Annotated in this window: 52 protein-coding genes and 1 tRNA gene (2 of these 53 only partly in view); 33 read left to right on the top strand and 20 right to left on the bottom strand. The window is 63.6% G+C overall.

Going from position 1 to position 55,121, the window contains the following annotated elements; all coding sequences use genetic code 11:
* The 11 genes from clpB to arfB form a co-directional block, all read left to right on the top strand.
* Nucleotides 1-2,395, top strand: the 3' portion of a protein-coding gene (gene clpB, locus ACSFA3_RS07190) for an ATP-dependent chaperone ClpB (RefSeq protein ID WP_435504680.1). It extends 227 nt beyond the left edge of the window; the window shows 2,395 of its 2,622 coding nt (coding positions 228-2,622); the start codon falls outside the window, past its left edge; the stop codon is at nucleotides 2,393-2,395.
* A 6-nt stretch (nucleotides 2,396-2,401) separates the two neighbouring features.
* Nucleotides 2,402-2,731 carry a hypothetical protein gene (locus tag ACSFA3_RS07185; protein WP_435504679.1) on the top strand — a complete coding sequence of 110 codons (330 nt, stop codon included), beginning with the start codon at nucleotides 2,402-2,404 and terminating at the stop codon, nucleotides 2,729-2,731.
* Between the two features lie 43 nt (nucleotides 2,732-2,774).
* Nucleotides 2,775-3,692, top strand: coding sequence for a LysR family transcriptional regulator (locus ACSFA3_RS07180; protein WP_435504678.1), 918 nt, complete (start codon nucleotides 2,775-2,777; stop codon nucleotides 3,690-3,692).
* 127 nt (nucleotides 3,693-3,819) lie between these two features.
* The gene (locus ACSFA3_RS07175) at nucleotides 3,820-4,209 is read left to right on the top strand and encodes a cupin domain-containing protein (RefSeq protein ID WP_435504677.1); all 390 of its coding nucleotides are present in this window, start codon (nucleotides 3,820-3,822) and stop codon (nucleotides 4,207-4,209) included.
* The gene (locus tag ACSFA3_RS07170; RefSeq protein ID WP_435504676.1) at nucleotides 4,206-5,006 is read left to right on the top strand and encodes a putative hydro-lyase; all 801 of its coding nucleotides are present in this window, start codon (nucleotides 4,206-4,208) and stop codon (nucleotides 5,004-5,006) included. Before ACSFA3_RS07175 ends, ACSFA3_RS07170 begins: the two co-directional genes overlap by 4 nt.
* A gap of 43 nt (nucleotides 5,007-5,049) precedes the next feature.
* Nucleotides 5,050-6,132 (top strand): TRAP transporter substrate-binding protein, encoded by a 1,083-nt coding sequence (locus tag ACSFA3_RS07165; RefSeq protein WP_435504675.1) that lies wholly within the window; start codon nucleotides 5,050-5,052, stop codon nucleotides 6,130-6,132.
* Nucleotides 6,132-6,770, top strand: a complete 639-nt coding sequence (locus ACSFA3_RS07160) for a TRAP transporter small permease subunit (protein ID WP_435504674.1) — start codon at nucleotides 6,132-6,134, stop codon at nucleotides 6,768-6,770. The genes ACSFA3_RS07165 and ACSFA3_RS07160 overlap by 1 nt, the downstream gene beginning before the upstream one ends.
* Entirely contained in the window at nucleotides 6,767-8,167 is a 1,401-nt protein-coding gene (locus ACSFA3_RS07155; protein WP_435504673.1) for a TRAP transporter large permease, read from the top strand. Before ACSFA3_RS07160 ends, ACSFA3_RS07155 begins: the two co-directional genes overlap by 4 nt.
* A 34-nt stretch (nucleotides 8,168-8,201) precedes the next feature.
* Entirely contained in the window at nucleotides 8,202-8,924 is a 723-nt protein-coding gene (locus ACSFA3_RS07150) for a DUF2848 domain-containing protein (RefSeq protein WP_435504672.1), read from the top strand.
* Nucleotides 8,924-10,276: an amidase gene (locus tag ACSFA3_RS07145; RefSeq protein ID WP_435504671.1), complete on the top strand. Its 1,353-nt coding sequence runs from the start codon at nucleotides 8,924-8,926 to the stop codon at nucleotides 10,274-10,276. The genes ACSFA3_RS07150 and ACSFA3_RS07145 overlap by 1 nt, the downstream gene beginning before the upstream one ends.
* Nucleotides 10,277-10,306: 30 nt before the next feature.
* Complete coding sequence (gene arfB, locus ACSFA3_RS07140; protein ID WP_435504987.1) at nucleotides 10,307-10,714, top strand: alternative ribosome rescue aminoacyl-tRNA hydrolase ArfB; 408 nt, start codon at nucleotides 10,307-10,309, stop codon at nucleotides 10,712-10,714.
* Here the strand turns inward: arfB and ACSFA3_RS07135 are convergent.
* Nucleotides 10,683-12,380: a SulP family inorganic anion transporter gene (locus tag ACSFA3_RS07135; RefSeq protein WP_435504670.1), complete on the bottom strand. Its 1,698-nt coding sequence runs from the start codon at nucleotides 12,378-12,380 to the stop codon at nucleotides 10,683-10,685. The genes arfB and ACSFA3_RS07135 overlap by 32 nt on opposite strands.
* A complete protein-coding gene (locus ACSFA3_RS07130) occupies nucleotides 12,377-13,249 on the bottom strand; it encodes an AraC family transcriptional regulator (RefSeq protein ID WP_435504669.1) in 873 nt (290 codons plus the stop codon). Before ACSFA3_RS07130 ends, ACSFA3_RS07135 begins: the two co-directional genes overlap by 4 nt.
* Nucleotides 13,250-13,340: 91 nt before the next feature.
* Here ACSFA3_RS07130 and ACSFA3_RS07125 point away from each other — a divergent pair, with 91 nt between their 5' ends.
* Complete coding sequence (locus ACSFA3_RS07125; RefSeq protein ID WP_435504668.1) at nucleotides 13,341-14,618, top strand: MFS transporter; 1,278 nt, start codon at nucleotides 13,341-13,343, stop codon at nucleotides 14,616-14,618.
* Between the two features lie 17 nt (nucleotides 14,619-14,635).
* Here the strand turns inward: ACSFA3_RS07125 and ACSFA3_RS07120 are convergent, their stop codons facing one another.
* The 3 genes from ACSFA3_RS07120 to ACSFA3_RS07110 form a co-directional block, all read right to left on the bottom strand.
* Nucleotides 14,636-15,145 carry a 6,7-dimethyl-8-ribityllumazine synthase gene (locus ACSFA3_RS07120; RefSeq protein ID WP_435504667.1) on the bottom strand — a complete coding sequence of 170 codons (510 nt, stop codon included), beginning with the start codon at nucleotides 15,143-15,145 and terminating at the stop codon, nucleotides 14,636-14,638.
* Nucleotides 15,146-15,288: 143 nt separating this feature from the next.
* Nucleotides 15,289-15,720, bottom strand: coding sequence for an SWIB/MDM2 domain-containing protein (locus tag ACSFA3_RS07115; protein WP_435504666.1), 432 nt, complete (start codon nucleotides 15,718-15,720; stop codon nucleotides 15,289-15,291).
* A gap of 197 nt (nucleotides 15,721-15,917) precedes the next feature.
* Entirely contained in the window at nucleotides 15,918-16,874 is a 957-nt protein-coding gene (locus ACSFA3_RS07110; protein WP_435504665.1) for a DMT family transporter, read from the bottom strand.
* A gap of 314 nt (nucleotides 16,875-17,188) precedes the next feature.
* On the opposite strand from ACSFA3_RS07110, the gene aceA reads away from it, so the two are divergent.
* The 10 genes from aceA (at nucleotide 17,189) to ACSFA3_RS07060 (ending at nucleotide 26,790) form a co-directional block, all read left to right on the top strand.
* On the top strand, nucleotides 17,189-18,508 hold the full coding sequence (aceA, locus tag ACSFA3_RS07105) for an isocitrate lyase (RefSeq protein ID WP_435504664.1): 1,320 nt from the start codon (nucleotides 17,189-17,191) through the stop codon (nucleotides 18,506-18,508).
* 228 nt (nucleotides 18,509-18,736) lie between these two features.
* Entirely contained in the window at nucleotides 18,737-20,644 is a 1,908-nt protein-coding gene (gene thrS, locus ACSFA3_RS07100) for a threonine--tRNA ligase (protein WP_435504663.1), read from the top strand.
* A gap of 75 nt (nucleotides 20,645-20,719) precedes the next feature.
* Nucleotides 20,720-21,331 (top strand): translation initiation factor IF-3, encoded by a 612-nt coding sequence (gene infC, locus ACSFA3_RS07095; RefSeq protein WP_435504986.1) that lies wholly within the window; start codon nucleotides 20,720-20,722, stop codon nucleotides 21,329-21,331.
* 160 nt (nucleotides 21,332-21,491) lie between these two features.
* On the top strand, nucleotides 21,492-21,695 hold the full coding sequence (gene rpmI, locus ACSFA3_RS07090) for a 50S ribosomal protein L35 (RefSeq protein WP_435504662.1): 204 nt from the start codon (nucleotides 21,492-21,494) through the stop codon (nucleotides 21,693-21,695).
* A gap of 24 nt (nucleotides 21,696-21,719) precedes the next feature.
* Nucleotides 21,720-22,079 (top strand): 50S ribosomal protein L20, encoded by a 360-nt coding sequence (rplT, locus tag ACSFA3_RS07085; RefSeq protein WP_007832499.1) that lies wholly within the window; start codon nucleotides 21,720-21,722, stop codon nucleotides 22,077-22,079.
* A gap of 113 nt (nucleotides 22,080-22,192) precedes the next feature.
* Nucleotides 22,193-23,269, top strand: coding sequence for a phenylalanine--tRNA ligase subunit alpha (gene pheS / locus ACSFA3_RS07080; RefSeq protein ID WP_435504661.1), 1,077 nt, complete (start codon nucleotides 22,193-22,195; stop codon nucleotides 23,267-23,269).
* A gap of 54 nt (nucleotides 23,270-23,323) precedes the next feature.
* Nucleotides 23,324-25,747, top strand: coding sequence for a phenylalanine--tRNA ligase subunit beta (pheT, locus tag ACSFA3_RS07075; RefSeq protein ID WP_435504660.1), 2,424 nt, complete (start codon nucleotides 23,324-23,326; stop codon nucleotides 25,745-25,747).
* Nucleotides 25,744-26,133 carry an integration host factor subunit alpha gene (locus tag ACSFA3_RS07070; protein ID WP_435504659.1) on the top strand — a complete coding sequence of 130 codons (390 nt, stop codon included), beginning with the start codon at nucleotides 25,744-25,746 and terminating at the stop codon, nucleotides 26,131-26,133. Before pheT ends, ACSFA3_RS07070 begins: the two co-directional genes overlap by 4 nt.
* A gap of 65 nt (nucleotides 26,134-26,198) precedes the next feature.
* A complete protein-coding gene (locus tag ACSFA3_RS07065) occupies nucleotides 26,199-26,681 on the top strand; it encodes a MerR family transcriptional regulator (RefSeq protein ID WP_435504658.1) in 483 nt (160 codons plus the stop codon).
* Nucleotides 26,682-26,713: 32 nt separating this feature from the next.
* A tRNA-Pro gene (locus tag ACSFA3_RS07060) sits at nucleotides 26,714-26,790 on the top strand.
* Nucleotides 26,791-26,891: 101 nt separating this feature from the next.
* On the opposite strand, the gene ACSFA3_RS07055 is transcribed toward ACSFA3_RS07060, so the two are convergent.
* Nucleotides 26,892-27,104 (bottom strand): hypothetical protein, encoded by a 213-nt coding sequence (locus ACSFA3_RS07055; protein ID WP_435504657.1) that lies wholly within the window; start codon nucleotides 27,102-27,104, stop codon nucleotides 26,892-26,894.
* 339 nt (nucleotides 27,105-27,443) lie between these two features.
* On the opposite strand from ACSFA3_RS07055, the gene ACSFA3_RS07050 reads away from it, so the two are divergent.
* On the top strand, nucleotides 27,444-29,579 hold the full coding sequence (locus tag ACSFA3_RS07050; protein WP_435504656.1) for a hybrid sensor histidine kinase/response regulator: 2,136 nt from the start codon (nucleotides 27,444-27,446) through the stop codon (nucleotides 29,577-29,579).
* Nucleotides 29,513-30,169: a DUF1345 domain-containing protein gene (locus tag ACSFA3_RS07045; RefSeq protein ID WP_435504655.1), complete on the top strand. Its 657-nt coding sequence runs from the start codon at nucleotides 29,513-29,515 to the stop codon at nucleotides 30,167-30,169. Before ACSFA3_RS07050 ends, ACSFA3_RS07045 begins: the two co-directional genes overlap by 67 nt.
* On the opposite strand, the gene ACSFA3_RS07040 is transcribed toward ACSFA3_RS07045, so the two are convergent.
* The 3 genes from ACSFA3_RS07040 to ACSFA3_RS07030 are packed head-to-tail and all read right to left on the bottom strand — an operon-like array spanning nucleotide 30,166 to nucleotide 33,208.
* Nucleotides 30,166-31,116: a DMT family transporter gene (locus tag ACSFA3_RS07040; RefSeq protein WP_435504654.1), complete on the bottom strand. Its 951-nt coding sequence runs from the start codon at nucleotides 31,114-31,116 to the stop codon at nucleotides 30,166-30,168. The two genes, ACSFA3_RS07045 and ACSFA3_RS07040, sit on opposite strands and share 4 nt — an antisense overlap.
* Entirely contained in the window at nucleotides 31,113-31,619 is a 507-nt protein-coding gene (locus ACSFA3_RS07035; RefSeq protein ID WP_435504653.1) for a methylated-DNA--[protein]-cysteine S-methyltransferase, read from the bottom strand. The genes ACSFA3_RS07040 and ACSFA3_RS07035 overlap by 4 nt, the downstream gene beginning before the upstream one ends.
* Nucleotides 31,616-33,208, bottom strand: a complete 1,593-nt coding sequence (locus tag ACSFA3_RS07030) for a DNA-3-methyladenine glycosylase 2 family protein (RefSeq protein ID WP_435504652.1) — start codon at nucleotides 33,206-33,208, stop codon at nucleotides 31,616-31,618. The genes ACSFA3_RS07035 and ACSFA3_RS07030 overlap by 4 nt, the downstream gene beginning before the upstream one ends.
* A 113-nt stretch (nucleotides 33,209-33,321) precedes the next feature.
* Between ACSFA3_RS07030 and ACSFA3_RS07025 the strand changes: the two genes are divergently transcribed.
* Both ACSFA3_RS07025 and ACSFA3_RS07020 read left to right on the top strand, forming a co-directional pair.
* Complete coding sequence (locus ACSFA3_RS07025) at nucleotides 33,322-34,704, top strand: phosphomannomutase/phosphoglucomutase (RefSeq protein ID WP_435504651.1); 1,383 nt, start codon at nucleotides 33,322-33,324, stop codon at nucleotides 34,702-34,704.
* Nucleotides 34,705-34,740: 36 nt separating this feature from the next.
* Entirely contained in the window at nucleotides 34,741-36,270 is a 1,530-nt protein-coding gene (locus ACSFA3_RS07020; protein ID WP_435504650.1) for a 3-deoxy-D-manno-octulosonic acid transferase, read from the top strand.
* A 29-nt stretch (nucleotides 36,271-36,299) separates the two neighbouring features.
* Here ACSFA3_RS07020 and ACSFA3_RS07015 read toward each other — a convergent pair whose 3' ends face one another.
* From ACSFA3_RS07015 to ACSFA3_RS07000, 4 genes are read right to left on the bottom strand one after another with little or no spacing between them, the layout of a single operon-like run.
* Complete coding sequence (locus ACSFA3_RS07015) at nucleotides 36,300-37,745, bottom strand: TolC family outer membrane protein (RefSeq protein WP_435504649.1); 1,446 nt, start codon at nucleotides 37,743-37,745, stop codon at nucleotides 36,300-36,302.
* Between the two features lie 33 nt (nucleotides 37,746-37,778).
* Nucleotides 37,779-38,123, bottom strand: a complete 345-nt coding sequence (locus ACSFA3_RS07010; RefSeq protein ID WP_435504648.1) for a rhodanese-like domain-containing protein — start codon at nucleotides 38,121-38,123, stop codon at nucleotides 37,779-37,781.
* Nucleotides 38,124-38,160: 37 nt separating this feature from the next.
* Nucleotides 38,161-38,838: a protein-L-isoaspartate O-methyltransferase family protein gene (locus ACSFA3_RS07005; protein WP_435504647.1), complete on the bottom strand. Its 678-nt coding sequence runs from the start codon at nucleotides 38,836-38,838 to the stop codon at nucleotides 38,161-38,163.
* A 41-nt stretch (nucleotides 38,839-38,879) separates the two neighbouring features.
* Complete coding sequence (locus tag ACSFA3_RS07000; protein WP_435504646.1) at nucleotides 38,880-39,536, bottom strand: TetR/AcrR family transcriptional regulator; 657 nt, start codon at nucleotides 39,534-39,536, stop codon at nucleotides 38,880-38,882.
* A 98-nt stretch (nucleotides 39,537-39,634) separates the two neighbouring features.
* Here ACSFA3_RS07000 and msrA point away from each other — a divergent pair, with 98 nt between their 5' ends.
* The 4 genes from msrA (at nucleotide 39,635) to ACSFA3_RS06980 (ending at nucleotide 43,821) form a co-directional block, all read left to right on the top strand.
* A complete protein-coding gene (gene msrA, locus ACSFA3_RS06995) occupies nucleotides 39,635-40,228 on the top strand; it encodes a peptide-methionine (S)-S-oxide reductase MsrA (RefSeq protein WP_435504645.1) in 594 nt (197 codons plus the stop codon).
* Between the two features lie 13 nt (nucleotides 40,229-40,241).
* A complete protein-coding gene (locus ACSFA3_RS06990) occupies nucleotides 40,242-40,634 on the top strand; it encodes a hypothetical protein (protein WP_435504644.1) in 393 nt (130 codons plus the stop codon).
* A gap of 99 nt (nucleotides 40,635-40,733) precedes the next feature.
* Nucleotides 40,734-42,839 carry a TonB-dependent receptor gene (locus tag ACSFA3_RS06985; RefSeq protein WP_435504643.1) on the top strand — a complete coding sequence of 702 codons (2,106 nt, stop codon included), beginning with the start codon at nucleotides 40,734-40,736 and terminating at the stop codon, nucleotides 42,837-42,839.
* 34 nt (nucleotides 42,840-42,873) lie between these two features.
* Complete coding sequence (locus tag ACSFA3_RS06980) at nucleotides 42,874-43,821, top strand: AEC family transporter (RefSeq protein WP_435504642.1); 948 nt, start codon at nucleotides 42,874-42,876, stop codon at nucleotides 43,819-43,821.
* Between the two features lie 18 nt (nucleotides 43,822-43,839).
* Here ACSFA3_RS06980 and ACSFA3_RS06975 read toward each other — a convergent pair whose 3' ends face one another.
* The 4 genes from ACSFA3_RS06975 to amaB are packed head-to-tail and all read right to left on the bottom strand — an operon-like array spanning nucleotide 43,840 to nucleotide 49,269.
* Nucleotides 43,840-44,814: a 2-hydroxyacid dehydrogenase gene (locus tag ACSFA3_RS06975; protein WP_435504641.1), complete on the bottom strand. Its 975-nt coding sequence runs from the start codon at nucleotides 44,812-44,814 to the stop codon at nucleotides 43,840-43,842.
* A complete protein-coding gene (locus tag ACSFA3_RS06970) occupies nucleotides 44,811-46,496 on the bottom strand; it encodes a thiamine pyrophosphate-binding protein (RefSeq protein ID WP_435504640.1) in 1,686 nt (561 codons plus the stop codon). The genes ACSFA3_RS06975 and ACSFA3_RS06970 overlap by 4 nt, the downstream gene beginning before the upstream one ends.
* An 8-nt stretch (nucleotides 46,497-46,504) precedes the next feature.
* Complete coding sequence (locus ACSFA3_RS06965) at nucleotides 46,505-47,731, bottom strand: pyridoxal phosphate-dependent aminotransferase (protein ID WP_435504639.1); 1,227 nt, start codon at nucleotides 47,729-47,731, stop codon at nucleotides 46,505-46,507.
* Nucleotides 47,728-49,269, bottom strand: a complete 1,542-nt coding sequence (gene amaB / locus ACSFA3_RS06960) for an L-piperidine-6-carboxylate dehydrogenase (protein ID WP_435504638.1) — start codon at nucleotides 49,267-49,269, stop codon at nucleotides 47,728-47,730. Before amaB ends, ACSFA3_RS06965 begins: the two co-directional genes overlap by 4 nt.
* A gap of 137 nt (nucleotides 49,270-49,406) precedes the next feature.
* Here amaB and ACSFA3_RS06955 point away from each other — a divergent pair, with 137 nt between their 5' ends.
* Together ACSFA3_RS06955 and ACSFA3_RS06950 are read left to right on the top strand one after the other, a co-directional pair.
* Nucleotides 49,407-50,345, top strand: coding sequence for a LysR family transcriptional regulator (locus ACSFA3_RS06955; RefSeq protein ID WP_435504985.1), 939 nt, complete (start codon nucleotides 49,407-49,409; stop codon nucleotides 50,343-50,345).
* Nucleotides 50,346-50,785: 440 nt separating this feature from the next.
* Nucleotides 50,786-50,980 carry a hypothetical protein gene (locus ACSFA3_RS06950; RefSeq protein ID WP_435504637.1) on the top strand — a complete coding sequence of 65 codons (195 nt, stop codon included), beginning with the start codon at nucleotides 50,786-50,788 and terminating at the stop codon, nucleotides 50,978-50,980.
* 20 nt (nucleotides 50,981-51,000) lie between these two features.
* Here ACSFA3_RS06950 and ACSFA3_RS06945 read toward each other — a convergent pair whose 3' ends face one another.
* From ACSFA3_RS06945 to ACSFA3_RS06935, 3 genes are all read right to left on the bottom strand, one after another.
* Complete coding sequence (locus ACSFA3_RS06945; RefSeq protein ID WP_435504636.1) at nucleotides 51,001-51,318, bottom strand: hypothetical protein; 318 nt, start codon at nucleotides 51,316-51,318, stop codon at nucleotides 51,001-51,003.
* A 673-nt stretch (nucleotides 51,319-51,991) separates the two neighbouring features.
* Complete coding sequence (locus tag ACSFA3_RS06940; protein WP_435504635.1) at nucleotides 51,992-52,792, bottom strand: hypothetical protein; 801 nt, start codon at nucleotides 52,790-52,792, stop codon at nucleotides 51,992-51,994.
* Between the two features lie 641 nt (nucleotides 52,793-53,433).
* On the bottom strand, nucleotides 53,434-54,288 hold the full coding sequence (locus tag ACSFA3_RS06935) for an IclR family transcriptional regulator (RefSeq protein WP_435504634.1): 855 nt from the start codon (nucleotides 54,286-54,288) through the stop codon (nucleotides 53,434-53,436).
* 160 nt (nucleotides 54,289-54,448) lie between these two features.
* Here ACSFA3_RS06935 and ACSFA3_RS06930 point away from each other — a divergent pair, with 160 nt between their 5' ends.
* Nucleotides 54,449-55,121 carry the 5' portion of an ABC transporter ATP-binding protein gene (locus ACSFA3_RS06930; protein WP_435504633.1) on the top strand. Its footprint extends 434 nt past the window's final position, so the window shows 673 of its 1,107 coding nt (coding positions 1-673); its start codon is at nucleotides 54,449-54,451; its stop codon lies beyond the right edge, outside the window.

Here is a 55,121-nt window from a genome sequence, read left to right as displayed (position 1 = left end):
TGAAGCAGTGCAGGTCGGCCAGGAACTGGCCAAGCTGCTGCAGGCGACCGAGAAGGAAGCCATCAAGCGCAACGACCAGTTCATCGCCGGTGAGCTGTATCTGCTCGCATTGGCCGACAGCAAGGCCGACGTCGGCAATCTGGCGCGCAGCAACGGCCTGACCCGCAAGAGCCTCGAGTCCGCGATCGACGCAGTGCGCGGCGGCCAGAACGTCAACAGCGCCGACGCAGAAGGCCAGCGTGAAGCGCTGAAGAAATACTGCATGGACCTCACCGAGCGCGCCCGTCTCGGCAAGCTCGACCCCGTCATTGGCCGCGACGAGGAAATCCGCCGCGCCATCCAGGTGCTGCAGCGCCGCACAAAGAACAACCCGGTGCTGATCGGCGAACCCGGCGTCGGCAAGACTGCCATCGTCGAAGGCCTGGCGCAGCGTATCGTCGCTGGCGAAGTGCCGGATTCGCTCAAGGGCAAGCGCGTGCTGTCGCTCGACATGGCCGCGTTGCTGGCCGGCGCGAAGTTCCGCGGCGAGTTCGAGGAACGACTGAAGACCGTGCTGAGCGAACTCGCCAAGGATGAAGGGCAGACCATCGTCTTCATCGACGAACTCCACACCATGGTCGGCGCCGGCAAGGGCGAGGGCGCAATGGACGCGGGCAACATGCTCAAGCCTGCGCTCGCACGCGGCGAACTGCATTGCGTCGGTGCCACCACGCTCGACGAATACCGCAAGTACATCGAGAAGGACGCGGCTCTCGAACGTCGCTTCCAGAAGATCATCGTTGGCGAGCCGACCGTGGAGGCGACCATCGCCATCCTGCGCGGCCTGCAGGAGAAATACGAGGTCCACCACGGCGTGCAGATCACCGACCCGGCCATCGTCGCCGCGGCCGAGCTGTCCGACCGCTACATCACCGACCGCTTCCTGCCCGACAAGGCGATCGACCTGATCGACGAGGCTGCGGCCAAGATCAAGATCGAGATGGATTCCAAGCCCGAGGTCATGGACCGGCTCGACCGCCGGCTGATCCAGCTGCAGATCGAGCGCGAAGCCGTGCGGCGCGAGAAGGACGAGTCGTCGCAGAAGCGCTTCGGCCTGATCGAGGACGAGATCGTCAAGCTGCAGAAGGAAATCGCCGACTACGACGAGATCTGGCAGGCCGAGAAGGCGCAGGCCCAGGGGTCCAAGGAGGTGATGGAAGAGATCGACAAGATGCGCTTCAAGATCGCCGAGTTCACGCAGAAGGGCGACTTCAACAAGGTTGCGGAGCTGCAGTACGGCCAACTTCCGGCGCTCGAAAAGCGTCTGAAGGAAGCGCAGGAAAGCGAGACAACCAAGGGCAAGTCGAGCGTGCCGACATTGCTGCGCACGCAGGTCGGCGCGGAAGAAATCGCCGAGGTCGTGGCGCGCGCCACCGGCATTCCGGTCGCCAAGCTGATGCAGGGCGAGCGCGACAAGCTGCTGGTGATGGAAGACAAGCTGCACGAGCGCGTGGTCGGGCAGGAAGAGGCCATCGGCGCGGTGGCGAATGCGATCCGCCGCTCGCGCTCCGGCCTGAGCGACCCGAGCCGCCCGACCGGCAGTTTCCTGTTCCTCGGCCCGACGGGCGTCGGCAAGACCGAACTCTGCAAGGCGCTGGCCGGTTTTCTGTTCGACAGCGAAGATCACCTGATCCGCATCGATATGAGCGAGTTCATGGAGAAGCATTCGGTCGCGCGGCTGATCGGCGCGCCGCCGGGCTACGTGGGTTACGAGGAGGGTGGCTACCTGACCGAAGCCGTGCGCCGGAAGCCCTACAGCGTGGTGCTGCTCGACGAGGTCGAAAAAGCGCATCCTGACGTTTTCAACGTGTTGCTGCAGGTGCTCGACGACGGTCGCCTCACCGACGGCCAGGGCCGCACGGTCGACTTCAAGAACACCGTGATCGTCATGACCAGCAACATCGGCTCTCCGATCATCCAGGCGATGGTGGGCAAGCCGAGCGAGGAGATCAAGGAAGCCGTCTGGGACGAACTGAAGAACTACTTCCGGCCCGAATTCCTGAACCGGATCGACGAAACGGTGGTGTTCCACGCGCTCGACGCGAAGAACATCGAATCGATCGCGGCGATCCAGCTGAAAGTGCTGCAGGCACGGCTCGCGAAAATGGACTTGTATCTCGATGTATCTGCTGCGGCGCTGGCTGAGATTGCGAAGGTCGGATTCGATCCCGTGTTCGGTGCGCGGCCGCTCAAGCGGGCGATTCAGCAGCGGCTGGAGAATCCACTCTCCAAGTTGCTGCTCGACGGCACATTTGGACCGAAAGACACGATCCGGGTCGAAACCGACCCGATCCAGTCGCCGGGGCAGTTCTCGTTCAGCAAGGGTGGGGAACATTTGGCGGCAGAAGCGGCCTAAGCGCAGATGTTGAATTTCATCCTTCGCGTCGTTCTGTTCTTTCTGGGGTTGGTGGTCGCGGCCAGCCTGCTTTGCGCGGTATTCCTGCTTGCAGCGGTGTGGTTCCTGCGCGCTGGATGGGCCAAGATCACCGGGAAACCGGTGACGCCATGGGTGATGCGCTTCAACCCGCGAAGCGGATTCGACCGCTTCACCGCTGCGGGCCGCGTGCCCGAGCCGACCGCAGCGGACGTCACCAATGCCCGCGCACGCGGTGAGTCGGTGCGCAGCCCGATCGCGCTCGGCGAAGCCGACGACGTGACGGACGTTCGTGCGCGTCCCGTGTCGCGCGACTGATCGACCAAGGAAAGCAAGTCCGACCCTGCCCTAGACTTCGCACATGAACGTGCGATTTCTTGAAGCTTTCGTCTGGGTTGCCAAACTGGGCAGCTTCAAGGCAGCTGCCGAGAAGATGCACACGACGCAGGCCGGCATCTCCAGTCGCATTGCGACGCTGGAAGAGCAGTTCGGCGTGAGACTGTTCGATCGGGAACATCGCGGCGTCATGCTGACCTACCACGGCACCGAGCTGATGCCGCATGCCGAACGCATGATCGAAATGCAGGCGCGCATGATCGCCGCGATGGGCCAGGCCGATGCGTTCTCCGGGATGCTTCGCATAGGCGTCATCGAAACCGTCGCTCATACCTGGCTGCCCGATCTGCTGTCGCGCTTCGCAGAAAAATATCCCAACGCCACGCTCGAACTCATCTCCGACATCACGCCGCGCCTGCGTGACGATCTGCTGCGCGGACTGCTCGACTGCGCCATTCTTTCGGAGGAGATCACGCAGGGCTTCATCGACAACCGCCGCATCGCCAATTTTGCGATGCGCTGGGTCGCTTGCCCTCGGCTGGCGCTCAAGTTTCCGTCGCGCGAATTGCTGTCTTTCGCCGATCTGGCGGAGCAGCCGATCATCTCGTTCCACCGCGATTCCAGCGTCTACCGCAACATCGCGCAGAGCTCCAGCGGAATCGCCAACCTGCGGGTGAGTTATTTCTCGTCGATCGGCGCGATGGTCGACATGGTCCGCGCCGGCTTCGGCACCGCTCTGCTGCCGGTGGCCGTGATCCAGCAGGATCTGCTGCAGGGGCGGCTGGTGATCCTGGACGTGGCGCCGGTGCCGATCTCGCTGCCGCTGGTCGCCAGCATCCGGCTCGAACCGGCATCGCCGCTGGCCGAGGCGCTGGTCAACATGGCCCGCGCAGCCTGCGACGACTTCATAGCGAACAGCCGCGAAGACGTGCTCGCGCCCTGAACAGGCGCGTGGCGTGCCCGCTGGTGGGGCAGGACGATGCGCCACATGCGTGCATCACGAAACGCTATCGCAAAGCGAAAGAATTTCCCGTTTGACCCTGTCGGGCCGCGCGTCAACACTGCGCGCCATGCCAAAGGTCCTGTCCAAACTCCATCGCGAATTCTTCGCGATCCACCCAGAGTGCGATTCGACCGCCTGGTCGCCGGTCGCCTCGTCGGCCGGCCTGATCGAGGAGATCCTTCTCGCCGACAACCTCGACAGCACCACCCGCACCGGTTCCCGGACGCGGCTCGCGCGCTGGAGCGCCGGCGCGCTGATCGACCGACCGGTCGTTCACGATTTCCACGAGGAAGTGTTCATCGTCGAAGGCGATCTGGCGGTCGGTTGCGACGCTGAAGGCGGGGGCGGCGAGCTGTTCGGTCCCTACACCTTCGCCTGTCGTCCGCCCGGAGCGGTGCACGGGCCATTCGTGTCGCGCACCGGCTGCACGATGCTCGAATTCCAGTACTACGCATGACCACTTCGTCCGCCCCTTTCGACTTCGCCAGCCGCGAGGCCCGGCTCGCCGTGCGCAGCGGCAGCCATCGCGGCCACACCGCCGGCATGGCGCCGGGCCATGTCCAGGGCAATCTGGTGATCCTGCCGAAGGCCGACGCCGACGATTTCCTGCGCTTCTGCCAGCGCAATCCGAAGTCGTGTCCGCTGCTGGCTGTATCGGAGCCCGGCGACCCGGCATTGCCGTCCCTCGGCGAAGACATCGACATCCGCAGCGATGTGCCGGAATACCGGGTCTGGCGTGACGGCGTGCTCGTCGACTCGCCGCACGACGTGCGCGACATCTGGCGCGACGACCTGGTCAGCTTCCTGATCGGCTGTTCCTTTTCCTTCGAGCAGGCGCTGATCGAGGCCGGCGTGCCGCTGCGGCACGTGACCGACGGGCACAACGTCGCGATGTTCAAGACCTCGATCGACAGCATTCCCGCCGGACGATTCCACGGCCCGATGGTGGTGTCGATGCGTCCGATGAAGGCTGCCGACGCGATCCGCTCGGTACAGGTGACGTCGCGCTTCCCGACCGTGCACGGTGCGCCGGTCCACATCGGCCGGCCCGACCTGATCGGCATCGCCGACATTTCCGCGCCCGATTTCGGCGATCCGGTCGCCGTCATGGACGACGAGCTGCCGGTGTTCTGGGCCTGCGGCGTGACGCCGCAGGCGGTGGTGATGGCGGCGCGGCCTGCTTTCTGCATCACGCATGCACCGGGCTGCATGCTGGTCACCGACCTGCTCAACCACCGCATCGCCAGTTTCTAGCGTCTCGCGGCCCGTATCTTTTTTCCACCTTCAGGAGTTTCACATGAAGCCTTCGCTGCTTTCCACTGCATCCCTCGCGTCCGTCGCGATCGCCGTCATGCTGCTCGGCGGCAACGCCGTGGCGCAGGTGCCTGCCGGCCCGAAGATCGCCGTCCAGGCCATCACCCAGGTGTCGCCGAACCTGCCGCAGTACACCAAGGTCGACCAGCCGCTTCTGCGCGACGGTATCGCCAAGGCGACCAACGGCCGCGTCGAAGTCACCCTGTCGTCCTGGCCGGAACGCAACGTGAACGGACCCGAAGTGCTGCGCCTGGTGCGCTCGGGCCAGGTCGATATCGCCGCCGCGCCGCTGACCACCGTGTCGGGCGACGTGCCAATGCTCGACGGCGTCGACCTGGCCGGCATGAACGCCGACATCAGGCAGGCCCGCAAGGTCGCCGACGCGATGGTGCCGGTGGCGAACAAGGAATTGGAGCGCCTCGGCATCAAGCTGGTCGCCACCTATCCGTTCTCCGGCCAGATGCTGTTCTGCCGCAAGCCGGTGATGAGCCTGGCCGACCTCAAGGGGCTCAAGGTGCGCACCAACGGTCCGTCGTCGGCCGACCTGATGAAGGGACTCGGCGCGCAGCCGGTATCGCTGGCTTTCGGCGAGGTCTACACCGCGCTGGAACGCGGCACGGTCGACTGCGGCATCACCGGTGCGGGTTCGGGCAACGGCGTGAAGTGGCCCGAAGTCACGACGCATCTCTACACGCTGCCGCTGTCGTGGTCGACGTCCGGCTACTTCGTGAACCTGGCCTGGTGGAACAAGCTGGATCCGGCAATCCGCGCGCAGTTCGAGAAGACGATGGGCGAAGTGCAGGAAGCGCAGTGGAAACTCGGCGTCGAAGCCACCGACGACGGCATCGCCTGCAACGTCGGCCGCGCCGCCGACTGCAAGCTCCACACGCTGGTGCGTAAGCCGATGATCGAAGGCAAGCCGCAGGCCGACGTCGTCGCCACGCTGAAGAAGGAGCTCACCGACGACGTGCTGCCCGGCTGGATCAAGCGCTGCGGCGAGCGCTGCGCGGTGGTCTACAACGAGGTGATCGCCCCGATCACCGGCATCAAGTACGTGAGCAAATAATGTTCCGCGCGCTCGAATGGGTCAGCGCCAAGGCGATGACCATCGCCGGCTGGTGCTACCTGCTGATCACGCTGCTGATCTGCTTCGACATCGCCGCCCGGCGCCTGCTGGGTTTCTCCAGCGAGGCGACCACCGAAGTCACCGGCTACCTGATGGCCATCGGCATGAGCTGGGGCCTGGCTGGCACGCTGTTCGAGCGCGGGCATGTGCGCATCGACGTGCTGGTGCAGAAGATGCCGCTGAAGGTGCGCGTCTGGCTGCATCTGGCGTCGCTGAGTGCGCTGGTCGTCGCCAGCGGCTTCTTCGCCTTCGGCGCGTTCTCGCTGGCGAAGGACTCCTTCGACTTCGGCGCGACCGACCTGTCCGCCATGCACACGCCGCTGGCGATTCCGCAAGGCCTGTGGGCTGGCGGGCTCATGCTGTTGCTGCTGGCCGGTGTCGCGCTCGCGGCGCGCGCCGTGCGCCAGCTCGCCGTCGGTGATGCCGACGGCATGGACCGCATGCTGATGGCGCGCACCTACATCGACGAGGCCGCCGAGACGCTCGAAGCCGTTGCCGAGGCGCAGCAGGGCATGCAGCCCGTCGCGTCGGGTGCGTCGGGTGCAAAAACAGTGTCTTCAAAAGGAGCCGCCCGATGATCGCGATCGTCTTCATCGTGCTGGTCGGCCTGCTGATCGGCGGCGCTTCGCTGTTCGGTGCGCCCGGCCATGCCGCCCAGATCGCGTCGGCCGGCGTGCCGTGGTGGGCGCTGGCTGCCGTGCTGGTGGCCTTCGTCGGCTTCTTCGCGGGCGGCATCTATGTCGGTGCGGCGCTCGCGGTGCTGTCGCTGCTGGCGGGCTTCGGCCTGTCGGACCGGCCGTTCTGGAACTTCATCGGCGAGATGATCTGGGGGCCGTCGACCAATTTCGTGCTGGTGTCCGTGCCGCTCTTTCTGCTGATGGGCGAGATCATGCTGCGCGCCGGGCTGTCGGAGCGGCTCTACCGCGCGCTCAACGTCTGGATGGGCCGGCTGCCGGGCGGCCTGCTGCACACCAACATCATGGCCTGCGGCGTGTTCTCGGCCGTGGCCGGCTCCAGCGTGGCGACCGCCGCGACGATGGGCTCGGTGGCGCTGCCTTACTTCGAGAAGAGCCACTATCCGCCCAAGCTGGTGCTCGGCTCGCTCGCAGCCGGCGGCGCGCTCGGCAACCTGATCCCGCCGGGCATCACCTTCATCATCTACGGGCTGATCACCGACACATCGGTCGGCGCGCTGTACCTGGCGGCCATCGGGCCGAGCATCCTGGTGGTGCTGCTGTTCACCGCCGTGATCCTGTACTACAGCTACAAGCTCAAGCTGCACGGCGACGCGACGGCCATGGGCATCACCTGGAAGCACCGCATCGCGAGCCTGTCGGACCTGGTGCCGACGGCGCTGCTGATCGGCCTGGTGCTGGGCACGATCTACGCGGGCTGGGCGACGCCGACCGAATCGGCCGCGCTGGGCGTCGCCGGCAGCCTGGTGCTGGCGGTGGCCGACCGCAAGCTCAAGTGGAAGATGCTGGCCGAGTCGATGCGGGCTACCGCGCGCACCACGTCGATGATCGCGCTGATCCTGTTCGGCGCGTACTTTCTGAACTACATCCTGTCGTCGCTGGGTATCCCGCAGATGCTGGCGAAGTTCCTGACCGGGCTGCCGTTTCCGGGCTGGGTGATCATGCTGGTGATCATCGGTTTCTACCTCGCGCTGGGCACCTTCATGGAAGGCATGTCGATGGTCATCACGACCATTCCGCTGCTGTTCCCGGTGGTGACCGCGCTCGGCTACGACCCGATCTGGTTCGGCGTGGTGATCACGATGCTGGTGGAGATCGCGATGATCAGCCCGCCCGACGGCACGGTGCTCTACGTGCTGCAGGGCATGCGAAGACAGCCCGGGCCGATCACCGATGTCTTCGCCGGCGTGATGCCCTTCATGTTCGTCTACATGCTCGCGATCATCGTGCTGATGGTGTTCCCGGCCATCGCGCTGTGGCTCCCGGCCTATCTGATGTGACCTCTCAGAAATTGAATCTTCAATGTCTCATCCCATGACTCTTTCTTTCGCCTGCGAATCCGTGGCCACCGACGGTACGCGCAGCGTCCGGCTTCTGCATGTGGCGCCACGCCAACTGGTGATCGCCGGCTGGACCGGCCGCGACGCTGCCGCCATCCAGCACCACATCGACGAGCTGCAGGCCATCGGCGTGCCGCCGCCGTCGAGCGTGCCGCTGTACTACCGCGTCGGCGCCAACCTGCTGACGCAATCGGCGTCGATCGAAGCACTCGGCCCGGACAGTTCCGGCGAGGCCGAGCCGCTGCTGTTCTTCGCCGACGGCGAGTGGTGGCTGAGCGTCGGCTCCGATCACACCGACCGCAAGGTCGAGACCTATTCGGTCGTCGTGTCCAAGCAGCTGTGCGCCAAGCCGGTCGCGAACACCGCCTGGCGCTGGGCCGATGTCGCGGGCTACCAGGACGAACTGGAACTGCGCTCGCGCATCCTCGAAGACGGCGAATGGGTGCCGTACCAGGAGGGCACCTTCGGCTCGATCCGCCCGCTGGCCGGGTTGCGCGATGGCATCTACGCTACAGGCGACGCTGGAGAAGTTGCGGAAGGCCGTTTCATGACCTGCGGCACGCTGGGCGCCATTCCCAACGCCAAGGGCGAAGGCATTCGGCCCGCTGCCGAAATGGAGATCGAGATCCGCGATCCACGCCTCAAGCGCAGCATCGTCCATCGCTATGCCGTGCAGGCGCTGGAGGTGATTTCCTGATGGCCGGCAGTCTGCGGATCGATTCGGACATCGCCACATTGCGTGCGCGCATCGCGGGCGGAGAGCTGTCGCATGAAGCGGTCGTTGCGGCGGCGCTCGACAGTGCATCTTCTGCAGCCGCCGAGCATGTCTTCACGCACCTGTACGCGGACGCTGCGCTGGCTGCGGCGCGTCACGCGGATGCGGCGCAACGTGCCGGCGTATCGCTGCCGACGCTCGCCGGCCTGCCGGTGTCGATCAAGGACCTCTACGACGTCGCCGGTGAAACCACGATGGCAGGCTCGGTCGTGTGTAAGGGCGAACCGGTTGCGGCGGCCGACGCGGTCGCCGTCGCACGCCTGCGCAACGCAGGTGCCGTCATCGTCGGCAAGACCAACATGACCGAATTCGCGTTCTCGGGCGTCGGCATCAATCCGCACTACGGTACGCCGCGCAATCCAGCCGATGCGGTGACGGCGCGTATTCCCGGCGGTTCGTCTTCCGGCGCGGCGGCGTCAGTCGCGCTCGGGCTTGCCGTGGCGGGGCTGGGTTCGGACACCGGCGGGTCGATCCGCATCCCGGCCGCGCTCTGCGGACTGGTCGGTTTCAAGAGCACGCAGTCGCGCGTGCCGCGCAAGGGCGCTTTCGAGCTGTCGCGCTCGCTCGACACCGTCTGCGCGATGACGCGCACCGTGGCCGACTGCATCGTCGTCGATGCCGCCATCGCCGATGCGCCGCTCCGCATCCGCCGCCGACCGTTGCAGGGCCTGCGTTTCGCGGTGCCGCGCACGGTGATGTTCGACGGCATCGAGCCGGCGGTCGCGCAGGCGTTCGACCGGGCGCTGAGCAAGCTGTCGGCGGGCGGCGCGCACATTGTCGATCTGCCGCTGAGCGAGCTTGCAGAGATCGCGCAGATCAACGCGCCGGGCGGCTTTTCGCCGGTCGAGGCGTCGGCGGTGCATCGCAGCCGTATCGCCGGCGGGCGTGCCGCGTTCGATCCGCGTGTCGCTGCACGCATCGATCTCGGCTCTTCGGTCGCGGCAGCCGATTACATCGTCATGCAGGACCGTCGCCGCGACTGGATCGGCCGTGTTGAAAGCGCCCTGGAAGGCTTCGACGCGATGCTGTGCCCGACCGTGCCGATCATCGCGCCGACCATCGCTTCGCTCGCGACCGACGCGGAATTCTTCAAGGCCAATGGCTTGCTGCTACGCAATCCGTTCGCCATCAATTTCCTCGATGGCTGTGCTTTCAGCCTGCCGTGTCATGCGGCGGGCGAACTGCCGGTCGGGCTGATGCTGTCGTCGGTGAACGGCGACGACGCACGGCTGGCGGCTGCGGCGCTGGCTGTCGAGGCCGCGCTGGCGGGCTGAGCGCGGCACAGGGACAATATCGGCATGTCCCTGCTGCATCCCCCACTCCCGATCGACCCCGACGAGGTCGAACTCAGCGCGATCCGGGCGCAGGGTGCGGGTGGGCAGAACGTCAACAAGGTGTCGAGCGCGATTCATCTGCGCTACGACATCCTCGCCAGTTCGCTGCCGCCCGATGTGAAGGAGCGCCTGCTCGCATTGCGCGACAGCCGCATCACGCAGGAAGGCGTCCTGGTGCTCAAGGCGCAGCAGCACCGCACCCAGGAAATGAACCGCAACGACGCGCTGGCTCGCCTGCAGGCGTTGGTCGACAGCGTTGCCACGCCGCCGCGCATCCGCCGCGTCACCAAGCCGACCTACGGTTCCAAGCAGCGTCGGCTGGAAGGCAAGAGCCAGCGCTCGGAAATCAAGAGTCTTCGCGGGCGAATACGGGACTGAAGCTGTCCGCGCCGAGCGCTGCCAGCGCCTCCGCGTCGGTGCGATAGGCGAACAGCAGCGGGCCCGGCGCCAGCAGGCCCGCGCGTTCCAGCACCTGCTGCGCGGGCAGCTTCAACCCGGCGATGTGCAGCCGCACGCCTTGCGCCGCAAGCAATCTGCGGATGTTGCCGAAGGCTTCGGCGCCGGTGATGTCGACGCGGTTGATCGGATGCGCGAACAGGAACACGTCGGTCAGGCCCGGTCGTTCGGCCAGCGCGGCGGTGATGGCGCGCTCGAGCGTGCTGGCCGACGCGAAATCCAGCTCGGCATCCATTCGCAGCGCGTAAAGGTTCGACGCCAGCGGCGGCAGGCGCCACAGGTGGCGGTCGCGCAGGCTGCCGTCGCCGTGCAGGCCGACTTCGATGATGCGCGGATGCAGGTGGCGGTACATGTAGTGCGCCAGCGCCGCGAGCAGCCCGCCGAGCACGCCCCAGTAGATCGACGGCGCGGTGGCGATGGTCAGCGCGAAGGTCGCGACCGCGATGGCTGCCTCGATGCGCGAGATACGCCAAAGCGCGACGAACGCCTTCGGCTTCATCAGGCCCAGCGTGGCAGTCACCACGACCGACGCCAGCACCGCCTGCGGCACATGGAACAGCAGCGGCATCGCCCACAGCAGCGCGCCCGCGACAACGGCAACGCTGAACAGCGTCGCCCATTGCGTCTTGGCGCCCGCGTACAGCGTGATGGCCGAGCGCGAGAACGACGAACTGGTCGGAAACGAGCCGGTCAGCCCGGACGCCAGCTTTCCCAGGCCCTGTCCGATCAGGTCCTGGTTCTCGTTCCAGAGCTTGCCGGCGCGCGCGTTGTCGACCTTGGCGCTCGACGCCGTTTCCAGGAAGCTGACCAACGTGATGAGGAACGCCGGCAGCAGCAGCGTGCCCAGCTCCGACGGCGCGATGGCGCCCGGCCAGTAGAACGTCGGCAGCCCCGACGGCAGTGCGCCGATCACTGCGCCGCCGCGCAGCGCATAGCCGATCGCCGCGCTCAAGGCCGCGCTCACGGCGACCAGCACCATCGTCGTCGGCACGCGCGGCAGAAAGCGCTTGCCGGCCCACAGCGTGGCGATGCCGCCGAGGCCGAATGCGATGGCGATCAGGTCGGGCGGCGGTCCCTGCAGAAGCTGCGCGTAGGTGCGACCGGTGAAGCCGAGCAGCGCGGGCAGCTGCGAGAGCGTGATCAGCACCGCCGCGCCTTGCGTGAAACCCATCAGCACGGGAGAGTTGACCAGTCGCAGCAGCCAGCCGAAGCGTCCGATGCCGAGCGCGAGCTGCATCGCGCCCGAGATCAGCGTCAACCAGACGGCCAGCGCCACCCATTCGCGGCTGCCGGGAATCGCCAGCGGTGCGAGCGACGCGCCCACCAGCAGGCTGGTCAGCGCCGTCGGCCCGACGGAAAGACGTGCCGACGAGCTGAAAAGCACGGCGATCAGCGCCGGGAACAGCGCTGCATAGACGCCGGTGATGAGCGGCATGCCGGCCAGCGCGGCGTAGGCGACGCCTTGCGGGATCACCATCAGCGCGACCGTGATGCCGGCGGATGCCTCGTTGAGGAGCAGTGCCCGGTCGGGCCGCGGCCAGTCGAGAAAGGGAAGGCAGCGGACGAGCCGGTCGCGTGTCCGTGTCATCTGGGCTTCTTGTGCTGGAACGCGGTCGGCGACTGGCCGGTTGCGGCCTTGAACATCGCGCAGAAAGCGCTGTCGGTCGCATAGCCGCTGGCATGCGCCACCCGGCTCACGGCCATTCCGCGCGCCAGCAACGGCAGCGCATGCGCCATCACGGCCTGCTGCCGCCATTGCTGCCAGCTCATGCCGAGCTGATCCCTAAATAGCCGTGCCACGGTGCGCTCGCTGGCACCGATGGCTGCGGCACGTTCGCCGAGCGTTGCCCGGTCCGCCGGGTTGTGCAGCAGCGTCTCGCACAGCTGGCGCAGGCGCTTGTCGCGCGGCAGCGGCACGTCGATGCGGATCTGTGTCGCGCGTTCGATCTCGTCGATCAGCAGCGGCGCGATCAGGCGCTCCCGCTGGGCGGGTTGCAGCGGGTGCGTGGCCGGTCGCGTGTGCCGCTCGTCGAGCTCGATGCCGCGCACCGGCGAGGCGCCGTCCGGCGTGGTGTCGAGCGAGAGCATCAGCGCCAGCAGCAACGGGCTGATTTCCAGCACCTGGCATCGCTCCCAGTTCGGCGCCAGCCAGGCATGCAGGTACACCGTCCGCAGTTCTGCATCCTCGATCAGCGTGATGCTGTGCGGCACGTCCGCCGGTACCCACAGCGCGCGCGACGGCGGCACGATGTACGTGCCGTCCTGCGTGCTCAGGCGGATCACGCCCTTGGTCGAGAACGTGAGCTGGGGCCACGGATGCACGTGCAGCTCGACCAGCGTGTCGGCCTTCAGGAAGTGCTCCTTGGCACGCAGCGGCCGCACGGCGTCGGGTGCGAAGAGATGCGGTGTGAGCGCGCCCACGCGCTGAAGAGATCGGCTAGCGCTAGCGGTTGTCATTGTTTCGACAAATGTTGTCCATCTATCGCCATTCTGCCGCGCGATTGCTGTCTAGCATCGAAAGTTCCCGCTTCATTATTCCCGCAGCATCATGTCTACAACAGCCAACGGCGCATCGAACAACGGCCGCAAGGTGTCGGCCCCCGGCCTCAAGGCCGATACGCAACTCATCGGCCTGGTCGGTCTGGCGCACGCGATCAGTCATTTCAGCCAGCTGGTGCTCGCGCCGCTGTTCCCATGGCTGAAGGACGAGTTCAACGTCGGCTTCATCGAACTCGGCGCGGTACTGACCGCTTTCTTCGTTGTCTCGTGCATCGTCCAGGCAGCGTCCGGTTTCATCGTCGACAAGCTGGGGCCGCGGCCGGTTCTGTTCGTCGGTCTCGGGCTGCTCGGCGTGGCTGCGTTCGGCTACGCGCTGGCGCAGAACTACTGGATGCTGCTGGCCAGCGCGATGGTGGCCGGCGTCGGCAACGGCGTGTTCCACCCGGTCGACTACACGCTCTTCAATCGCAAGGTCGCCCCGACACGCCTGGGCCATGCCTACAGCGTTCACGGCATCACCGGCAGCCTGGGTTGGGCGCTGGCGCCGGCTTTCGTGGTGCCGATCGCGATGGCTTTCTCATGGCGCATCGCGCTGGCGTCGGCCGGGGTGCTCGCACTGGCTGTGCTGCTGGTGCTGTGGTTCTACCGCCGCGTGCTGTCGCTCGACGTCGCGACGGTGCAGTCAGCGACCGGACATGGCGGCGATGCGGCCACCGGTCCGGTGACCGGGCAGTTCGATTTCCTGCGCATTCCGTCGGTCTGGATGTGCTTCGGCTTCTTCTTTTTCTACGCGATGGTCTTGAGCGTGGTGCAGACCTTCGCGCCGGTTGCAGCCGGACAACTGCATGCCGTGCCGGTGGCGCTGGTCGGCATCTGCCTGGCGATCTACATGGTCGCGAGCGCCGGCGGGATGGCTGTCGGCGGGTTTCTGGCTTCGGACCCGTCGCGGTGCGAGCGTATCGTCGGCATCGGTTTCGGGCTGGCGGCCATGCTTGCACTTGTGCTGGCGTTTGCCGAATTCCCGCCGGTGCTGGTTCCGGTGATCTTCGGAGCGATGGGTTTCGTCTCCGGCGTCGCCGGACCGTCGCGCGATCTGCTGGTGAAGCGCTCGACGCCTCCGAATGCGACTGGTCGCGTGTACGGTGTCGTTTATGCGGGGCTCGACATCGGCCAGGCGACCGCTCCGCTGATCTTCGGTGCGCTGATGGACCACGGCCAGTTCCGCAGCGTGATCCTGGGTCTCGCGCTGGTGCAGGGCGTGCTGATCGCGAGCGCGTTCAACGTGCGACGTGTCAGGCGCGAGGCACTGTTGCCTGCCCTGGCCTGACCGGCGGGTGCAGTTCGTCAGCCGCCGACGAGCGCCGCGGACTGGCGCAGCGATTCGATGGTGCGGATGCAGGCATCCGCCGCTTCCGTGCCCTTGACCGCGAAATGCGCGTGGAAGTATTTGCGGTGCTCGACGTGCTCATGGAAATGATGCGGTGTCAGAACGGCCGACAAGACAGGCACATCGGTTTCCAGCTGGATCGACATCAGCGCATTCACCACCGTGCTGGCGACGAATTCGTGGCGATAGATGCCGCCGTCGACCACCAGCGCGCAACCGACGATGGCCGCATACCTTCCGGACAACGCCAGCCGCTTCGCCTGCAGCGGAATCTCGAAAGCCCCCGGCACGTCGATGACGTCGATGCGGTCGCGCGCGAAGCCCTGGCGCGTCATTTCTGCAAGGAACGCATCGCGCGCCTGATGAACGATGTCCGCATGCCATTGCGCCTCCACGAACGCGACACGCTTTGCCACCGGATTCGTCGGACTCATTGCGGAAAGCGGAAGGTCGTTGATCTGACTCATGTTTTCTCTTCGGAAATAGTCTTTGCGGAAGGAAATTCTAGGCATCCGTTTGCAACGACGCTGTCGCTCGCGTGAAGTGACCTTTTCCAGAACGTAAAAAAGCCGGCATCTGCCGGCTTCCTGGGGACGCAAAAGCAGTCCGGTTACTTGACGTGCTTGCCGATCAGCGCGGCGAGTTCGAACATCGAAACCTGCGGCTTGCCGAAGATCGCCTTCAGCTTGTCGTCGGCGTTGATGTTGCGCTTGTTGGCCTTGTCTTGAAGATTGTTCTTCTTGATGTAGTCCCACAGCTTGCTCACGACAGCGGTGCGCGGCAGCGGCGTCGAACCCACGACGGCGGCGAGTTCCGCGCTGGGGGTCAAGGCCTTCATGAAGGCGGCGTTCGGCGTGCGCTTCTTGGCAGGAGCAGCTTTCTTGGCCGGAGCCTTCTTTGCCGGTGCTGCAGCCGTCTTGGCAGGCGCGGCCTTCTTCGCAGGCGCCGGCACCTTCTTCGCGGGTGCTGCTGCCTTCTTGGCAGGAGCCGCCGCCTTGGTCGCCGGAGCCTTTTTGGCCGGAGCCTTTTTTGCAGTTGCCATGGTTGATTTCCTTTTTTTGGATTTGAACGTTTCACCAATGAAAAGACGTGTCTCCACTGGCAGCCCGCATGCTAAATGAGAAGAAACGCGTTTCCAAGGGAAAACGGGACTTTTTCATTGGCGTTTGTTGTTTTTTCCAGAGGGAGATGAAGGTTTTCGCGCACCCTCCAAAACCGCCTGCATACAACGGCGCGACATCAATGTACGGAGGCGGTCGCGCGGCGCTCCGGCCAGGTGGCGAGAAGCACGCCCAGCAGCGATACCGCGAACGCAAAAAGCTGTCCGTTCGAGAGCGATTCGCCAAGCACCCAGACGCCGACCAGCGCCGCACTCACCGGCAGCATCACGGTGAAAACGCCGGCCTGCGAGGCGGGCACGTTTTTCAGCCCGGTCATCCACAGCCAGACCGTCCAGATGCTCGCCGCGAGTGCGTAGATGACCAGCAGCAGCCATGTGCCGCCCTGCACGCCGGCGAAGTCGAATTTCCATGCAAGCCAGAGGCCTGCCGGCGTCGTCAGCGCAAAACCCCAGAGATTGATGAGCGATGAAATCCGCTTCGGTCCCAACCGCCCGGTCAAAGATTTTCCGATCAGCGCATAGGCGGCCTCGCAGAGCACCGCGCAGAAGACCAGCACATTGCCGAGCCAAGGCGGCGCCGAAGCGGTCGCGTCGACCGACGGTGTCTGTACCGACGAGCCCGCAGGTGCAAGTGCAAGCAGGCCGATGCCGAACGCCGCGCATCCGATCGCCAGGCCCACGCGCCGCGTGATGCGCTCGCCGAGAAACACCCGGCTGCCGATGGCGATCACGGCGGGTATCGACGCCATGATCACACCCGCCGACACCGCGCTGGTCATGCTCACGCCGAACAGCATGCAGATCGAGAACATGAAGTTGCCAAGAAACGATTCGAGGAAGACGAGCCTGCGGGTCTTGACCGTCATCGGCCGTTCGTCTGCCGGACGGCGCAACCAGTGCGGCATCGCCAGCGCGGCGATGCCGAAGCGCAGCCATGCGAGCAGCAGTACGGGAAACGCAGCGACCAACGGCTTCGATAAAGCCACGTAGCCGCCGACCATCGACATGCTGAGTGCCAGGCAGCCGTAGGCGACGAAACGCGCGGAGCGGGAAGAGGAGAAGCGGGGCTGTGACATGCAGGGGATGCGAGCGGGACGGAATCGGACGGTCGGATGATGCGTCAATGCTCGGCAAGCGCCGTTCGCGAGGACCGCATTTCACTTGGAGGGATGCATTTCGTAATGCGGAAAAATCAGTTGGATATCCAGCGAATTATTTTCCGATATGAGAAATAAAATTTCACATCAAGGGATGGTTTCGATAACCCATTGATTTGATTGAATTAAAAATAAGTCTTATATAAGACATAAGACAGATTTGCCGACGTAAAGTAGTGCTAACGCAGACGCGCCGAACAACGAATTTCAATCAACCTTCAGGAGTGAACACCATGCCGCAAACCCTCACCGAACAGCTCAGCCGCGAACAACAGGTTGCTGCCCTCGAAAAAGACTGGGCCACCAACCCGCGCTGGAAGGGCATCAAGCGCGGCTACACCGCCGCCGAAGTCGTGCGCTTGCGCGGCTCATTCCCCATCGAACACACGCTGGCACGTCGCGGAGCGGAAAAGCTCTGGGATCTGGTGCACAGCGAGCCGTATGTCAACTGTCTCGGCGCGCTCACCGGTGGCCAGGCGATGCAGCAGGTCAAGGCCGGCATCAAGGCCATCTATTTGTCGGGCTGGCAGGTCGCTGCCGACAACAACAGCTACGCGTCGATGTACCCGGACCAGTCGCTGTACCCGGTCGATTCGGTGCCGACGGTGGTCGAGCGCATCAACAACACCTTCCGCCGCGCCGATGAGATCCAGTGGTCGAAGGGCAATAACCCGGGCGACGAGGGGTACGTCGACTATTTCGCACCGATCGTGGCCGATGCCGAAGCTGGCTTCGGCGGCGTGCTGAACGCATTCGAACTGATGAAGGCCATGATTAAGGCCGGCGCCGGCGGCGTGCATTTCGAGGACCAACTGGCGTCCGTCAAGAAGTGCGGCCACATGGGCGGCAAGGTGCTGGTCCCGACGACCGAAGCCGTGCAGAAGCTGATCGCCGCCCGCATGGCGGCGGATGTCTGCGGCACGCCGACGCTGGTTATCGCCCGCACCGACGCCGAAGCCGCCGACCTCATCACCAGCGACTACGACGAAAACGACAAGCCCTTCATCACCGGCGAACGCACGGCCGAAGGTTTCTATCGCACGAAGAAGGGCATGGACCAGGCCATCAGCCGCGCAGTCGCCTATGCGCACTACGCCGATCTGGTGTGGTGCGAAACCGGCACGCCCGACCTCGAATTCGCCCGCAAGTTCGCCGAAGCCGTGCACAAGGTGCATCCGGGCAAGATGCTCGCGTACAACTGCTCGCCGTCGTTCAACTGGAAGAAGAACCTCGACGACGCGACCATCGCCAAGTTCCAGCGCGAACTCGGTGCAATGGGCTACAAGTACCAGTTCATCACACTGGCCGGCATCCATTCGATGTGGTTCAACATGTTCGATCTGGCGCAAGACTATGCGGCGCGCGGCATGTCGGCTTATGTCGAGAAAGTGCAGGAGCCCGAATTCGCGGCCCGCGATCGCGGCTACACCTTCGTGTCGCATCAGCAGGAGGTCGGAACGGGCTACTTCGACGAGGTGACGACGGTGATCCAGGGCGGCAAGTCGAGCGTGACTGCGCTGACCGGCTCGACCGAGGAAGAGCAGTTCCACTGACGCGCCGGACGAGGGCGGAGCCGGGAAGATAGAATCGACGGCTCCGTCCCCGCAACAAGAGCGAGAAAGGCAATCTGGTTATGACACCGCGAACTACGTCCGACGCACGCCGCGGCGCTTCCTTCGAAGGAACGCGCCGGTAATCCCGCGCACGTCGGCCATTGCCGTCATCTCCCAGCAAAGCGCGGTCACCACCGCGCTTTTTGTTTTTCAGGCTCAAGGTTCCACATGATTCAAATCACGCTCCCCGACAACTCGCAACGCGAGTACCCCGGCCCGGTTTCGGTTGCCGACGTTGCCCGATCGATCGGCCCCGGGCTCGCCAAGATGACGGTCGCAGGCAAGGTCGACGGCAAACTGGTCGATGCCAGCGACATCATCGATCACGACGCACGTCTGCAGATCATCACGCCCAAGGACGACGAGGGGCTGGAGATCATCCGCCACTCGACCGCTCATCTGGTCGGCCATGCGGTGAAGCAGCTGTACCCGACGGCCAAGATGGTGATCGGGCCGGTGATCGACGAGGGCTTCTATTACGACATCTCGTTTGAACGCCCGTTTACGCCCGAAGATGTGACTGCCATCGAACAGCGCATGCGCGACCTGATCGCTCAGGACTACGACGTGGTGAAGAAGGTGACGCCGCGTGCGGAGGTCATCGAGGTTTTTGCATCGCGCGGCGAGGATTACAAGCTCCGGTTGGTCGAAGACATGCCCGATGAGCAGGCAATGGGGCTCTACTATCACCAGGAATACGTCGACATGTGCCGTGGTCCGCACGTGCCGAACACACGCTTCCTGAAGGTTTTCAAGCTGACGAAGCTGGCTGGCGCCTATTGGCGCGGCGATGCCAAGAACGAGCAGCTTCAGCGCATCTATGGAACGGCCTGGGCCGACAAGAAGCAGCTCGACCAGTACATCCAGCGCATCGAGGAAGCCGAAAAGCGCGACCATCGCCGCCTCGGCAAAGAACTCGACCTGTTCCACATCGACGAAGTTGCGCCCGGCGTGGTCTTCTGGCATCCGAAGGGATGGGCGATGTGGCAGGAAGTCGAGCAGTACATGCGCCAGGTCTACAAGGACACCGGCTATCAGGAGGTCAAGGGGCCGCAGCTGCTGGACAAGAGCCTGTGGGAGAAGACCGGCCACTGGCAGAACTATCGCGAGAACATGTTCGTCACGGAGTCGGAAAAGCGCGAATACGCTCTGAAGCCGATGAATTGCCCGGGCCACGTGCTGATCTTCAAGTCGGACCTGCGCAGCTACCGCGACCTGCCGCTGCGTTACGGCGAATTCGGCCAATGCCACCGCAACGAACCCAGCGGTGCGCTGCACGGCATCATGCGCGTACGCGGTTTCACGCAGGACGATGGTCACATCTTCTGCACCGAAGACCAGATCCTCGAAGAGTGCGTGAACTACACGGCGCAGCTGCAGAAGGTCTACGCCGATTTCGGCTTCACCGACATCCTCTACAAAGTGGCGACGCGGCCCGAGAGCCGCATCGGATCCGACGAGCTCTGGGACAAGGCGGAGCATGCGGTGATGGAAGCTCTGCGTCGTTCGGGTGTCGATTTCATCATTTCGCCCGGCGACGGCGCGTTCTACGGTCCGAAGATCGAATACACGCTTCGGGACGCCATCGGGCGCCAGTGGCAGTGCGGCACGATGCAGGTCGACTTCAACATGGCGGAGCGACTCGGCGGCGAGTACGTGACCGAAACCAGCGGCCGTGCACACCCGGTAATGCTGCACCGCGCGATCGTCGGCAGCCTCGAGCGCTTCATCGGCATGCTGATCGAACATCACTCGGGCGCAATGCCTGCGTGGCTGGCGCCAGTGCAGGTCGCGGTGCTCAATATCAGCGAAGGACAGGCCGAATATGCGGCTTCTGTGGCGAAAACACTGCAGAATCAAGGGCTTAGGGTTCAGCTCGACCTGCACAACGAGAAGATCACGTATAAAATCCGCAAGCATTCGTTGCAAAAGCTTCCCTACATCATTGTCGTGGGCGACAAGGAGAAGGAAGCAGGTGCCGTCGCAGTGCGCGCCCGAGGAAATGTTGACCTCGGTGCCATGTCTGTAGAGGCTTTCTCGCAAAAGATCGCCCAGGACATCCAACACAAACGCTGATCTCTGTTGAAAAGCGGTTTGTGGGCGCAATCTCGACTGTAATCGCTGCCAGCCCGGCAGCAAACTGTTTGAAGGATCCTGACCATCGCTACTGCATTTCGCGACCGCCGCCACCGCGAGGAACGCCAACACCGCCTTAACCGGGAAATCATGGCCCCGGAAGTTCGCCTGATCGGACCCGAGAACGAGCCGATGGGTGTTGTAAGCATCACCGAGGCTTTGCGCCTGGCCGGTGAGCAGGATGTCGATCTGGTGGAAGTCGTTTCCGCAGCGAACCCGCCTGTCTGTCGACTGATCGAGTACGGCAAGTTCAAGTACCACGAGCAGAAGAAGGCAGCCGAGGCGAAGTCGAAGCAGAAGATCGTCGAAGTCAAGGAAATCAAGTTCCGCCCGGGCACCGATGACGGTGACTACAACATCAAGATGCGCAACATCAAGCGCTTTCTTGAAGAGGGCGACAAGTGCAAGATCACGTTGCGTTTCCGCGGCCGCGAAATCACGCACCAGGAACTTGGTCTGGCTTTGCTGCAGCGCATTCGCGACGAGCTGGCCGACCTGATCATGGTCGAGCAGTTCCCGAAGCTCGAAGGCCGCCAGATGATCATGATGATCGCACCTGGCCGCAAGAAGGCAGGCGGCGCGCCGAAGCCGGCAGCCGAAGCTTCGCAGACGCCGGCAACGGCTTGAAGCGGTAGCTGTCCGTAAGCGGGCAGCTGAGGATTTGAAGGGTTTCGGCGCTGCACGCGCTTTCGGGTGCATGCAGCGGCGAGATAAGAAGTGTCTCGGGGCCAACAAGTCTGTGGAGTATCCGCAGCGCCTCACGAGCACAAATTAAAGGAGCATTGATATGCCCAAAATGAAGACCAAGAGCAGCGCGAAGAAACGTTTCCGCGTTCGTCCCGGTGGCACCGTCAAGCGCGGTCAAGCCTTCAAACGTCACATCCTGACCAAGAAGACCACCAAGAACAAGCGCCAGTTGCGCGGTTCAGTGAGCGTTCACGAGACCAATATGGTTTCGATGGCCGCGATGCTGCCCGGCATGGGCATTTAATTCAGACGAACAAGGAGTAATCACATGCCTCGCGTCAAACGTGGTGTAACGGCTCGCGCCCGCCACAAGAAAGTTCTCGCCCTTGCAAAGGGTTTCCGCGGTCGCCGCGGCAATGTATTCCGCGTCGCCAAACAGGCGGTGATGAAGGCTGGGCAATATGCCTACCGTGATCGCCGCACAAAGAAGCGCGTGTTCCGTCAATTGTGGATTGCGCGTATCAACGCCGCCTCGCGTGAACTGGGCCTGACCTACAGCCAGTTCGCCAATGGCATCCGCAAGGCGGGCATCGAGATCGACCGCAAGATGCTTGCGGACATAGCGGTGCACGACAAGGCCGCATTCGCCGGCATCGTGGAGCAGGTCAAGGCCAAGCTGGCTGCTTGATCCTGCAAAGCAGAAAGTCGCTTTCGGGCGGCAGTCTGCGCCCACGGTATAAGGGCTGGCGCTTGAGAAGGCTCCAGTCCTTTTTTCTTTCCCGTTTCCCGCGAAGAATTCCCATGAACGAGTTGGACTCCCTGGTCGATACCGCGCGCGCCGCTTTTGCTCAAGCGATGGCACCTGCGGAACTTGAAAACGCCAAGGCCCAGTTTCTCGGCAAGGCCGGCCGCATCACCGAGCTGATGAAGGGTATGGCGCAGTTGCCTGTCGAAGAGAAGAAGCTCCGCGGCGCTGCCATCAACGTGGCCAAGCAGGCTATCGAGGCTGGATTGACCGAGCGTCGCCAGCAACTGGCGGATGAGGAGCTTGCCGGTCAGCTGCGCGCCGAGTCGCTCGATGTCACCTTGCCCGGCCGGCGTACGGCCGGCGGCGGGCTGCATCCGGTGAGCCGCACGCTGGAGCGCATCGAGGCGATCTTCTCCAGCATGGGGTTCGACGTGGCCGACGGCCCAGAGATCGAGAGCGACTGGCATAGTTTCACCTCGCTGAACAATCCGCCAAACCATCCGGCGCGTTCGATGCAGGACACGTTCTACGTCGATATCGATGGCGACGACGGCGTCCCGTACAACCTCCGGCCGCACACCAGCCCGATGCAGGTGCGCTATGCCCACCAGCACATCAAGAAATACGCAGCGCAGTTCGAGGCTGCCGCCAAGGATGCAACCGGCGAGACCAAGGCACCTGAAATCCGTGTCATCGCGCCCGGCCGCACCTACCGCGTCGACAGCGATGCCACACATTCGCCGATGTTTCACCAGTGCGAAGGGCTGTGGCTCGGCGAAAACGTGAGCTTCAAGGACCTGAAGGTCGTCTTCACCGATTTCTGCCGTACCTTCTTCGAGAGCGACGATCTGGTGCTGCGCTTTCGGCCCAGCTTCTTCCCGTTCACCGAGCCCAGCGCCGAGATCGACATCCAGTTCCAGAGTGGACCGCTGGCCGGCCGCTGGCTGGAAGTTGCCGGTTCGGGCCAGGTGCATCCGAACGTCGTGCGCAACATGGGGCTCGATCCCGAGCGCTATATCGGCTTTGCGTTTGGCATGGGTCCGGATCGCCTGACGATGCTGCGCTACGGCGTGAACGATCTGCGGCTGTTCTTCGACGGCGACCTGCGCTTTCTGTCGCAGTTCCAGTGATCCGGTGATTCGGTGATCCGATTTGAGCAAGAAGAAGATTAAGAGAACAACGAGATGCAATTCCCCGAGTCATGGTTGCGCGAATTTTGCAACCCGCCGCTGTCGAGCGCCGAACTGGCCGAGACGCTCACGATGGGCGGCTTCGAAGTCGAAGAACGCCGTCCGGTCGCACCGCCGTTTTCCAGGATCGTCGTCGGCGAAATCAGGGAAGCCGTCCAGCATCCGAACGCCGATCGCCTGCGCGTGTGCCAGGTCGATGTCGGCCAGGGCGAATTGCTCAACATCGTCTGTGGCGCGCCGAATGCGCGCGCAGGCATTCGCGTGCCATGCGCGCTGGTCGGCGCGGAACTGCCGCCTGCGGACGACGCCAAGGACGCTAAACCTTTCCTCATCAAGCTCGGCAAGCTGCGCGGCGTCGAAAGCCAGGGCATGCTCTGCTCGGCCCGCGAACTCAAGCTGAGCGAAGACCACGGCGGCCTGATGGAGCTCGCAGCCGATGCGCCATTGGGTGCAGACGTGCGCGACGTTCTCAAGCTCGACGATTCGCTGCTGACGCTCAAGCTCACGCCGAATCTGGCGCACGGACTCAGCGTCTATGGCATCGCGCGCGAGCTGGCTGCACTGACCGGAGCACCGCTGAACACACCGCAGATCGCAGCTGTCCCGACGGATCACGCCGACGTGTTGCCTGTCAAGGTCGAGGCGCCCGAACTCTGCGGACGTTTTTCCGGCCGCATCGTGCGTGGCGTCGACACCAGGGCCGCGACGCCGTCCTGGATGGTCGAGCGACTCTCACGCTGCGGGCAGCGCAGCGTTTCGCCGCTGGTCGATATCTCGAACTATGTGATGTTCGAGTATGGCCAGCCGACGCACATCTTCGATCTCGACAAGATCCACGGCGGCCTGACCGTGCGCTGGGGCAAGCCTGGCGAGCAGCTCAAGCTGCTCAATGGCAACACGGTCACCGTCGATGAGAAGGTCGGCGTGATCGCGGACGAGCGCGAGGTCGAATCGCTTGCCGGGATCATGGGCGGCGATGCGACGGCCGTGTCCGACGACACGAAGAACATCTACGTCGAAGCCGCCTTCTGGTGGCCCGAGGCGATCCAGGGCCGGTCGCGCCGTTTCAATTTCTCGACCGATGCGGGTCATCGTTTCGAGCGCGGCGTCGATCCGAGCCGCACGGTCGCGATCATCGAGCGCATCACTCAGCTCGTGATCGACGTCTGCGGCGGCACGGCCGGACCGATCGACGACCGGATCCTGCGTCTGCCCGAAGCCAAGCCCGTGACGCTGCGCGTGGCGCGTGCGGCGCGTGTGATCGGCATGCCGGTGACGCAGGCGCAATGCGTCGATGCGCTGCGCCGGCTCGGGCTGCCGATCGAGGAGGGCGACGGAACCATCGTCGTCACGCCGGCGCCGCATCGATTCGACCTGCTGATCGAGGAAGATCTGATCGAGGAAGTCGCGCGTCTCATCGGCTACAACAACCTGCCGACGACCGCGCCGCTCGGTCCGATCACTGCGCGCGTGCGTGCCGAGTCGCAGCGTAGCCGTTTTGCCGCACGTCACCGTGTGGCCGCGCTCGGGTATCAGGAAACGATCAATTTCAGCTTCGTCGAGGCGCACTGGGAACACGATCTGGCGGGCAACGCCGATCCGATCCGACTGCTGAATCCGATCGCCAGCCAGATGAGCGTGATGCGTTCGTCGCTGATGGGTTCACTGCTGCAGGTGCTCAAGTTCAACCTCGACCGCAAGGCACCGCGCGTGCGCGTATTCGAGTCAGGACGCGTCTTTCTGCGCGACGCCAGCGTCGAGACCACCGACAGCACCGTGAAAGGCATTCACCAGCCGATGCGCATCGCCGGATTGGCCTGGGGCGATGCCGAGGAAGCGCGCTGGGACGGCAAGCCGCAACGCATCGATTTCTACGACGTCAAGGGCGACGTCGAGGCATTGCTTGCGCCGCTGGTGCCAAGCTTCGAACCGGTCGAGCATCCTGCGCTGCATCCCGGCCGCGCCGCGCGGGTGCTGTTGGACGGCAAGGCGATCGGCGTCGTCGGCGAGTTGCATCCGCGGTGGCGCCAGAAGTGGGATTTCTCGCATGCACCGATGCTGTTCGAACTCGAGCTGGACGCGGTCACCGCGCGTCCGGTGCCGGTTTCGCAGTCCGTGCCGAAGATGCAGGCGGTCGAGCGCGATATCGCCGTGGTGGTGGCCGAGGCCGTCACGCATGCAGCGTTGATGGCTGCGATCCGTACTGCACCGACGCAGGGCCTGCTGCGCGACGCAGCGCTGTTCGACATCTATCGCCCGCAGCCTTCGGCGGCTCAGGCGAGCGGTGAAAAAAGCATGGCTGTGCGTCTGCGCTTCCAGAGCGACAGTGCGCCGATGACCGATGAGCAGGTTGACCCTGCGGTGCGCTCGATCATCGAGACGCTCGGTGCCACGCTGGGTGCGCGTCTGCGAGGATGAAGACCATGGATTTCACGCTCGAAGCTCTTGAAACACCGGCGCTGACCAAGGCGCATCTGGCTGAACTTCTGTTCGAGCAGATCGGCCTCAACAAGCGCGAGTCGAAGGACATGGTGGAGGCGTTCTTTGACCTGGTCGGCAACAGCCTGATCGAAGGCACGGACGTGAAGATCTCGGGTTTCGGAAACTTCCAGATCCGCGTGAAGGCGCCGCGTCCGGGCCGGAACCCGCGCACTGGCGAAGCGATTCCGATCGGCGAGCGTCGCGTCGCGACATTTCATGCGAGTGCCAAGCTGAAGGAGCAGATCCAGAACGGCGGCGAGGACGAGATGCCCCAAGCCGACGAAACGACTGAAGTCGCAGACTGGCGCGTCGGCACGGAATAAGTGCTTGGCCTGCCATGTGCTGGTGGAGTAACCTCTGAGGTTTTGCTCGCACAGTCTTGATTTCAATGGAGAAAACGCTCCCGTCGATACCGGTCAAACGCTACTTCACGATCGGTGAAGTCGGCGAACTCTGCGGTGTGAAGCCACATGTGCTGCGTTATTGGGAGCAGGAGTTCACGCAGCTGCGACCGATGAAGCGGCGTGGCAATCGTCGCTATTACCAGCACCACGAAGTGTTGATGATCCGCCGCATTCGCGACTTGCTCTACGACCAGGGCTTCACGATCAGCGGTGCCCGCAACAAGCTTCAAGAAATCGCCCAGAATGCGCGCGACATTCGTCGGGCGGAGACAGCCGAAATTCTTGTCGAAGGAGTCGAGGCCACGGACATCGACCAGGAAGTCTGGGAGGCGGCTTCGGCGAAGGAAAATGCTGGCGAGCAGGAGGTGTCGCAAGCGAAGTGCGTCGAGACGACATCGACGTTGCAGTGGCAACAGGTGCGCCACGAGCTGATCGAAATTCGCGAGTTGCTGTCGACCGGGCTCTGAGGCTGAAACTGCCACGGTATACTCGCAGGCTTCGGTGTGTGGCGCAGCCTGGTAGCGCACTTGCATGGGGTGCAAGGGGTCGAAGGTTCGAATCCTTTCACACCGACCAATAAAGTCAAAGGGCATCCGGTCGATAGACCGGATGCCCTTTTTCATTGGGTTCGCGCAGGCGCACGACCCTAAGATCCCGTCGACGTCAGCCAGCGAGGATCAAAGACCGCCCATGAATGTCGACGGCGAACCGAAATGGTTCTCGCGCGGTTGATAGTTGGTGCTGACGACCTCGTCATCCCCAGGCTCTGTCGAGAACAGCAGCGTACCGAGTGCGAGTGCGAAGCACACGGCAAGCGATATGACGCCAAAACTTGCCACGAGACCCCAGGTCATCGCGAGGCCCACAAGAAGAATGAGAATTTTTGACATGCGCCAATGATGCAAGGTTTGGACACGCTCGTCTGTGACGCATCTCACACTAATCAGTGTGCCATCGGCATCTCATAACACTAATTTGAGAGCCATCTTTGGAACTGTGAACTTAGGTTTTATTAAACAGTTCGCACGTTGATTCGGGCTTTGTAACGCCCTGCTTTTTAACGATGTAAAAAAAGTAAGCCTATTCTTACGTATTAAGAAGTACATTTCCTGCATAAAATCAAAGTTCACAATCAGTTAACGAATCTGTCAATGGATAGAAAATTCATCCTCGAGTCGTTAATCCTGGCGTTTCCACAGCGTTGTCGCTGATTCGAGAAAGCACCAAGCATGGCAAAACATGCGAGATCGCATCTGGGGGCGCAAGCGCAACTGTCCGAACGTCGTCTGATGGTGACGTGGGGCATCGCAGGATGCGGCGTGGTTGTTTTGCTTGAAGTCGCCTTCGACTTCGTGCACGGGTTCAAGCACGACGTCGGATTCGGGGTCGCCCTTGCGCTGACGCTCGGATTGCTGTGCGCTGCGCTGAAGCGGCGATACCCTTCGGATCTTTTCGAGCTTCTGGCGGCAATCGCAGCTTGCGCATGGGTGGTCTCGGGAATCGGCACGCACGGCACGGACGGACTTGTGTGGGCTTATGCCAGCATCGCTGCGCTGATGCTCATCGCACCGAGTCGCTACAGCGAGGTCTTCGCCGCTTGCGTCGTGATCTGCACTGGCATCGCGTTGTGGCAGCTGAAGGCCCCGGCAGTGCCATTCGGAGCCATCGCGCTGATATTCGTCTTTACGGCACTCATGAAGCTCTACAAGGTCAGCATGAGCAGCCAGTGCGATGCGGTCGACGCCCGTCGCGTGCGGCTCGAGCTCCTTCTGCGATGCAGCGACGCAGGGTGTCTCGAATGGAACGATGTCGATCGCTCTGCGCATTACTCGCCTCGGCTGTGCGAAATGCTCGGGCTGCCGCCGGATGTCGACACATTGAGGATGGAGTTCTGGAGTCACTTGCCGCCTGGTTTCAGGAGTCGCGTGAAGGACGAGTTCACCAGGCAGCTCGACAGCGTCACGAAGCCATACGAATCGATGCAGCTTCAGTCGATGGAATATCCGCTGATCAGGCAGGACAAGACCCGCATCTGGGTGCACGCCCGCGCCATCCGTATTTCGGACCGCTACGGCGCAATGGCGCGCTACGTCTGTACTTTCGTCGACATCACTGCACGATTCGAGATCGAACGGCATCTGCGTGCGGTCAACGCAGGAGTCGAGGCGCGGACGCGCGAAATCATCCGGCAGCATGCGGCACTCGAGAAAACGCTTCATACACGGGAGGAGGTCGAGCGGATTTCGCGTCACGACCTCAAGACGCCGCTCGTGCAGATCGCCTCGATCACCGATACGCTGCGGAACGTGCGCAGGCCGGTCGGAGAAGAAGAAGCGCTTCTGATGAAACTGGAAGCGACCGCGCGACGCGCCATGAAGATGCTGAAGCTTTCGGTCGATTTCTACCCGATAGAGGATGGCCGTTACGAATTCACGCCGGAGCCGGTCGACATGGTGAGCATGGTGTGCAGGGTTTGCGACACTTTCAGTGCGCAGGCTGCAACCAAGCAGATCGGGTTCTCGCTGCACCCGGAGCTGAGCGAATTGTGGGCGCAGGCCGATGTCGTTCTCTGCGAGACCATCCTCGAAAACCTGATGAAGAACGCCATCGAAGCTGCGCCCGAAGGAAGTCGCATCACGGTGCGCATCCGGGACGGTTCGAAGGTGCGCGTTTCGATCCACAACCGGGGTGCCGTGCCGACAGCGGTGCGTGCCAACTTCTTCCATAAATATTCGACGGCAGGGAAGATGAGTGGCACCGGCCTCGGTACGTATTCGGCGCAGCTGATGGCCAAGGCCCAGTCCGGCCAGATCCGCATGAGCACGTCCGAAACCAAGGGAACGGTTCTTACGCTGGAGCTGATGCCCGTGCTTGGCGGGCTAGGGCGTGTGGACATCGGCCAGCGGAAGTCGGAAACGCAGCAGATCTTCGTCGCGCGCTCCATCCTGGTTGTCGACGACGATGCGTACAGCGCGATCGCCGTTGCCGGCATGGTCGAAACGCACGGCGCCGTGCAGACGGTGCTGAATGGCCATGCCGCCGTCGAGTCGGTCATGAAGCAACGTCCGGACTTCATCTTCATGGATCTGGAAATGCCGGTGATGGGCGGGATCGAGGCCATCGGCAAGATTCGGAACTACCAGGAAACGGCCGGACAGCAGCCCAGCACGATCATCGCGATGTCTGCGCATGACGATCCCCTGACGCGGCGCCGATGCAAGGTTGCCGGCTTCGACCGCTGCGTGAGCAAGCCGTTGTCTCGCGAATGCGTGGCGCAGCTGCTGGGTAGAGTCGAACCATGCGCGAACATATTTCCCAGGCTTTCGGCCTCCAACGACTTCTCTATGGCCTCGTCGCAGGTTTAGGCTTCGGACTCATTCCATGGCCGGTGGACATCGTGGCGCGAGCGCTGATGGGCTGGAGCTTCGGCGCGGCGTTCTATCTGCTGCTGGCCTGGTGGCTGGCCGAGGTCTATGACGCCCAGCGCACGCGCGAGCGGTCGCAGTCGCTGGACCCGCCCAATGTGCTGATCCTGATCATCATGCTGACCGCCGTCGGCGCCTGCGTCACAGCCATCGCGATGCTGTTGCAGCAGGTGAAGGACATGAACGGCCTCGAAAGAGTGGCGCACGTGGGGCTCGCGGTGCTTGCGCTGGCGATGTCGTGGCTGCTGATCCACACCATCTACGCCTTCCACTACGCGCACCGCTACTACCAGCAGGAACTTAGGAACGAGCCGAACGGGCCGGGGCTCGACTTTCCCGGCAAGCTCGACCCCGACTACATGGACTTCCTCTACTTTTCCTTCGTGATCGGCATGACTTCGCAGGTTTCCGATGTCCAGGCCACATCGCGCCAGATGCGCCGCATCACGCTCATCCACGGCGTGCTTTCTTTCGCCTTCAACATGCTGGTGCTCGCCCTGTCGATCAACGTGGTCGCCAGCAGCATCTAGCCGGTCGATCGTGCGCGACGACCGAGTTGTACCAGTCCGGTCGACAGCGCGACGCCGCAGACGATCACCGCCGCGCAGCCGAGCATCCACGGCGTGACGCGCTCGCCGAGAAAGACGACGCCGTAGAACACGGCAAATACCGGCACCAGAAAAGTCACCGTGAGCGCACGGGCCGGGCCGGCGCGTGCGATCAGGCGAAAGAACAGGATGTACGCGAGTCCGGTGCAGACCACGCCGAGCGCGATCATCGCCAGCCACGCGTGCAGGCTCGGCATCTGCGCCGGCCAGAGCCAGATCGCGGGAATCGCGAGAAACAGCGTCGCGCCGATCTGGCTGCCTGCAGCGCTCGCCATTGGCGGAACACCGGCCAGGAAGCGCCGAGTCGCACTGGCCGACACGCCGTAGCTCAGGCAAGCGCCGAGGCAGGCCAGCACGGCCCAGAGCGCCGCGTGCCCTCCATCCGCATCCGCGCCGGTGTGGAAACCGGCGCTTCGACTGGCCAAAAGCGCAACGCCGGCAAACCCGACGATCAGCCCGACGATGCGCGAGCCGCCCGGCCGCTCGCCGAACCAGGCCCAGGCGACGAGCGCGCCGAACATCGGCACCGTCGCGTTGATCACGGCGGGCAGTCCGCTGCTCAGCGTGAGCAATGCGAAGCAGAAAAGCGCGAAAGGAAGTCCCGAGTTGAATATGCCGACTGTCAGCGTCGCCTTCCAGTGCTGCGCCATCGCCGGTCCCTGGCCTCGAAGCAGCGCCAGCGGCACCAGGAACAGCGCAGCCACCGTCACGCGGACCGCTGCAGCCGGCAACGCACCGAATTCCGCAGCGCCGATGCGCATGAACATGAAAGACGCTCCCCAGATCGCGCCCAGCAGCACCAGATCGACTGCCCAACCGCCCACTGCAGGCGCCTTCAGCCGCGCACTCGTCTCGACGGAACCGCTCACAACGCGCCTTCCAGCTGCAGAAGCGCGGTCTTGCGCTCCAGCCCGCCTGCATAGCCGGTGAGCGCGCCGGTCGCGCCGATCACGCGGTGGCACGGCACGATCACGCTGACCGGATTGCGCCCGACGGCCGCACCGACCGCGCGCACCGCCGTCGGCCGTCCGACGCGCGCGCTCAGCGCGCCGTAGCTGGTGGTTGCGCCGGCCGGTATTTCACGCAGCGCCTGCCAGACAGCCTGCTGGAAGTCGGTGCCGTGCGAGAGGTCGAGTGGCAAGTCGAAAGTCGTGCGTCGACCGGCGAGGAAGTCGAGCAATTGCTCGGCGGCCATGCGCAGGACCGGGTGGGCATCGTCGGTCTCCCATCCTTCGGTGTCCGGCGAATGCTTTTGTTCATCGAACCAGAGACCGGAGAGGCCTTTGTCGGTCGCGGCGAGCACGACGCCGCCGAGTGGCGTCTCCATATGCGTCGTGCGCAGGTTGCGCAGGGAATCGGTGCTGAATTTCATGGTGCGTCCTTGTCGTCTGTCTGGCGGATCGGAGCGGCTGCCGAGACCGGCGGGGTGTACCAGGCACGCAGCACGGCATAGCTGCGCCAGGGCCGCCAGACCAGCGATGCCTCGGCGGCCGCGCGTGCCGTGGAAACGCCCATCGCCTTCTGCAGCGCCACGTCGCCGGCGGGAAACGCATCGGGCCAGCGCAGCGCACGCATCGCGACGTATTGCGCCGTCCAGTCGCCGATGCCGGGCAAGGCCTGAAGCGCCTTGAGCGTCGACGGCACGTCCGCGCCCGGATGCAGCGCCAACCGGCCGGAGCGCACTTCGTTCGCCAGCGCATGCATCGCGCCCTGACGCTGCCGCACGATGCCGATCTGCCCCAGCGCGTCGCTGCTGGCCGAAGCGATGGCTTCGGGTGTCGGGAACAGTCGGTCGAGCCCGGCGATGGGCGTGTCGATCGGTTCGCCGAAGGCCTCGACCAGCCGTCCTCCGATCGTGCGAGCAGCCGCGACGGTGATCTGCTGGCCGAGGACGGCTCGAACGGCGAGTTCGAATCCGTCCAGCGTTCCCGGCACGCGCGATCCGTCGCTGGTCGGGAAAACGTCGTGCAGCAGGGCGTTGATCGCCATCGGCTCGGCGTCCAGGTCGAGCAGTGCGCGTACGCGTCCGATCACGACCGGCAGCACCGTGGCGAGCGATTCGCTGACCGAAAGTCTCAGTTGCGAGCTTTCGGTATCGAAGTGCCACTTCAGCCAGCCGGTAACCCCACCAATGCGCAATGTGCTCGCAAACCAGTCGCCGTCGCCGGTTTCGGCGCCTTTCAGCGCGTGTCGTGCCATGAAGGCCTGCATTCCGACCGTGTCGTAGGGCGGTCGATAACCCAGCCGCACCGAGATCGTTCCGTCGGAGCGCCGGTCTTCGTCCGGCCCGCCTTTCCTGTTCGTCTTTCCAGCCCGTCGCATTTCGCTCGGATTGAGGCCGTAATGCGCGACGAACGCCGCATTGAACCGCCGAATGCTGGCAAAGCCGCTTGCGTGGGCGATTTGCGTCATCGACAGCGCCGTGTCGGCGATGAGTTGCTTGGCTGTCAGCAACCGGCGCGTCTGCAGATATTGCAGCGGAGAAACACCGAGCTGCGCTTCGAAGATGCGTCGCAGATGGCGGTCGCTCACGCCGAGCCGCTCGGCGATCTGCGCGACGCCGGGGCCGTCTTCGTCTTTGTCTCCGGCTCCATCCTCACCGACATCGTTCACCGTCCTGGAATGCCAGGCATCCGGTGCGTCGATCAGCCGTGCCGCCTGCAGCGCCAGCATGCGCGATGCGTCTTCCGTCGACCAGTTGATCACATGGGGCGCGAGTTCGGGGCGGCAGCGCAGGCAGGGCCGGAAACCGGCGTGTTCGGCCTGCGCGGCGTGGCGGAAGAACCGGCAGTTCTCGCGCATGGGCGTCTTCACGCGGCACACCGGCCGGCAGTAGATGCCGGTAGAAGTCACTGCGGTGAAGAAGGATCCGTCGAAGCGCGCGTCGTGCGTCTGCATCGCCAGATAGCAGGCATCGTCCGCGAGTACGGAATCCTGGACGTTTTCAAGTTCGCTGGGCATCCGGTCGATCATACGGACGGCGAAGCTTCGAACTGGCCGTTTCCGGACATGTGGCTCTTTCGAGCCATGCCTACAATAGCATTCGTTTTTCGAGAACTTTCCAGGGCAAAAACATGCAACTCAGCGCATCGATTTTCAAGGCCTACGACATCCGCGGTGTCGTGCCCGCCACGCTTGATCCGGAGATCGCCGAGGCGCTCGGCAAGGCTTTCGGCAGTGCGGCGCGTGCCGCCGGAGAAAAATCCGTCGCGGTCGGTCGCGACGGTCGTCTGTCGGGGCCTTCGCTCGTCGAAGCGCTGATCCGCGGCCTGGTCGCCACCGGCGTCGAAGTGATCGACATCGGCGCGGCCACCACGCCCATGCTGTATTTCGCGGCCAACACCCTCGCCACCAGCGGTATCCAGGTCACCGGCAGCCACAACCCGAAGGACTACAACGGGTTCAAGATGGTGCTGGCCGGTCGCGCGATCTATGGCGACGAGATCCAGAACCTGCGCAAGGTCATGGAAGCCGACAGCGCCGATCTGGCCGACGGCGGCTCGGTGCGCAAGGTCGACGTGCTCGAGGCCTACACGAAGCGAATCGTCGGCGACATCAAGCTGGCGCGTCCGATGAAGATCGTGGTCGATTCGGGCAACGGCATCGCCGGCGCCTCGGCTCCGGACATCCTGCGCGCGATCGGTTGCGAAGTGACCGAACTGTTCAGCGAGGTCGATGGCGATTTCCCGAACCACCATCCGGACCCCAGCAAGCCCGAGAACCTGAAAGACCTGATCGCAGCACTGAAGTCAGGCGACGCCGAACTCGGCCTCGCTTTCGACGGCGACGGCGACCGTCTGGGCATCGTGACCCGCGAAGGCAACAACATCTACCCCGACCGCCAGATGATGCTGTTCGCGCAGGACGTGCTCTCGCGCGTGCCCGGCGGCACCATCATCTACGACGTGAAGTGTTCGCAACGCCTCGGCCCGGCAATCGAAGCCGCTGGCGGCGTGCCGATGATCTACAAGACCGGCCACTCGCTGATCAAGGCGAAGATGAAGGAAATCGACTCTCCGCTCGGCGGCGAGATGAGCGGCCATATCTTCTTCAAGGAACGCTGGTTCGGTTTCGACGACGGCACTTACGCCGGTTGTCGTCTGCTCGAGATCCTGAGCAAGAGCCCGAACGCCAGCACGGTGCTCGATGGCCTGCCGACCAGCTTCTCGACGCCTGAACTCAACGTGAAGTGCGCCGAAGGCGAGCCGCACGGCCTGGTCGATCAGCTGGTCAAGACAGTGAACTTCCCGGCGCCTGCCGTGATTTCAACCATCGATGGCGTGCGCGTCGACTGGCCGGACGGCTTCGGCCTGATCCGTGCCTCGAACACGACGCCGGTGCTGGTGATGCGCTTCGAAGGCCAGACCGAAGCTGCGCTGCATCGCATCGAATCCGACATGCTCGCGCTGCTGAAGACCGTCAAGCCCGACGCGACGCTCGCCGAATCGTCGCACTGATACTGAACCTGAACCGTTCCCGGACCGATACCACGCGTGCCTTCGCTACTGCTTCGCCTCTACGGCGCTTTCACTTATCTCGCCCAGCCGGCCGTGCGGCGCAAGCTGCGCCGCCGTGCGGTGGCAGAGCCCGGCTATGCGGTGGCGGTCGAGGAACGTTTCGGTCATTACGACTTCCCCGACCCGGCCAATCCGGGCAGCCAACTGCCTGTCGGCGTTGGCTGGTGCTGGGTGCATGCGGTCTCGCTGGGCGAATCCCGCGCTGCCGGCATCCTGATCACTGAATTGCGACGACAGCATCCGGGCGTACCGATCCTGCTGACCCATGGCACTGCCACCGGGCGCGAAGAAGGCGCGAAGCTGCTGGAACCCGGCGACATGCAGGTCTGGCATCCTTGGGACGAACCTGGCGCAGTCGCGCGTTTTCTCGATCGCTTCCAGCCGCGTATCGGTGTGCTGATGGAGACCGAGGTCTGGCCGGCGATGGTCGATGCCTGCAAGTCGCGCGGCATTCCGCTGGTGCTGGCCAATGCCCGCCTCAATGAAAAGTCGCTCGCTTCCGCCGAGCGGCTGCGCTGGCTCGCACGGCCGGCCTATTCGGCGCTGACCGCGGTCTGGGCGCAGACCGAGGCGGACTCGCATCGGCTGGTGTCGCTGGGCGCCAAAGTCGGCGGCGTCTACGGCAACCTCAAGTTCGATGCCACGCCCGACGCGCGGCAGCTCAAGACGGCCATGGCGCTGCGCGGCACGCTCCCGCGTCCGCTGGTGGTGTTGGCCAGCTCGCGCGACGGCGAAGAGCGGATGCTGCTCGACGTTCTCAAGCGCTTCGGTGCGACGGGGCCAGTGCCTGCCGCGCAACCGGGCGTCGATTCGATCGCTCGTCAGGTGGCAGGCGTGCAATGGATGATCGTGCCGCGCCATCCGCAGCGTTTCGACGAGGTTGCGGCGCTGATCGAATCGAGCGGTTTTGCCGTCGCGCGGCGCAGCGCCGCAGGTGCGCCAAAGGATTCCGAAATCTGGCTCGGCGATTCGCTCGGCGAGATGGCCCTTTATTACGGACTCGCCGATGCGGCACTGCTGGGTGGCAGCTTCGAAGCGCTGGGTGGACAGAATCTGATCGAGGCGGCGGCCTGCGCCTGCCCGGTCATCCTGGGTCCTTCGACCTTCAATTTCGCCGAGGCGGCAGATCTGTCCCTGGCAGCCGGCGCTGCGGTGCGCGTCCAGACCATGGAGCAGGCGGTCAAGGCTGCGTTGGCACTGGTTGCCGATCCGGCGCGTCGCGACGCAATGGCGCAGGCGGCGCAGACCTTTGCAGCTTCGAACCGCGGCGCGGCGCAGCGCACCGCTGCGGCAGTGCTGGCAATCGCCGAATCGGCAGCGATCGACACGACGCTGACCGAACCCGCTTCGGCATCCGAAGCTGCGGGCCATCCGGCATCGCCCGCGCACCATCAGGCCGCTTCGGCACCTGCTGCTGCAGCGCCGACTCCGGCCGCGCCTGCTGCACCTGCCGCACCTGCCGCACCTGTCCCGGAAAAAGAGCGCGCAGAGCCCTGGCTCGACTGAGACCGGATCGATGATCCGGGCATCCGGCGTCAGCGCGCCGGGATTCCCGGCACCGGCAACGCCGGATCTGTCTGCACCATGGGAGGCGTAACCGATGCGGGCGAGTTCACCACTTCGCCATTGCGTGCCAGCGTCGCGTCGATCGGCTGCAGATCCGGCGGCGCCAACGTTCCGTTGGCCTGCTTCAGCCGCAGGTTCCCGAGCAGCACGTTGTAGCGCGCGACAGCAAGATCGCGTTTGGTCTGGAACAGCTGGCTCTGCGAATTCAGCACGTCGATATTGATGCGCACGCCGACCTGATAGCCGAGCCGATTGGCATCGAGGGCGCTCTGGCTCGATGCTTCGGCGGCTTCCAGCGCCTTGACCTGACCGGCACCCGAAACCAGTCCGAGATACGCCGTGCGCGTGGCCTGTGTCACGCTGCGGCGCGTCGCCTCCAGTTGCGCGCGCGACTGCTGCTCCAGCGACATCGTCTCGATGATGCGGTTCTCGATCGCGAAGCCGGCGAACAACGGCATGTTGAACACCACCCCGACGCTCGGGCCGCTTGCCCGCGTGCCGACGGTCGTGACGCTGGTGCCGTTCGGGTTTCGCGTGACGTTGTAGCCGAGGTTCGCGTCGACGGTCGGCTTCGCGCCGGCCCGGGCTTTCTCGATTTCGAGTCCGGCCACATCGACAGCGAGCTGGGCCTGTCGGATCGACGGATGCGTGACTTCCGCCTGAGCGACCCAGGCGTTGATGTCGGCCGGCGTGGGCGACGGCAGCACGACCGGCGCAGCCAGCGCCAGCGGCGCACTGCCATTGCGTCCGACCAGGAGATCGAGTGCGATGCGCTTGACCTGCAGATCGTTCTCGGCCGAGATTTCCTGCGCGATCACGAGATCGTAGCGCGCCTGCGCCTCACGCGAGTCGGTGATGGTCGATGTGCCGACCTCGAAGTTGCGCTTGGCAAAGGCCAGTTGCTCCGCCACCGCCGACTTCTGCGCGCGGACCAGCGCCAGCGTGTCCTGCGCGGCCAGCACGTCGAAATAGCCCTGGCTCACGCGCACGATCAGATCCTGCTCGGCAGTGGTCAGTACCGTCTGTGCAATCTCGGCCTGGCGCTTTCCTTGCTCCCACGCGGCCCAGTTGGCCGGCCGGTAGAGCGGCTGCGTGGCGTTGATGCCGACGTTCTGCGTCGTGTAGTCGCGCGATGCGGAACTGGACGGCGCACCGGAGATCACGTCGATGTCGAGCGCGCTGCGCGACACGCCTGCGTTCAGCCCGACCTGCGGCAGGATGCCGGCCTTTGCCTGCGCCGCGCGCGCAACGCTGGCGTCATATTGCGCCCTGGCCCCCTGGTAGGTGGCGTCGTAGTCGCGGGCCGCTTCGTAAAGCGTGATCAGGCTCTGGCTATGTGCCGGAAGCGCCGGAAGTGCTGAAAGAAAGAGCGAAAGTGCTGCCGAAGGAGAAAGAAACCGGAGCACGAGGGGCATGAAGCGTCCTAGAAAAAATTCGATGTCCGTCGGTCAATACCGCGGCACGCCGGCATCGCGGCTGGCCGACCAGGCGTCGATCCCGCCGGCCACGTTGGCCACGTCTTCGAAGCCGTTCTGCGCCAGGAAGGCGGCGACCCGCTGGCTGCGCGCGCCGTGATGGCAGAGGCAGGCGATGCGCTGGGCCGGATCGAGTTCGGCAAGACGTGCCGGAATCTCGTTCATCGGAATCGCGAGCACCGTGACGCTGCCGGCTTGCGGGCCGATGCTGGCTGTCTGCAGCTCCCACGGTTCCCTGACGTCGATCAGCACGGGTGCTGCTTCGGGATTCTGCGCGAACCACGCATCGAGATCGGCGGGACGAATTTGTTCGATCATTCGGCAACCTTTCGGAGGTGCCGCGAAGGCACCGGAATCAGAAATTGAACCGCGAGGGTTCCGGAAAATTCAGGAGGCGGGGCGCGACCGTGTCCCAGGGCTGGGAAACGTCCCACTTGCCTTCGCTCACGCGGGTGACGAAATGGGTGCGCATCATGGGTTCGTCGCCGACGATCGCGGCCAGTCGGCCACCGACGTTCAGCGAGCTCAGCAGGCTTTGCGGAATGCGTGCGACAGAGCCGCTCAGCACGATCACGTCGAAGCTCGGGCCGCTGGCCAGCGGCTGCGAACCGTCGGCATGGCGCACATCGACGTTGGCGACACCGTTGCGGCGCAACGCGGCAGTGGCGCGTTCGGCGATCTTCGCGTCGATTTCGAGCGTGAGAACACGCGCGGCGACATGCGCCAGCAGCGCGGCCATGAATCCGGAGCCGGTGCCGATTTCCAGCACCGTTTCGTGCTTCTGCACCTTCAGGTCGTTCAGGATGCGCGCCTCGACCTTGGGCGACAGCATGACCTGGCCCGGCACGCTGCCGTCGCCGAGAGGCAATTCCATGTCGAAGAACGCCATTGGCTTGTGCACGGCCGGCACATAGTCTTCGCGACGGATCGTGTTGAGCAGTTCGAGAACCTGCGGATCGTGGACGTCCCAGGGGCGGATCTGCTGCTCGATCATGTTGAAGCGCAGGCGCTCGTGCGAAGCGGGGGTGTTCATGTGCGTTTTCTTTGGCTTTGTGGGCAGGGCAACCGGTGATTTTAGGGCGCACGCAATCCGCGGATGGCGAGTTCGATCTGCGTCGTCATGTAGCGTTGCGGATCGATTTCGGTCTTTCCGTCGAGGCCGAAGCCATTGGCATGCTGCATCAGCATCAGAAGCATCATCGGCGCGAGCACGACGTAGATGGCGTTGTCGATATCGACCGGCCCGAACTCGCCGCTGTCGATGCCGCGCTGGAAGATGCGCCGCATCAATGCATGGCCGGGTTCCACCACTTCATGGCGGTAGAACGCGGCGAGTTCGGGAAAGTTGTTGCCCTCGCAGAGCATCAGCTTGGTGATGCCGGCAGACCGGGTGCTTCCGACGCGTTCCCACCACACCGAAACGCAGTGCCTGAGCATGTCGGCGGTGCTGCCTTCGAAGGCAGCGAATTCCTCGTTCCACTCGATGAAGCGGCCCGCGAGGTTTTCGGTGATGACTGCTTTGAGCAGGTCTTCCTTGGTCGGAAAGTACAGGTAGAGCGTGCCCTTGGACACGCCGGCGCGTATCGCGACCTCTTCGGAGCGCGTCGCTGCAAAGCCCTTTTCGACGAACAGTTCGAGCGCCGCCTGGATCAGTTCTCCGGGACGCGCTTCCTTGCGCCGCTCGCGCTTGGCGCGCACGGGACAGAGCTGTTTGCTGAAAAAACTGGGCATGCGAAGTTAATGACTGGCGGGTTAGTAATGTAGGGAAGGCCGTCGAGAGCGTCAAGCAGCCACAATAACGGGCTTCGCTTTTTTCTGGAGCTTCATCCATGTCCGCGACCACTGCCAACTCCGTCGACTCTTCGTCATCGTCATCGTCATCGCCGTCTTCGACGGAAACCATCGTCCTGGGTGGCGGCTGCTTCTGGTGCACCGAAGCGGTGTTCGATCGCGTGCAGGGCGTGGTCGACGTCGAATCGGGCTATTCCAATGGCCAGACCGTGAATCCCAGCTACGAACAGGTCTGCACCGGCCGTACCGGCCACAACGAGGTCGTCAAGGTCGCCTTCGACACCTCGCAGATCGGCCTGCGGGAAATCCTTGAGATCTTTTTCGTGATCCATGATCCGACGACCAAGGACCGCCAGGGCAACGACGTCGGCACGCAATACCGCAGCGGCATCTACACCGCCGACGAGGCGCAGCAGAAGGTCGCTGCCGACGTGATCCGCGAGATCGGCGAGAGCAGGACCTACAGCGCGCCGATCGTGACCGAGGTCGTGCCGCTGGCCAATTACTCGACCGCCGAGGCGTACCACCAGGACTACTTCGTGAACCATCCGAACCAGGGCTACTGCGCCTTCGTGGTCGGCCCCAAGGTCGAGAAGTTCCAGAAGACGTTCGCGGCCCGCGTCAAGCACTGACCGAGCCCATCCCATGATCCGGTCGCCGCGCGCAACGCCTTTCATCGTCTTCGCGCTTGCGTTGGCTTTGTGGCTCGCGTCGACGCTCGGTTTCATGCACCGGACGCTGCATCTCCACGCCACGCCGCAGTCGATGGCTGCGGCGCTGCAGACGGCGACATCGGTCGACGCCATCGTGCCGGTTCCCGCCCATTCGCTCGGCGGCCTCGAAGCGCTGTTCGGTTCGCACACCGATGCCGATTGCCGGCTCTACGACCAGCTCGCCGGCGGAGCTGCCGCGCCGTCCGTTCCGTTGCTGGTGCTGCCCATCGCGATGCCGATGGCGCGGTTCCACTATTTCCTGGGCGAAGCCATCGCCCGGTGGGTCGTGCTGTTCGATGCACGCGGCCCGCCTCCGACTCGCTGAATTTCCTGCGTCCGGTTCGCCGCGCAACGCCCGTCTCCTGCAGACGAGCGCTTGTGCGTGTGCGCCGGCTTCCCCACAGATTCACGAGTCGTCATCACCATGTATCCCCGCTTTTCTCCCCGTTTTTCCCGCCGCGCGGTCGCCGCTGCAGCCGTTCTTTCGATGTTTTCCTGGGCGTCGTCCGCCCAGACGAACTCCGGCACCACACCTGGCGCTGCGCCCAGCCTCGGTGAAGTCACCGTCACCGGAAATCCGCTCGGCGCCAGCGAACTGATCGCACCCGTCACCACGCTATCTGGCGATGCGCTGCTGCTGAAGTCGGATTCGACCCTCGGCGAAACGCTGAACAACCTGCCCGGCGTCAGCAGCAGCTACTTCGGTCCGAACGCCAGCCGCCCGATCATTCGCGGCCAGGACGGCGACCGCATCCGCATCCTGCAGAACGGCGGCGCGGCGCCCGACGCTTCGGCGCTGAGCTACGACCATGCCGTGCCGGTCGACGCGCTGGTCACCGAGCGCATCGAAGTGCTGCGCGGCCCATCCGCGCTGCAGTACGGCGGCAGCGCCGTCGGCGGCGTGGTCAACGTGATCGACAACCGCATCCCGACCGAACCGCTCAACGGCTTCGGCGGTCGTGCCGATGTCGGCTACGCGACCGGCAGCAGCGAGAAGAGCGGCGGCGTCGTGCTCGAAGGCGGCAACGACCGCTACGCGCTGCACGTCGATGCGTTCGACCGCAAGTCGGACGACGTGCGCGTGCCGATCGAACTCGCTTGCGAAAAGCCCGGCTCGCCCGGCCTCGCGCGCCGCATCTGCAATTCGCAGAACAGCGCGCACGGCGGTGCGGTCGGCGGCTCGGTGTTCTTCGATCGCGGCTGGATCGGCGCGTCGGTCAGCACGTATCGCAGCAACTACGGCACGGTCGCCGAGGACGACGTCACCATCGGCATGAAGTCCGACCGCTATGCGCTCGAAGGCGAATGGCGTCCGGGCGGCTTCTTCACCAGCGTGCATGCCAAGCTCGGCCACACCGACTACCGCCACACCGAATACGAAGGCACCGAAGCCGGCACGACCTTCAAGAATATGAGCAACGACCTGCGGATCGAGGCGCGGCACCAGAAGATCGGCAACCTCGAAGGCCTGATCGGCTTCAGCAGCGAGAACAACCGCTTCTCGGCCGATGGCGAAGAAGCTTTTGCGCCCCACAGCCGCACGCAGTCGAATGCGATCTTCCTGCACGAAGAGCTGGGCACGTCGTGGGGCAAGCTGAGTTTCGGTGCGCGCACCGAGCGGGTGAAGGTCGAGTCGCTCGGCTATCCGGCCGATGCGTCGATCACGCGTTTCGTGGTCGGCGAGCGCAACTTCAGCCCGAGCAGCGCCGCCTTCGGTGCGCTGGTGAACGTCGCGCCGCAATGGCAGCTGACGTCGAACCTCGCGTACACCGAACGCGCGCCCAAGGACTACGAGTTGTTCGCCAACGGCCCTCACGTGGCGACAGCAGCCTGGGAGGTCGGCAACGCATCGCTGGGACTCGAGAAATCGGTCGGGCTGGACGTCGGCGCTCAGTGGAAATCGGGCGCCAACGTCGCGAAGGTGAACGCGTACGTCACGCGCTTCAGCAACTACATCGGCTTGAACGCGAGCGGCAACCAGCGTGACGGCGAGGGCGCTTTCGTCACCGATCCGACCCAGGCCGGCACGCTGGCCGAATACGTCTACAGCGGCGTCCGCGCGCGCTTCACCGGCATCGAGGCCAACGGCAACCTGCGGCTGCTCGGCACCGACGGTTTCGCGCGCAATGCCGACGGCTCGACGCTCGACCTGCAATGGCGCGGCGACCTGGTGCGCGCCACCAACACCGACACCGGCGAGGCACTGCCGCGCATCTCTCCCGTGCGCGTCGGCGCCACGCTGGCTTACGGCAACGGCCCGTGGACGGCACGCTTCGGCTTCGACAGCTACTCGAAGCAGGACCGCGTGCCAGAGATCGGCGCCCGCGCGACCGACGGCTACACGCTCTGGAACGCAGCGATGGCCTATCGCATGAAGGTGCAGGGTGCGAATCTCACGTGGTACGCGCGGCTGGACAACATCACCAACAAGCTGGCCTACAGCGCGACCTCGATCCTGACCACGACCGTGTTCCCGGCAGCGCCGATGCCCGGTCGTTCGCTGAAAGTCGGCTTGCGCGCCACGTTCTGATGACGATTGCGCCGCTGCGGCTATGCTCGCCGCGGTGCAATCTCCTGTCGTCTCCTCTCTGCTTCCCGTCGTCCTGCTGATCGCCGCCGGCTACCTGGCCGGGCGGCGACGCTGGGTCGGCGCCGGCTCGATCAGGGACCTGTCGAACCTGATCTTCATGCTGCTCGCGCCGGCCCTGCTGTTCCGCGCGATGAGCACGGTGCATGTCGAGCAGTTGAGCTTTCGGCCGGTGATGGCGTATTTCATCGCCGCCTTCGTCATCGTGGCCGGCACCATCGCTTGGCGCGGCTTCAACCGCACCGCCGTCGTGCTGGCGCTGGCAAATACTTTCAGCAATACCGTGATGATCGGCGTCGCGCTGATCGGCCTGGCCTACGGGCCGGAAGGCATGGTGGTGCTGCTCACGCTGATCTCGCTGCACTCGGTGGTGCTGCTGACCACCGCGACCGTATTGCTGGAACTGGCCGTCGCGCGCGAGCACGTGACCAACGGCGGCAAGGCGCGCCGGTCGATGGCGCACACGGTCGCGCTTGCCGTGCGCAATGCGATCCTGCATCCGGTCCCGTTGCCGATCATTGCCGGCCTGCTGTTCGCGCAGACCGGTCTGACCATTCCCGAATTCATCGACCGTCCGCTGCTGCTGCTCGGCCAGGCTTTCAGCCCCGTCGCGCTCGTGATGGTCGGCATCACGCTGGCGCTGACGCCCGTCGGCGTGCACATGCGCGGCGCGATGACGCAGGCGCTCATCAAGAATCTGGTGCATCCCGCGCTGACGCTGCTGTTCGGCTGGATGCTGGGCGTCACCGGCCTGCCGCTCACGGTGATGGTGATTGCGGCTGCGTTGCCGATCGGCGCGAATGTGTTTTTGTTTTCGCAGCGCTACAAGACGGCGGAGGATCTGGTGACTGCGAGTGTGGTGGTGTCGACGTTGTTGGCGCTGGTGACTTTGACTGCGGTGGTGGGGTTGGCGAATCGGTTGTAGCGGTGTAGCGGCGGCCGCTCAGTATCCCCGCACCGCGTCATAAACCCCCATCGGCATTTCGCCCCGTTCGAACGCCGCGATCTGCGCCGCAAAGAACCGTGCCCGCATCCAACGCGAAGCCACCGCCGCGTTATGCGATGTGACGACGATCTTCTCGTGCGTCCAGGCCGGATGCTCCGCCGGCAACGGCTCGGTTTCGAATACGTCGACGAACGCGCCGTTCAGGTGCCCGCTGTCCAGCGCGGCGCGCAGATCGTCGAACTTCATGTGCGACCCGCGCCCGACATGCACCAGCGCCGCGCCGCGCGGCAGCATGGCTAGGCGTTCGGCGCTGAGAATGCCGTCGGTCTCCGGCGTGGCGGGCAGCAGGCAGACGAGGATGTCGCACTGCGCCAGGAAGCCGGGCAGCGTATCGTTACCGGCATGGCACTCGATACCTTCGATCTGCTTCCGGTTGCGCGACCAGCCGATGGTCCTGAAGCCGAGGCCGCGCACCATTTCCGCCGACCTCACCCCCATCGTGCCAAGTCCGAGGATGCCGACGCAGGCGTCGGTGGCGCTGCGTTCGGTCTCGAAACTGTCCCAGCGCCGCTCGGCCTGCTGGCGCACCGAGCGCTTCAGGTCGCGCAGCAGCGCCAGCGACGCCATGCTCACGTATTCGCCCATGCGCTGCGCCGCTTCGGGCGTGACGGCGCGGATCAGCGGGACATGGCGCGGCCAGGTCGGGTCGACGGTGATGTGGTCGGCCCCTGCTGCGGTGCTGAGGATGAGCCGCAGGTTCGGCATCGCGGCGAGCCGGCCGGCGTCGGGTTGCCAGACGAGAGCGTAGGCGACGTCTTCGGGCGACACGTCAGGGTCGTTCCACCAGCGCACGTCGAGGCCGGCGGCTTCGGGCGATTCCGACGCCGCGAAATGCGCGAAGTGCGAGCGCCATTCGTCGATCGCCGCCTCGCCGCCGGACTTCACCAGAAGGATGCGTTTCGCCCCGCTCATTTCGCTTTGGCTAACGCCGCGTCGCGGATCTGCGTCAGCGATGCGCCCGGCGTGATCGCTTCCGGGTCGAGCAGGCAATGCAGGATCGACGGCTTGCCGCTGGCCCGCGCACGCGCCAGCGCAGGACCGAACTCCTCCGTCGTCTCGACACGTTCGCCGTGCCCGCCGAAGACTTCCGCATAGCCGCGGAAGTCCGGGTTCTTCAGCTTCGTCGCGCTAACACGGCCGGGGTAGTTGCGTTCCTGATGCATGCGGATCGTCCCGTACATGGCGTTGTCGAGCAGCACCACGATGATCGGCAGCCCGTACTGAACGGCGGTCGCGAATTCCTGGCCGTGCATCAGAAAATCGCCGTCGCCGGCAAACACGACGACTTCGCGTTCCGGCCATAGCCGCTTGGCCCCGACGCCGGCCGGCAGGCCGTAGCCCATCGATCCGCTGGTCGGCGCGAGCTGGCTGGCGAATGCTCGGAACGGCCAGAAGCGATGCACCCAGGTCGCGAAGTTGCCCGCGCCGTTGCAGAAGATGGTGTCGGCGGGCAGCACCTCGCGCAGATGCGCCATGACCTCGCCCATCTGCAGCGGGCCGGGAATGCGGATCGGCGTCGTGTCGCTCCAGGCCAGGAATTCGGCATGCGCCTCGCGCGCGTCGGCGACCCAGCGCGGCGTGTCCGACGGGCGCATCGCGGTCAGCGCCGCCGTGAAGCCCTGCGGCGAGGCGTGGATCGGCAATGCGGCGCGGTACATCTTGCCGAGTTCGTCGGCATCGACGTGCACGTGCACCAGCTGCTGGCGCGGCGTCGGTATCTCGAAAAGCTCGTAGCTCTGCGACGGCATCTCCGACATCCGCCCGCCGATCAGCAGCACCAGATCGGCATTGCGGATGCGCGCGAGCAGCTTCGGATTCGCGCCGATGCCGAGGTCGCCGCCGTAGCACGGGTGGTCGGCGCTGAACAGCATCTGGCGACGGAACGAGCAATACACCGGCAGCGAGAAACGCTCGGCGAATGCGGCGAACTGCTGCACCGCGGCGTCGGTCCAGCGGCTGCCACCGAGGATCGCGACCGGGCGCTCGGCGCTCTCGATGCGCTGCTGAAGCTCGGCCATCGCGGTGGGCGACGGGCTGGTTTCCGTGACGGCGTAGGGCAGGGCATCGACGATTTTTGCGGCATCGACGATGTCGGTCAGCATGTCTTCCGGCAGCGCGATCACCACCGGGCCGGGCCGGCCGGAGGTGGCGACATGAAACGCGCGCGAGACGAGTTCGGGAATGCGCCGTGCATCGTCGATCTGCACCACCCACTTGGCCATGGTGCCGAACACCGCGCCGTAGTCGAGTTCCTGGAACGCCTCACGGCCCATCATGTCGCGCGCCACCTGGCCGACGAACAGCAGCATCGGCGTCGAATCCTGGTGCGCGATGTGGATGCCGGCCGATGCGTTGGTCGCGCCGGGGCCGCGCGTCACGAAGCAGATGCCGGGCTTGCCGGTGAGCTTGCCCTGCGCCTCTGCCATCATGGCCGCGCCGCCTTCCTGGCGACAGACGGACACTTCGACCGTCGCGTCGTGCAGCGCGTCGAGCACCGCCAGAAAGCTTTCGCCGGGCACGCAGAACAGCTGCTCGACGCCGTGGATCGTCAGTTGGTCGACCAGTATCTGGCCGCCGGTGCGTGTGGTTGTCATGAGATTTTTCAGGTCAGTGCGTTGCAGGCTTTGGCGATTCGCGCGCAGGCTTCTTCGAGCTGCGCCATCGACGTGGCATATGAAATGCGGAAGTACGGCGCCAGTCCGAAGATCGCGCCGGGCACCACGGCCACATCGAAGTCCTGCAGCAAATGGTCGCAGAAGTCGGTATCGGTGCGAAGGGTGGTTCCCCCCGCCGTGCGTCGGCCGAGCACCCCGGCACAGCTTGCGAATGTGTAGAAGGCGCCTTCCGGCATGCGGCACGAAATGCCCGGCATGTCGTTCAACGAAGCGACGACGAAATCGCGCCGCGTCTGGAACGATGCGCAGCGCTCGCGCACGATGTCCTGCGGGCCGGTCAGCGCCTCGATCGCTGCCGCCTGGCTCACCGAGGACGGGCACGACGTGACCTGGCTCTGCACCACCGCCATCGCCGCGATCAGCGCCTTCGAGCCGGCGCCGTAGCCGAGCCGCCAGCCGGTCATCGCATACGACTTCGAGACGCCGTTCACCGTCAGCGTGCGGTCGCGCAACTGCGGCGCGACAGCGGCCAGCGTCGCGAACGCGAGGCCGTCGTAGAGGATGTGTTCGTAGATGTCGTCGGACAGCACCATCACCTGCGGGTGGCGCTCCAGCACTTCGGCCAGCGCCGACAGTTGCGCGGCGCTGTAGGCCGCGCCGGTCGGGTTCGACGGCGAGTTGAGGAACAGCCAGCGCGTAAGCGGCGTGATCGTCGCTTCGAGCTGCTCGGGTTGCAGCCGGAATCCCTGCGCCGCGTCGCACGGAACGACCACCGGAACGCCGCCGCAGATGTCGACCATGTCGGCGTACGACGTCCAGTACGGCGCGGGAAGGATCACCTCGTCGCCGGCGTCGAGCGTCGCCATCAGCGCGTTGAAGATCACCTGCTTGGCACCGGCGCTGACCGTGATTTCGTTCAGCGCGAAATCGAGTCCGTTGTCGCGGCGGAACTTGAGCTGCACCGCTTCCTTCATCGCCACGCTGCCGTCGAGCACTGTGTAGCGCGTCTCGCCGCGTGCCAGCGCACGGACGGCGGCTTCGACGATGTTCGGCGGCGTGTCGAAATCCGGCTCGCCCGCGCCGAGCACGATCACCGGACGACCGGCGCGCTTCAGCGCATTGGCGTTGTCTGTGATGCGCAGGATGCCCGAGACGCCGAGCGACGCGACGCGCTGCGAGGGCCGGAATGCCGGCCTGTCGATGACTGCGCTCATGCTTCGATATCGAAGGTCACGCCTTGGGCAAGCGGCAACGTCGTCGAATAATTGATCGTGTTCGTCGCCCGGCGCATGTAGGCCTTCCAGCTGTCGCTGCCGGCTTCGCGACCGCCGCCGGTTTCCTTCTCGCCGCCGAAAGCGCCACCGATTTCGGCACCGCTCGGGCCGATGTTCACGTTGGCAATGCCGCAGTCGGAACCGGCGCTGGACATGAAGCGCTCGGCTTCGCGCATGTCGAGCGTGAAGATCGACGACGACAGGCCCGCGCCGACCGCGTTGTGCCATTCGATGGCCTGGTCGAAGTCGGTGTAGCGCACGACGTACAGGATCGGCGCGAAGGTTTCGCGCAGCACCGGGCCTTCGTGGGCGGTGAGTTCGACGAGGGCAGGGCGCACATAGAACGCGTCCTTGCCTCCGATGTTTTCCACACGCTCGCCGCCGTGCACGGTCGCGCCGGCAGTGCGGCTTTCGTCGATGGCGCGCTGCATGCCTTCGAAGGCTGCGCGGTCGATCAGCGGGCCGACCAGCGTGCCGGCTTCACGCGGGTCGCCGACGCGCACGCTGCCGTAGACCTTGGCCAGCTTCGGCACGAAGGCGTCGTACACGCTGTCGTGCACGAACAGGCGGCGCAGCGACGTGCAGCGCTGGCCCGCTGTGCCCATCGCCGCGAAAGCGACGCCGCGCAGCGTGAGGTCCAGGTCGGCAGACGGCGCGACGATGGCCGCGTTGTTGCCGCCGAGTTCGAGGATCGCGCGAGCGAATCGCGCGGCCAGCTTGGGCGCGACGGCCCGGCCCATGGCGGTCGAGCCGGTGGCCGACAGCACGGCGACGCGGTGGTCGTCGACCAGCACTTCGCCGATGTCGCGCTCGCCGACGATCAGTTCCAGCAGGCCTTCGGGCGCATCGCTGCCGAAGCGGGCGATGGCGCGCTGGGCGATGGCGTGGACGGCGAGCGCGGTCAGCGGCGTCTTTTCGGACGGCTTCCACACCACCGAATCGCCGCAGACCAGCGCCAGCGCCGCGTTCCACGACCACACGGCCACCGGGAAGTTGAAGGCCGAGATCACGCCGACCACGCCAACCGGATGCCAGGTTTCCATCATCCGGTGCTCGGCGCGCTCGGTGGCAATGGTGAGGCCGTAGAGCTGACGCGACAGGCCGACCGCGAAGTCGCAGATGTCGATCATTTCCTGCACTTCGCCAGCGCCTTCGGACGGCACCTTGCCGACTTCGAGCGTGACGAGGCGGCCGAGATCGGCTTTGGATGTGCGCAGTTCTTCGCCGAGCAGACGCACCAGTTCACCGCGACGCGGGGCTGGGACGTTGCGCCATTGCTGGAACGCGGCGTGCGCTCGGCCGATGGCGGCAGTGGTTTCTGCGGTGGACGTCGTGCCGACAGCGCCGATGGTGTCGCCCGAAATCGGCGAGCCGACGCGCAGCGCGCCGCCGGTGTAGCTGGCCGCAGGGACGCCGAGGCGCTGGAGCAGCTGGTCGACTTCGGTGGCGAGGGAGAAGAGATCGTTGGCTTGAGTCATGTTCCGAATATCCCGCAAGCGCGGCGGGCTGGATATCAAAAATATGGAAGCACTTCATGCGGATCGCTACTGATGTGCGGTGCGCTCATGCACCGATTCGGATAACGTCGCACGACTTCATTCCATTGGTGCATGACATGTTTCGTCCGACCTTTCTTCCGCCGATGGCCGATCTGCTGGCTTTCGAGGCTGCCGCGCGGCACGCCAGCATCTCGCGCGCGGCCGACGAGCTCAATCTGACGCAGAGCGCGGTGTCGCGCCGCATCCGCGAGTTGGAGGCGCAACTCGGTGTAGCGCTGTTCCATCGGGTGCGGCAGCGGGTGGTGCTGACGGATGCGGGGCGTCTGTACGCGGCGGATGTGCGGACGGCGCTGCATCAGTTCTCGGGTGCGACGCAGAACATCATGGCGTTGGCGCAGGGGGCGGGGCTTTTGAATCTGGCGGTGTTGCCGACTTTCGGGACGCGATGGCTGATTCCAAGGCTGGCGGATTTCGCGCTGCGCTGCCCGGATGTGACGGTGAACATTGCGGCGCGCTCGGAGCCGTTCGACTTTGCGGTGGAGCCGTTCGATGCTGCCATCCACTTCGGGGCGCCGCATTGGGCTGGTGCGGCTTGCGACTATCTGATGCGGGAGGAGGTGGTGCCGGTTTGCAGTCCTGCGTACCGCGATCGGCATGGGATCGACGCGCTGGAGGCGTTGTCGAAGGTGGTGTTGTTGCAGCAGAACACGCGGCCGACGCAGTGGGCGGACTGGTTCGAGCAGGTGGGCGTGCCGGCTGCGCATGCGTTGCGCGGGCCGCGGTTCGAGCAGTTTTCGATGATTGCGCAGGCTGCGGTTTCGGGGCTGGGGGCTGCGCTGCTGCCTAGTTTTCTGGTGGAGGCGGAGATCGCGTCGGGGGCGCTGATCGTGCTGTTTCCGCATGGGCTGACGAGTTCGGATGCTTATTACCTGGCGTACCCGGAGTCGCGTGCGCAGGCGCCTCTGCTGACAGCCTTTCGCGAATGGATCGTTTCTTACTCTTACTCCCTCCCCTCCCGGGGGAGGGCTGGGGAGGGGGCCGCAGCCTCCCAATAACCAGACCGGTTGCTATCTTTTGTGTCCTTGTCGGCAAGCAGGGTCGGTCGCTGGTGGCCTCCGCCCGGCAGGCAGAGCGCGCCAGCCGACCCCACTGCGCCGGCCCTTCGGGCTTCCTTGCGGTGCTCGCCTTTCGCGGGGTCTCGCTCGAACTCGCTGCGCTCAGACAAGAGCGAGCCCTGATCCGCGAAAGGCTGCGCTCCTCAGCGGCGCAGAGGGGTCGGCTGGCGCGCTCTGCCTGCCGGGCTATGTTTGGTGGCGCGACTTGTGCGCTCGCTGCGGAAATTTTCGCAGCGGCTGCGGTGCCTTTCTTACTCCCTCTCCCCCCGGGGAGAGGGCTGGGGTGAGGGCAGCAGCCTCGGAGAAAGCACACATTAACTACCGCCCCTCCTTCCTAATAAGCTACTTCCGCTCACCGTAATTCCTAACGAGTACTGCATATGTCACCCAGCGCATCAGACATCGTTCCCATCAGCGAAGCCCGAGTCAGGCTTGCCGAACTAGCGGAAACGTTGGACCAAGCCAATGTCGTGCTGGCTGAAGATGCCATCACCGGGCTGCGACAAGCGTTGGCCGGACAGTTCATCTCCGACGATGAACTGGACAACGCACTCGGCAGCACATCAGCGCTCTGAGTTCCGGTCGGCTTCGACAACTAAGCGGCCTGGATTTCGACATCGCTGTCGCAGCCTTGTCCTGCAGCGATGAATCGGCGAACAAATCTGGAGACCAGCGGCGCGCTCCAATGCAGCATTCGCGGGAGCCGGCGGGTTGGATTGCTGACAAGGCTGCAGGCGTAGCGACCTGTGTTTTCCGAAAACTCGAGTGCTGTGCATGCGCCATGCGTGCGCATGCTGACCAGCATGCCAATCGGACATGGTTCGCTCATGCAGCAGACGCCGCAGCCGTTGCACGGTGCTCCTACCGACGGTTTGATCGGGGCGTCGATGCGCAGCATGATGACTTTGGGCATGTTGGATCATCTGCGGTTTGACACGGGCGCTATCGGTTGATGAGAGGCTGAAAACCCGTGGTATTTGGTGCTCGTCTTTCAGTCTTCGGAAGTCGAATGACGTGGCGCCGGTGCTGCGGCTCAGCTCAAGTTGTTGCTAGTGACGTTTCACAAATGGATTTGTGTTTAGCATAGTGTTGCTCCCGCTCTCCTCAGGGAGGGGACCAAGGAAAGGGCAGCAACCTCCGAATAAACACTGGCGCTTGCTAGTTGGACCCTCTCGGCCGGCAAAGCGTGCCAGCCGAATCTTTTTCTCCAGCCTTTCGGCTTGCCTTGCATTGCTCGTCTTCCCGGGGTCTCCCTCGAACTTTCTGCGCTTACACGTTCCTCAGCGGCGCAAAGAGTTTGGCTTGCCCTCTATGCTTGACGGGCCTTAATGCATACGCTGTATACACAAATTGCTAGTGCCCACCTAAACACTTTTAGAACAACGCCAAAGTTAACGGCAGCGATTTATAAAGTATTGGATTTAAACTCTAACGATTTCTTAATAATCGCATGATGGTACGCAGAGATGCAGCACGCTGGATCGTCACAAATGGGAACTAATTAAGCTTGCATGCTTAAAATGGATGCTGAATGATGCCGCTGAATGAAATTTGAAGGAAAAATTATTTCAAGATTTTATTTTTGCCTAAACTTTACCTGTCACTCTGTCAAAAATCCAAATCTGATCAAGTCGCATAACTACGCCGTCTCCTGTAGTTTCAAAACGGTCGGGGTTTTCATTTGTTGGCCTAATCAAGTTTGAATAACGCATTAAATACGGCGGCGCTAATGCCCCAAAAAATAAAATTCCCCCATTGTTTTTAAGTCGCTGTGCATCGACAGGGGTAGCTTCAAACGTAGCGCGATAGCGTTTATCTGAAGATTCATTTTTCAAATTGATAAAAATTGCAGCACAAACTTCTTTTTGAAAATTTCCTGTCGAGACTAAATTTCCAAATCCTACAGAGCGCAATACCTCCTTTACAGACGAAGAAATTACAGAGATTTCTTCTGCTTTGTAATTGATATTCTGGTGCTGCTGCTGTTCAAGATGTCTGCGAGATAAATCTAAATTGATGGTTGCTAAATTTTGATCTGCATCATACCTAAAGCCATTAGGATTCAAATCGGATTTGAATGCAATGGGGTCAATTGTTTTTATATTTCCGTAGAGTCTTGATGACGCAATAACATCAACTCTTTGCAGGTAATCCTTCTCAGTTTCAAATTCGCTTCTTGACGGCTGCTGTGACTGCAAAGCAGTTGCAATTGACTGGCAGTCATGCCCGTTATAGCTATTGGGTAATGTAATGCTGTCGGCATTAAGAGCAGATTGGGCGTAAGAGGTTTTGCTTGAAAGTCCCTCGGAATTCTGCGCCAGCACATGACTGGAAAAAATTAGTAAAGAAACGGTTTTTAAAAAGATGCTTATAATTTTTGCAAGCATTTTGATTGATTTTAGTTTGAATGTGGTTTATAAAAATTATTTAGATACTTAAATCTTTTATTGCTGGCTGTCTTGGGCGTGAGTATATTTTCCTAGTGATTTTGGTGTTATATTTCCCGAGGGTCGCATAATCTATTTTCCTGCAACGTATTTTAATATACAATATTATTATATATTTTATTTATTTCAAGCGTTGGCCTTCTAATTGTATTTAGGTTTGCGGGCGGGTTAAATTTTTGGTGTGCCCGAATTCATTGGTTTGACCGTGTAGCATTAGTTATTATCTTGGAGTGAGATGTAAGAGCGGTCTTAAAATTGTTGTTGATCAAGAAGCTGAATTTTGCAGGGCAGGGTTTCTAAGCCGAATTAATTATTTGATAGATCCTCGGTCAAATCGTAAGAATGCTTGAGTTAATAACGCTAATCTTGAATAATTGGCAACTTCGGTAGTGTTGGTTGATGAGTGAAGTATTCTTATACTATTTATTTGTCAGCGATCTATGAATGTTTTGATGTATGAAAAATTTTCCGTGCACTAAATGGGGCGGGAAGAATCGCGAAATCTTGAGTACCAACCGCTCCGATTTGTCTACTTGAAGATAATCTCACAAGACAGTTCATCATTTTCAATATATCTATTTCTAGTTAGAAATAGAAGAGCCCACCTCAATCCTCTGCTGCACAGGCAATCCCCCCAAACTCTGCGCCGGCCTTCTCAGCGTCGCATCAAACGGATTAATCCTCGGCCCAATAGCAGCAGCCTCCCTCTTAAGCAGTTCAACAACCGTCGGCAGCCGATCCAGATTCAACCGATCCGCAATAGTCCCCACCGCCAACGCCGCTACAGCCCTCCCTTCCCGATCCAATATCGGCACCGCCACCCCAGCCATTCCCTCCAACAATCCGATATTCCGCCCCGCATACCCCTGCGCGCGCACCTTCTCTATCTCCGTCCTCAGATAGACCTCGTCGTACACCCCGTACTCCCGCACGCGCGACAGGTTGAAGCGAATCACTTCCTCCCGCTCCGCCTCAGGCAGAAAAGCCAATATCGCCAGCGCGCCCTGACCGACACCCAGCGCAATGCGTCCGCCGATATCGCCGGTGAACGAGCGAATCGGAAACGGTCCTTCCGCGCGGTCCAGGCAGACCGCGTCGAAACCGCTCCTCGCTAATAAGAAGATGCTGTCCCCCAGGCTCGCGCACAGCCGCAGCAGCGCCGGCTTGCAAAGCGTGCGCAGGTCGCCGGGGTTGCCGGCGTGCGCAGCGAGCGCGAAGAACTCGATGCTGAGTCGATACAGCTTGGTGCGGGCGTCCTGCTCGACGATGCCTTCCAGCGCGAGCGATTGCAGCAAACGGTGCGTCGTGGCCTGGGTCAGGCCCACGGATCGTGCGATCTGCGTGACGCGGCCCCCATCTGCGTGCACTTTGGTGAGGGCGCGAATCACCGAAAAGACGCGGGGGATGCCGGCGGTCGGCGCTGTGGTGTCTGTCATGAGTTATCCAGCGGAATGGTTTGATCACAGTATGCCTTTGGTATTTCATTGAACGGAATTAGTTAAAGAAATATTCGGTTGTATGGAATACCCGGGGCGTTCCGGCTCGGTCCTTGCAATAGATTGGACTGATCCTGAACCCGCATACCGAGGTCCGCGCATGTCATTTCTCAAACTCTCCGGCGTCACGAAGTTCTATGGCGACACCTGCGCGGTGGCCGACATGAACCTCACGGTCGAGAAGGGCGAGTTCGTCTCGCTGCTCGGTCCATCGGGTTGCGGCAAGACGACGACGCTGCAGATGGTGGCGGGCTTCGAGCCGGTGACGCGCGGCAAGATCGAGCTCGAAGGCCGCGACATCACGCATGCAAAAGCCAACACGCGCGGGCTGGGCATCGTGTTCCAGACCTATGCGCTGTTCCCGCACATGACGGTGAGCGACAACGTCAGCTTCGGGCTCGAAATGCGCAAGATGCCCAAGGCCGAGCGGCGCGAGCGGGTGCGCGACGCGCTGGGGCTGGTGCATCTCGAAGCGCATGCCGACAAGTACCCGCGCGAGCTTTCCGGCGGTCAGCGGCAGCGGGTCGCGCTGGCGCGTGCGCTGGTGATCGAGCCGCCTGTGCTGCTGCTCGATGAGCCGCTGTCGAATCTCGACGCCAAGCTGCGCGAGGAAATGCAGTTCGAGCTGCGCCAGGTGCAGCGCAAGGTCGGCACGACGACGGTGATGGTCACGCACGACCAGAGCGAGGCGATGTCGATCAGCGACCGCGTGGTGGTGATGGAAGGCGGCCGCGCGACGCAGATCGACCATCCGCACCGCGTCTACGAACATC

It is taken from the genome of Variovorax glucosi (assembly GCF_051216695.1).
Lineage (GTDB): Bacteria > Pseudomonadota > Gammaproteobacteria > Burkholderiales > Burkholderiaceae_C > Variovorax.
The sequence above is the reverse complement of the archived record's forward strand: the minus strand, read 5'-3'. Positions and strand labels throughout refer to the sequence as shown.

What these genes read in the sequence shown, in the direction of transcription:
- ACSFA3_RS06970 (WP_435504640.1), bottom strand. Translation starts at nt 46,496, where the DNA reads ATGACAACCACACGCACCGGCGGCCAGATACTGGTCGACCAACTGACG.
- ACSFA3_RS07120 (WP_435504667.1), bottom strand. Translation starts at nt 15,145, where the DNA reads ATGAGTCAGATCAACGACCTTCCGCTTTCCGCAATGAGTCCGACGAAT.
- ACSFA3_RS06950 (WP_435504637.1), top strand. Translation starts at nt 50,786, where the DNA reads ATGTCACCCAGCGCATCAGACATCGTTCCCATCAGCGAAGCCCGAGTC.
- pheT (WP_435504660.1), top strand. Translation starts at nt 23,324, where the DNA reads ATGCAATTCCCCGAGTCATGGTTGCGCGAATTTTGCAACCCGCCGCTG.
- ACSFA3_RS07035 (WP_435504653.1), bottom strand. Translation starts at nt 31,619, where the DNA reads ATGAAATTCAGCACCGATTCCCTGCGCAACCTGCGCACGACGCATATG.
- ACSFA3_RS06940 (WP_435504635.1), bottom strand. Translation starts at nt 52,792, where the DNA reads ATGCTTGCAAAAATTATAAGCATCTTTTTAAAAACCGTTTCTTTACTA.
- ACSFA3_RS06935 (WP_435504634.1), bottom strand. Translation starts at nt 54,288, where the DNA reads ATGACAGACACCACAGCGCCGACCGCCGGCATCCCCCGCGTCTTTTCG.
- rplT (WP_007832499.1), top strand. Translation starts at nt 21,720, where the DNA reads ATGCCTCGCGTCAAACGTGGTGTAACGGCTCGCGCCCGCCACAAGAAA.
- ACSFA3_RS06945 (WP_435504636.1), bottom strand. Translation starts at nt 51,318, where the DNA reads ATGCCCAAAGTCATCATGCTGCGCATCGACGCCCCGATCAAACCGTCG.
- ACSFA3_RS07150 (WP_435504672.1), top strand. Translation starts at nt 8,202, where the DNA reads ATGACTCTTTCTTTCGCCTGCGAATCCGTGGCCACCGACGGTACGCGC.
- ACSFA3_RS07155 (WP_435504673.1), top strand. Translation starts at nt 6,767, where the DNA reads ATGATCGCGATCGTCTTCATCGTGCTGGTCGGCCTGCTGATCGGCGGC.
- ACSFA3_RS07025 (WP_435504651.1), top strand. Translation starts at nt 33,322, where the DNA reads ATGCAACTCAGCGCATCGATTTTCAAGGCCTACGACATCCGCGGTGTC.
- ACSFA3_RS07170 (WP_435504676.1), top strand. Translation starts at nt 4,206, where the DNA reads ATGACCACTTCGTCCGCCCCTTTCGACTTCGCCAGCCGCGAGGCCCGG.
- ACSFA3_RS07160 (WP_435504674.1), top strand. Translation starts at nt 6,132, where the DNA reads ATGTTCCGCGCGCTCGAATGGGTCAGCGCCAAGGCGATGACCATCGCC.
- ACSFA3_RS07130 (WP_435504669.1), bottom strand. Translation starts at nt 13,249, where the DNA reads ATGACAACCGCTAGCGCTAGCCGATCTCTTCAGCGCGTGGGCGCGCTC.
- ACSFA3_RS07065 (WP_435504658.1), top strand. Translation starts at nt 26,199, where the DNA reads ATGGAGAAAACGCTCCCGTCGATACCGGTCAAACGCTACTTCACGATC.
- ACSFA3_RS07070 (WP_435504659.1), top strand. Translation starts at nt 25,744, where the DNA reads ATGAAGACCATGGATTTCACGCTCGAAGCTCTTGAAACACCGGCGCTG.
- ACSFA3_RS07180 (WP_435504678.1), top strand. Translation starts at nt 2,775, where the DNA reads ATGAACGTGCGATTTCTTGAAGCTTTCGTCTGGGTTGCCAAACTGGGC.
- ACSFA3_RS07010 (WP_435504648.1), bottom strand. Translation starts at nt 38,123, where the DNA reads ATGATCGAACAAATTCGTCCCGCCGATCTCGATGCGTGGTTCGCGCAG.
- ACSFA3_RS07000 (WP_435504646.1), bottom strand. Translation starts at nt 39,536, where the DNA reads ATGCCCAGTTTTTTCAGCAAACAGCTCTGTCCCGTGCGCGCCAAGCGC.
- ACSFA3_RS06975 (WP_435504641.1), bottom strand. Translation starts at nt 44,814, where the DNA reads ATGAGCGGGGCGAAACGCATCCTTCTGGTGAAGTCCGGCGGCGAGGCG.
- ACSFA3_RS07045 (WP_435504655.1), top strand. Translation starts at nt 29,513, where the DNA reads ATGCGCGAACATATTTCCCAGGCTTTCGGCCTCCAACGACTTCTCTAT.
- ACSFA3_RS07165 (WP_435504675.1), top strand. Translation starts at nt 5,050, where the DNA reads ATGAAGCCTTCGCTGCTTTCCACTGCATCCCTCGCGTCCGTCGCGATC.
- ACSFA3_RS07110 (WP_435504665.1), bottom strand. Translation starts at nt 16,874, where the DNA reads ATGTCACAGCCCCGCTTCTCCTCTTCCCGCTCCGCGCGTTTCGTCGCC.
- thrS (WP_435504663.1), top strand. Translation starts at nt 18,737, where the DNA reads ATGATTCAAATCACGCTCCCCGACAACTCGCAACGCGAGTACCCCGGC.
- amaB (WP_435504638.1), bottom strand. Translation starts at nt 49,269, where the DNA reads ATGACTCAAGCCAACGATCTCTTCTCCCTCGCCACCGAAGTCGACCAG.
- ACSFA3_RS06955 (WP_435504985.1), top strand. Translation starts at nt 49,407, where the DNA reads ATGTTTCGTCCGACCTTTCTTCCGCCGATGGCCGATCTGCTGGCTTTC.
- ACSFA3_RS07135 (WP_435504670.1), bottom strand. Translation starts at nt 12,380, where the DNA reads ATGACACGGACACGCGACCGGCTCGTCCGCTGCCTTCCCTTTCTCGAC.
- ACSFA3_RS07005 (WP_435504647.1), bottom strand. Translation starts at nt 38,838, where the DNA reads ATGAACACCCCCGCTTCGCACGAGCGCCTGCGCTTCAACATGATCGAG.
- ACSFA3_RS06985 (WP_435504643.1), top strand. Translation starts at nt 40,734, where the DNA reads ATGTATCCCCGCTTTTCTCCCCGTTTTTCCCGCCGCGCGGTCGCCGCT.
- aceA (WP_435504664.1), top strand. Translation starts at nt 17,189, where the DNA reads ATGCCGCAAACCCTCACCGAACAGCTCAGCCGCGAACAACAGGTTGCT.
- ACSFA3_RS06990 (WP_435504644.1), top strand. Translation starts at nt 40,242, where the DNA reads ATGATCCGGTCGCCGCGCGCAACGCCTTTCATCGTCTTCGCGCTTGCG.
- ACSFA3_RS07185 (WP_435504679.1), top strand. Translation starts at nt 2,402, where the DNA reads ATGTTGAATTTCATCCTTCGCGTCGTTCTGTTCTTTCTGGGGTTGGTG.
- ACSFA3_RS07145 (WP_435504671.1), top strand. Translation starts at nt 8,924, where the DNA reads ATGGCCGGCAGTCTGCGGATCGATTCGGACATCGCCACATTGCGTGCG.
- ACSFA3_RS07015 (WP_435504649.1), bottom strand. Translation starts at nt 37,745, where the DNA reads ATGCCCCTCGTGCTCCGGTTTCTTTCTCCTTCGGCAGCACTTTCGCTC.
- pheS (WP_435504661.1), top strand. Translation starts at nt 22,193, where the DNA reads ATGAACGAGTTGGACTCCCTGGTCGATACCGCGCGCGCCGCTTTTGCT.
- ACSFA3_RS07030 (WP_435504652.1), bottom strand. Translation starts at nt 33,208, where the DNA reads ATGCCCAGCGAACTTGAAAACGTCCAGGATTCCGTACTCGCGGACGAT.
- ACSFA3_RS06965 (WP_435504639.1), bottom strand. Translation starts at nt 47,731, where the DNA reads ATGAGCGCAGTCATCGACAGGCCGGCATTCCGGCCCTCGCAGCGCGTC.
- ACSFA3_RS07050 (WP_435504656.1), top strand. Translation starts at nt 27,444, where the DNA reads ATGGCAAAACATGCGAGATCGCATCTGGGGGCGCAAGCGCAACTGTCC.
- rpmI (WP_435504662.1), top strand. Translation starts at nt 21,492, where the DNA reads ATGCCCAAAATGAAGACCAAGAGCAGCGCGAAGAAACGTTTCCGCGTT.
- ACSFA3_RS07125 (WP_435504668.1), top strand. Translation starts at nt 13,341, where the DNA reads ATGTCTACAACAGCCAACGGCGCATCGAACAACGGCCGCAAGGTGTCG.
- ACSFA3_RS07115 (WP_435504666.1), bottom strand. Translation starts at nt 15,720, where the DNA reads ATGGCAACTGCAAAAAAGGCTCCGGCCAAAAAGGCTCCGGCGACCAAG.
- ACSFA3_RS07055 (WP_435504657.1), bottom strand. Translation starts at nt 27,104, where the DNA reads ATGTCAAAAATTCTCATTCTTCTTGTGGGCCTCGCGATGACCTGGGGT.
- msrA (WP_435504645.1), top strand. Translation starts at nt 39,635, where the DNA reads ATGTCCGCGACCACTGCCAACTCCGTCGACTCTTCGTCATCGTCATCG.
- ACSFA3_RS07175 (WP_435504677.1), top strand. Translation starts at nt 3,820, where the DNA reads ATGCCAAAGGTCCTGTCCAAACTCCATCGCGAATTCTTCGCGATCCAC.